Origin of the sequence: Lacrimispora sp. (genome assembly GCF_036758025.1) — a bacterium.
GTDB lineage: Bacteria > Bacillota > Clostridia > Lachnospirales > Lachnospiraceae > Lacrimispora.
Map to the genome: position 1 here is coordinate 57672 of NZ_DAIOXM010000009.1, position 57671 is coordinate 115342.

General features: G+C 44.5%; 55 protein-coding genes and 1 tRNA gene (2 of these 56 cut by a window edge). 6 read left to right on the forward strand and 50 right to left on the reverse strand.

Annotation, left to right across the window (positions count from 1 at the left end; genetic code table 11):
* Nucleotides 1-116, forward strand: partial view of an MBL fold metallo-hydrolase gene (locus tag V7M78_RS09665; protein ID WP_333648874.1) — the 3' portion only. 706 nt of this gene lie to the left of the window's left edge; 116 of the gene's 822 nt are visible here — the last part of the coding sequence; the start codon falls outside the window, past its left edge; the stop codon is at nucleotides 114-116.
* Nucleotides 117-160: 44 nt separating this feature from the next.
* Here the strand turns inward: V7M78_RS09665 and V7M78_RS09670 are convergent, their stop codons facing one another.
* The 22 genes from V7M78_RS09670 to V7M78_RS09775 form a co-directional block, all read right to left on the reverse strand.
* Nucleotides 161-1534: an HAD hydrolase family protein gene (locus V7M78_RS09670; RefSeq protein ID WP_333648876.1), complete on the reverse strand. Its 1374-nt coding sequence runs from the start codon at nucleotides 1532-1534 to the stop codon at nucleotides 161-163.
* On the reverse strand, nucleotides 1521-1688 hold the full coding sequence (locus V7M78_RS09675) for a hypothetical protein (RefSeq protein ID WP_333648878.1): 168 nt from the start codon (nucleotides 1686-1688) through the stop codon (nucleotides 1521-1523). Before V7M78_RS09675 ends, V7M78_RS09670 begins: the two co-directional genes overlap by 14 nt.
* Before the next feature lie 37 nt (nucleotides 1689-1725).
* A complete protein-coding gene (locus V7M78_RS09680) occupies nucleotides 1726-2625 on the reverse strand; it encodes a LysR family transcriptional regulator (RefSeq protein ID WP_333648880.1) in 900 nt (299 codons plus the stop codon).
* Nucleotides 2626-2736: 111 nt separating this feature from the next.
* Complete coding sequence (locus V7M78_RS09685; RefSeq protein WP_333648882.1) at nucleotides 2737-3990, reverse strand: SLC13 family permease; 1254 nt, start codon at nucleotides 3988-3990, stop codon at nucleotides 2737-2739.
* A gap of 13 nt (nucleotides 3991-4003) precedes the next feature.
* Nucleotides 4004-5050, reverse strand: coding sequence for a lactonase family protein (locus V7M78_RS09690; protein ID WP_333648884.1), 1047 nt, complete (start codon nucleotides 5048-5050; stop codon nucleotides 4004-4006).
* Between the two features lie 110 nt (nucleotides 5051-5160).
* A complete protein-coding gene (locus V7M78_RS09695; protein WP_333648886.1) occupies nucleotides 5161-6027 on the reverse strand; it encodes a LysR family transcriptional regulator in 867 nt (288 codons plus the stop codon).
* Between the two features lie 93 nt (nucleotides 6028-6120).
* Nucleotides 6121-8079 carry an aconitate hydratase gene (locus tag V7M78_RS09700; protein WP_333648888.1) on the reverse strand — a complete coding sequence of 653 codons (1959 nt, stop codon included), beginning with the start codon at nucleotides 8077-8079 and terminating at the stop codon, nucleotides 6121-6123.
* 145 nt (nucleotides 8080-8224) lie between these two features.
* Complete coding sequence (locus tag V7M78_RS09705) at nucleotides 8225-9553, reverse strand: 2-hydroxycarboxylate transporter family protein (RefSeq protein WP_333648890.1); 1329 nt, start codon at nucleotides 9551-9553, stop codon at nucleotides 8225-8227.
* Between the two features lie 234 nt (nucleotides 9554-9787).
* Entirely contained in the window at nucleotides 9788-10735 is a 948-nt protein-coding gene (locus V7M78_RS09710; RefSeq protein WP_333648892.1) for a LysR family transcriptional regulator, read from the reverse strand.
* Nucleotides 10736-10845: 110 nt separating this feature from the next.
* Nucleotides 10846-13086 carry a hydratase gene (locus V7M78_RS09715; RefSeq protein WP_333648894.1) on the reverse strand — a complete coding sequence of 747 codons (2241 nt, stop codon included), beginning with the start codon at nucleotides 13084-13086 and terminating at the stop codon, nucleotides 10846-10848.
* A 48-nt stretch (nucleotides 13087-13134) separates the two neighbouring features.
* A complete protein-coding gene (locus V7M78_RS09720) occupies nucleotides 13135-14271 on the reverse strand; it encodes a 2-methylaconitate cis-trans isomerase PrpF family protein (RefSeq protein ID WP_333648896.1) in 1137 nt (378 codons plus the stop codon).
* A 13-nt stretch (nucleotides 14272-14284) separates the two neighbouring features.
* The gene (locus tag V7M78_RS09725) at nucleotides 14285-15454 is read right to left on the reverse strand and encodes an isocitrate/isopropylmalate family dehydrogenase (protein WP_333648898.1); all 1170 of its coding nucleotides are present in this window, start codon (nucleotides 15452-15454) and stop codon (nucleotides 14285-14287) included.
* 124 nt (nucleotides 15455-15578) lie between these two features.
* Nucleotides 15579-16196 (reverse strand): RraA family protein, encoded by a 618-nt coding sequence (locus tag V7M78_RS09730; protein ID WP_333648900.1) that lies wholly within the window; start codon nucleotides 16194-16196, stop codon nucleotides 15579-15581.
* Between the two features lie 168 nt (nucleotides 16197-16364).
* Nucleotides 16365-18020, reverse strand: a complete 1656-nt coding sequence (locus tag V7M78_RS09735) for a glycoside hydrolase family 43 protein (protein WP_333648902.1) — start codon at nucleotides 18018-18020, stop codon at nucleotides 16365-16367.
* A 41-nt stretch (nucleotides 18021-18061) separates the two neighbouring features.
* Nucleotides 18062-18952 carry a family 43 glycosylhydrolase gene (locus V7M78_RS09740; protein WP_333648904.1) on the reverse strand — a complete coding sequence of 297 codons (891 nt, stop codon included), beginning with the start codon at nucleotides 18950-18952 and terminating at the stop codon, nucleotides 18062-18064.
* A gap of 90 nt (nucleotides 18953-19042) precedes the next feature.
* A complete protein-coding gene (locus V7M78_RS09745; RefSeq protein ID WP_333648906.1) occupies nucleotides 19043-21103 on the reverse strand; it encodes a TIM-barrel domain-containing protein in 2061 nt (686 codons plus the stop codon).
* Nucleotides 21104-21180: 77 nt separating this feature from the next.
* Nucleotides 21181-22350, reverse strand: coding sequence for a glycoside hydrolase family 88 protein (locus tag V7M78_RS09750; protein WP_333648908.1), 1170 nt, complete (start codon nucleotides 22348-22350; stop codon nucleotides 21181-21183).
* 199 nt (nucleotides 22351-22549) lie between these two features.
* Nucleotides 22550-24067 carry a response regulator transcription factor gene (locus V7M78_RS09755; protein ID WP_333648910.1) on the reverse strand — a complete coding sequence of 506 codons (1518 nt, stop codon included), beginning with the start codon at nucleotides 24065-24067 and terminating at the stop codon, nucleotides 22550-22552.
* Nucleotides 24064-25902, reverse strand: coding sequence for a sensor histidine kinase (locus V7M78_RS09760; RefSeq protein WP_333648912.1), 1839 nt, complete (start codon nucleotides 25900-25902; stop codon nucleotides 24064-24066). Before V7M78_RS09760 ends, V7M78_RS09755 begins: the two co-directional genes overlap by 4 nt.
* A 96-nt stretch (nucleotides 25903-25998) precedes the next feature.
* Nucleotides 25999-26838, reverse strand: coding sequence for a carbohydrate ABC transporter permease (locus tag V7M78_RS09765; protein ID WP_333648914.1), 840 nt, complete (start codon nucleotides 26836-26838; stop codon nucleotides 25999-26001).
* The gene (locus tag V7M78_RS09770) at nucleotides 26838-27725 is read right to left on the reverse strand and encodes a carbohydrate ABC transporter permease (RefSeq protein WP_333648916.1); all 888 of its coding nucleotides are present in this window, start codon (nucleotides 27723-27725) and stop codon (nucleotides 26838-26840) included. The genes V7M78_RS09765 and V7M78_RS09770 overlap by 1 nt, the downstream gene beginning before the upstream one ends.
* A gap of 17 nt (nucleotides 27726-27742) precedes the next feature.
* A complete protein-coding gene (locus tag V7M78_RS09775) occupies nucleotides 27743-29128 on the reverse strand; it encodes an ABC transporter substrate-binding protein (protein WP_333648918.1) in 1386 nt (461 codons plus the stop codon).
* Nucleotides 29129-29303: 175 nt separating this feature from the next.
* Here V7M78_RS09775 and V7M78_RS09780 point away from each other — a divergent pair, with 175 nt between their 5' ends.
* The gene (locus V7M78_RS09780; protein WP_333648920.1) at nucleotides 29304-30095 is read left to right on the forward strand and encodes an AraC family transcriptional regulator; all 792 of its coding nucleotides are present in this window, start codon (nucleotides 29304-29306) and stop codon (nucleotides 30093-30095) included.
* Nucleotides 30096-30199: 104 nt separating this feature from the next.
* Here the strand turns inward: V7M78_RS09780 and rpmF are convergent, their stop codons facing one another.
* From rpmF to V7M78_RS09795, 3 genes are all read right to left on the reverse strand, one after another.
* Nucleotides 30200-30379, reverse strand: a complete 180-nt coding sequence (gene rpmF, locus V7M78_RS09785) for a 50S ribosomal protein L32 (protein ID WP_333648922.1) — start codon at nucleotides 30377-30379, stop codon at nucleotides 30200-30202.
* A 2-nt stretch (nucleotides 30380-30381) separates the two neighbouring features.
* On the reverse strand, nucleotides 30382-30909 hold the full coding sequence (locus tag V7M78_RS09790) for a YceD family protein (RefSeq protein ID WP_333648924.1): 528 nt from the start codon (nucleotides 30907-30909) through the stop codon (nucleotides 30382-30384).
* 110 nt (nucleotides 30910-31019) lie between these two features.
* Entirely contained in the window at nucleotides 31020-32213 is a 1194-nt protein-coding gene (locus V7M78_RS09795; protein ID WP_333648926.1) for an acetate kinase, read from the reverse strand.
* A 207-nt stretch (nucleotides 32214-32420) separates the two neighbouring features.
* On the opposite strand from V7M78_RS09795, the gene V7M78_RS09800 reads away from it, so the two are divergent.
* Nucleotides 32421-33683 (forward strand): tRNA(Met) cytidine acetate ligase, encoded by a 1263-nt coding sequence (locus V7M78_RS09800; RefSeq protein WP_333648928.1) that lies wholly within the window; start codon nucleotides 32421-32423, stop codon nucleotides 33681-33683.
* Here V7M78_RS09800 and V7M78_RS09805 read toward each other — a convergent pair.
* The 10 genes from V7M78_RS09805 to V7M78_RS09850 form a co-directional block, all read right to left on the reverse strand.
* Entirely contained in the window at nucleotides 33678-34184 is a 507-nt protein-coding gene (locus V7M78_RS09805) for an NUDIX hydrolase (RefSeq protein WP_333648930.1), read from the reverse strand. The two genes, V7M78_RS09800 and V7M78_RS09805, sit on opposite strands and share 6 nt — an antisense overlap.
* Nucleotides 34185-34220: 36 nt before the next feature.
* On the reverse strand, nucleotides 34221-34565 hold the full coding sequence (locus V7M78_RS09810; protein ID WP_333648932.1) for a phenylpyruvate tautomerase MIF-related protein: 345 nt from the start codon (nucleotides 34563-34565) through the stop codon (nucleotides 34221-34223).
* Nucleotides 34566-34628: 63 nt separating this feature from the next.
* A complete protein-coding gene (locus tag V7M78_RS09815; protein ID WP_333648934.1) occupies nucleotides 34629-35795 on the reverse strand; it encodes a class I SAM-dependent methyltransferase in 1167 nt (388 codons plus the stop codon).
* 23 nt (nucleotides 35796-35818) lie between these two features.
* Nucleotides 35819-36460, reverse strand: a complete 642-nt coding sequence (locus V7M78_RS09820; protein ID WP_333648935.1) for a histidine phosphatase family protein — start codon at nucleotides 36458-36460, stop codon at nucleotides 35819-35821.
* Between the two features lie 23 nt (nucleotides 36461-36483).
* A complete protein-coding gene (locus V7M78_RS09825; RefSeq protein WP_333648937.1) occupies nucleotides 36484-37848 on the reverse strand; it encodes a PFL family protein in 1365 nt (454 codons plus the stop codon).
* A 36-nt stretch (nucleotides 37849-37884) separates the two neighbouring features.
* The gene (locus V7M78_RS09830; protein ID WP_333648939.1) at nucleotides 37885-38157 is read right to left on the reverse strand and encodes an ACT domain-containing protein; all 273 of its coding nucleotides are present in this window, start codon (nucleotides 38155-38157) and stop codon (nucleotides 37885-37887) included.
* Between the two features lie 15 nt (nucleotides 38158-38172).
* A complete protein-coding gene (locus tag V7M78_RS09835) occupies nucleotides 38173-38970 on the reverse strand; it encodes an MBL fold metallo-hydrolase (protein WP_333648941.1) in 798 nt (265 codons plus the stop codon).
* A gap of 37 nt (nucleotides 38971-39007) precedes the next feature.
* On the reverse strand, nucleotides 39008-39646 hold the full coding sequence (gene coaE, locus V7M78_RS09840) for a dephospho-CoA kinase (protein WP_333648943.1): 639 nt from the start codon (nucleotides 39644-39646) through the stop codon (nucleotides 39008-39010).
* Nucleotides 39615-42140 (reverse strand): DNA polymerase I, encoded by a 2526-nt coding sequence (gene polA / locus V7M78_RS09845; RefSeq protein WP_333648945.1) that lies wholly within the window; start codon nucleotides 42138-42140, stop codon nucleotides 39615-39617. Before polA ends, coaE begins: the two co-directional genes overlap by 32 nt.
* An 11-nt stretch (nucleotides 42141-42151) precedes the next feature.
* A complete protein-coding gene (locus V7M78_RS09850) occupies nucleotides 42152-42499 on the reverse strand; it encodes an anti-sigma factor family protein (protein ID WP_333648947.1) in 348 nt (115 codons plus the stop codon).
* Nucleotides 42500-42641: 142 nt separating this feature from the next.
* Here V7M78_RS09850 and V7M78_RS09855 point away from each other — a divergent pair.
* The 3 genes from V7M78_RS09855 to V7M78_RS09865 all read left to right on the forward strand — a co-directional run bounded on the left by V7M78_RS09855 (nucleotide 42642) and on the right by V7M78_RS09865 (nucleotide 44418).
* Nucleotides 42642-42723, forward strand: a tRNA-Leu gene (locus tag V7M78_RS09855).
* Between the two features lie 141 nt (nucleotides 42724-42864).
* The gene (locus tag V7M78_RS09860; protein WP_333648949.1) at nucleotides 42865-43836 is read left to right on the forward strand and encodes an alpha/beta hydrolase; all 972 of its coding nucleotides are present in this window, start codon (nucleotides 42865-42867) and stop codon (nucleotides 43834-43836) included.
* 240 nt (nucleotides 43837-44076) lie between these two features.
* Nucleotides 44077-44418 (forward strand): hypothetical protein, encoded by a 342-nt coding sequence (locus V7M78_RS09865; protein WP_333648951.1) that lies wholly within the window; start codon nucleotides 44077-44079, stop codon nucleotides 44416-44418.
* A gap of 66 nt (nucleotides 44419-44484) precedes the next feature.
* Here the strand turns inward: V7M78_RS09865 and efp are convergent, their stop codons facing one another.
* The 15 genes from efp to V7M78_RS09940 all read right to left on the reverse strand — a co-directional run.
* Entirely contained in the window at nucleotides 44485-45042 is a 558-nt protein-coding gene (efp, locus tag V7M78_RS09870) for an elongation factor P (RefSeq protein ID WP_333648953.1), read from the reverse strand.
* Nucleotides 45043-45162: 120 nt separating this feature from the next.
* Nucleotides 45163-45591 carry a type II 3-dehydroquinate dehydratase gene (gene aroQ, locus V7M78_RS09875; RefSeq protein ID WP_333648955.1) on the reverse strand — a complete coding sequence of 143 codons (429 nt, stop codon included), beginning with the start codon at nucleotides 45589-45591 and terminating at the stop codon, nucleotides 45163-45165.
* A gap of 40 nt (nucleotides 45592-45631) precedes the next feature.
* Nucleotides 45632-46138 (reverse strand): YqeG family HAD IIIA-type phosphatase, encoded by a 507-nt coding sequence (locus V7M78_RS09880; RefSeq protein WP_333648957.1) that lies wholly within the window; start codon nucleotides 46136-46138, stop codon nucleotides 45632-45634.
* Nucleotides 46139-46145: 7 nt separating this feature from the next.
* Nucleotides 46146-46598, reverse strand: a complete 453-nt coding sequence (gene nrdR / locus V7M78_RS09885; RefSeq protein WP_333648959.1) for a transcriptional regulator NrdR — start codon at nucleotides 46596-46598, stop codon at nucleotides 46146-46148.
* Nucleotides 46599-46702: 104 nt separating this feature from the next.
* Nucleotides 46703-46963, reverse strand: coding sequence for a PRC-barrel domain-containing protein (locus V7M78_RS09890; RefSeq protein WP_333648961.1), 261 nt, complete (start codon nucleotides 46961-46963; stop codon nucleotides 46703-46705).
* A 187-nt stretch (nucleotides 46964-47150) separates the two neighbouring features.
* Entirely contained in the window at nucleotides 47151-48050 is a 900-nt protein-coding gene (locus tag V7M78_RS09895; protein ID WP_333648963.1) for a MetQ/NlpA family ABC transporter substrate-binding protein, read from the reverse strand.
* Nucleotides 48051-48096: 46 nt separating this feature from the next.
* Nucleotides 48097-48762, reverse strand: coding sequence for a methionine ABC transporter permease (locus tag V7M78_RS09900; RefSeq protein ID WP_333648965.1), 666 nt, complete (start codon nucleotides 48760-48762; stop codon nucleotides 48097-48099).
* A complete protein-coding gene (locus V7M78_RS09905; RefSeq protein WP_333648967.1) occupies nucleotides 48752-49774 on the reverse strand; it encodes a methionine ABC transporter ATP-binding protein in 1023 nt (340 codons plus the stop codon). The genes V7M78_RS09900 and V7M78_RS09905 overlap by 11 nt, the downstream gene beginning before the upstream one ends.
* A gap of 222 nt (nucleotides 49775-49996) precedes the next feature.
* Complete coding sequence (gene pepV / locus V7M78_RS09910) at nucleotides 49997-51400, reverse strand: dipeptidase PepV (RefSeq protein WP_333648969.1); 1404 nt, start codon at nucleotides 51398-51400, stop codon at nucleotides 49997-49999.
* A 14-nt stretch (nucleotides 51401-51414) separates the two neighbouring features.
* The gene (locus tag V7M78_RS09915; RefSeq protein WP_333648971.1) at nucleotides 51415-51870 is read right to left on the reverse strand and encodes a GatB/YqeY domain-containing protein; all 456 of its coding nucleotides are present in this window, start codon (nucleotides 51868-51870) and stop codon (nucleotides 51415-51417) included.
* A 46-nt stretch (nucleotides 51871-51916) separates the two neighbouring features.
* A complete protein-coding gene (locus V7M78_RS09920) occupies nucleotides 51917-53506 on the reverse strand; it encodes a peptide chain release factor 3 (protein ID WP_333648973.1) in 1590 nt (529 codons plus the stop codon).
* Between the two features lie 595 nt (nucleotides 53507-54101).
* Nucleotides 54102-54737 (reverse strand): SGNH/GDSL hydrolase family protein, encoded by a 636-nt coding sequence (locus V7M78_RS09925; protein ID WP_333648975.1) that lies wholly within the window; start codon nucleotides 54735-54737, stop codon nucleotides 54102-54104.
* Nucleotides 54738-54777: 40 nt separating this feature from the next.
* Entirely contained in the window at nucleotides 54778-55626 is an 849-nt protein-coding gene (locus V7M78_RS09930; RefSeq protein ID WP_333648977.1) for a carbohydrate ABC transporter permease, read from the reverse strand.
* Nucleotides 55626-56522, reverse strand: coding sequence for a carbohydrate ABC transporter permease (locus tag V7M78_RS09935; protein WP_333648979.1), 897 nt, complete (start codon nucleotides 56520-56522; stop codon nucleotides 55626-55628). Before V7M78_RS09935 ends, V7M78_RS09930 begins: the two co-directional genes overlap by 1 nt.
* A gap of 74 nt (nucleotides 56523-56596) precedes the next feature.
* Nucleotides 56597-57671: the 3' portion of an ABC transporter substrate-binding protein gene (locus V7M78_RS09940; protein WP_333648981.1), read on the reverse strand. 320 nt of this gene lie beyond the right edge of the window; the window shows 1075 of its 1395 coding nt (coding positions 321-1395); its start codon lies beyond the right edge, outside the window; the stop codon is at nucleotides 56597-56599.

Below are 57671 nucleotides of genomic sequence, written 5' to 3' on the forward strand. Positions count from 1 at the left end.
ACCACACCGAAGATAAACAGCTTTCCCAGCGGAAGGCTCTGTACCAGGAGGAGGGAAGGCATTATTTCACAGGCCGTCTATTCATACCCGACGATCTGGAAATCATTGATCTGTAATAAAAGAGAGAGGACGCATAAATACATTGCGTCCTCTCCTGCCGTTATTTGAAAAATTTCACAGGCTCATATAGCTTCCGAATGGATTTCACCAGGCCATTGCTGTCAAAATTTTGTATCAGAACATCACATGTCTCAGGATTGGTGCCAAACACCACACTTTTTTCCAGATTCAGCATTTCTTTTAGATTTTCCAGCATATTTTTTCTGGTTGCTTCCTTATTATATATCTTTATATAGGAATATCCGACGTACTCCCTTGAATCATAGGTCAGTATTTTATACTCTTTTGTAAATCCTTCCCTCTCTAACCGGCTGTAAACCTCTGTGATTTTTTCCTTTAAATCAATTACCATGAAATAAATCACATTTTCATTTTCCGGCGGTCTTCGCTTTACATAGTTCCGGTAATAAGATTTGCTTAATTTGCTGTAAATATCCTGTTCTGCAGAGTTCCTTAATTCCTCATAATAAATCACCAGCACATCATCCATTACAACATTGGCAAAATAGCTGACTCCTGACTGCTCCAACACCTTCATAATCTCTTTAGACTGCTGGTTAGACAATACGCAGGTCAGAAGATAGGACTTTTTTCGGATATCAAATAAAGCCGCCCCATCCATAACGATAACAGGAAGCTTTAAGCGGATGGGACTTATGACCTCCATCAATGAAGCCGGTGTTCTTCCTGTGGATACCGTAATATTGGCTCCTCTCTCAATCAACCGGTTAAGCTCAACCATACTGTAAGAATTTAAATGCTCATCCGCTGTCAGCAGCACCTCATCCACTCCCGAAACAAACAGAATATCCTGGTTTCTTTTCCTTGGCAGGTGAAAAGAATTCACAACAATAGAAATACCAATTCCTATGAGGGTTTCCAGCACACGGTTCATGACAAAAATATAGGGATTGTCATCTGCTATATGGGCAACCGTAATGCTGAGAAAAACAACACATGCAAAATATGAAACATCCTTATAATTAAGAACGACTGTCGAATATAATACACAGCCTGTTGCCAGAGATATGATCAGGTATGTGAGTGCAGTCATCTCCATTCCATCCTTTAACAGATAGAGTTCGATCATAATGACAACCAGTCCCCAGAAGGCCCCGATAAACGTACCGATTGCCCTTTGCTTTGCCATTTTAGCCGTACTGTCCTTATAGGGCTGCATACATTGGAGCACTGCAATAGCCGAATAAAAGGGGCTTCCCTCCTGCCCTCTCAAATAATAAATAATAAAACAGATAAAAACAGCACACACAGAACGGATAATTCTCTGCCCTATCTTAGGAAATTTAAAACCATTTCTTTTTTCTGCTTCCATTTCGTTCACCTGACCTTTAAAATGAACAGGAACCGCCGTAATACCTTCGTCGGCGGTTCCTGCTTCCTTATGCTTGCTCAATGTAATCGTCTACCATTTCAAAGAGTTCTTTTGTCTTCTCATCCTTGTTCAGCTTGTTTTCTGCCTTTTCAGGCCCCATATTGCCGGTGGTGTTCATAACGTGGCTTCCAAAAATGTGAAACTCAGACACTTTACTCTGTTCCTGCTGCTGCATGAATATGTTCCTCCTTTCCCACATACTCTGTATCTCTTCATGACAAGGTGAAATCTACTTTCTTCTTGCCGTCAATGACGATATATTCATTAATATATTCAATAAAATTCCGGAGGCTGGCAGACATGCTGCTCTTTTCCCTGTAGGCAAACCAGGTATTTCTTAAAACCGGTTCCCCGTTTGAAAAATATACCGGAGTTTTTATCAGATCATAATCGCTGCGGTAATTTTCAGAAAGAAAGCACCAGACGTAGCCAAGGCCCCTGTCTGCCAACTGCCAGGCCACATCAATATAGCCTGCGCTCATTCCTTCCGTCAAATCCTCGTCAAAGGTTTCTCTCCACCAGCGTTCCAGCATTTCTCTTGACCGGTCATTGGTCTTAAAGTCAATGCGGGGCATGTGAAGCAGGTCCTGGATTTCAATAGGGCTCTTTGTCAGAATATAAGCTGGACTTACCTCAACCTTCCTCTGAATCACCGGCCCCTCATAATCCCCTCTGATAAATGCCACATCCACATCTCCGTCGCATACCTTTCGGAACAAAATATTGCTCCGTTCATCCTGAAGTTCAAATCTCACATCCGGGTTCTTTTTGGTGTATTCATATAGAATATCGGACAACACAAACTTATTATAAGTGTAAGAAGTTCCGATTACAATAATATCTTTATTGTCAGCCTTCATTTTCCGCAGTTCCATTCTGGTCTGGCTCATAAAAGAAATGTACTGCTGTGCCTTCCGTGCAAGCAGTTCCCCTTCTTTCGTAAATTCCACACCTTTGGTAGTACGGTCCACGACTTTTATCCGAAACTCCTCCTCAATGCTTTGAAGACGTTTTGTCAGAGAAGGCTGGGTAATATACAAACGATTGGCAACCTTTGTAATGTTTGGTGTCTTATACAGTTCGTATAAAATCTTCCAATCTGAGTCTTTCATTTTACTCTCCTGAGGGATGCTGAATTTTAATTTGCAACTCTCATACCATTATAGCAAATTCACATCATTTAAACAAGCATTCCCCAGGCAAATATCCCGGACTTTTCACACCTAGCAAAGGATACCGAACACACCTGCTGCAGTTACCAGAGCAAGTATAAATAATCCGGCAAAGGCCACCCCAAACAGTTCCACAAACATCTTATTCTGGGGATGTTTTTTCTCTGCTTCTTTTTCCTGAGACACAGCAGCCATAATCAGAGCCCCTGCTGTGGAAATAGGACTGTAACCAGTGATAGTGCCTCCAACCACAACCGCCGCACAAAGCTCCACCGGGTTGATTCCCAGACCGGCCGCCAGCCCTCCGGTGGTAGGAATCAGGGTAGGGAAAACCACACCAAGGCCTGAACTGAAAAATGACATAATTCCCGATGCAACTGCCAGAATAGGAGTAGCAGTTTTGGGAGTCATTAATTTCTCCAGACCTGCCACCAAGATATCAATGCCGCCGGAGGATGTAATGATATTCATAAGAATCCCCACACCCAGCACCATTAAAATAACATTCCACGGAACTGCCTGTACGCTTTTCTTTTCATCTCCTGCCCCAAGAATGACCAGAACGCTTCCGATGAGGAAACCGGCCAGGCCCACATTCCAGGAAAAGAACAAAACGCCCACAAGCAATATAATCAAGCCAGCCAATGATACAAGCTGAGACTTGTCAAAAGGTTTTAATTCCCTTTCTGTTTCTTTATGGTTTGGATCAACCCTCCACCCCTTGTAATAAACATAAATAGCCACAAGAAGGAGGAATTCCGTAACCAGCAGACACCATCCTATAGTCACTGTGTTCACTTCAATTCCCTGTGCTGCCATCAGTTCCTGCACCACCAAAGCCTCAGGAGTCAGAGGACTCATGCGCCCTGACTGCACTCCTACCTGGCCCACCAAGGACAGCATAACAGGGTTGATTCCCGCTGATATAGCAATGGGAACGGCAATAACCGGAATAATAGCCAATGAAGGTATGGCTCCCGGCCCCACGGCACAGATCACATATCCCATAATATACATGACAAAAGGAATCAGATAAGTTCTCTTCCCAACCAGCCCCACCATTCTGTTTGCCAGATTGGACAGAGTTCCGTTTCCGCTTAAAACTGCAAACATGTATGTAATTCCCGTCATCTGCAAAAACAGGGAAGAACTGAAACCGCTGATCAGCTCCTTTCCGCTGATTCCATAAATAAGACCCAGAACCATGGCAAAACCTATGGAAAGGATGCCCACATTGATATTGCGTAAAAAACCGAGAATAATTGCTGCAAACAATACGATTAATGATATTAATCCTAAATTCATCACGATCTCCTTTTTATTTGAAAATGATACATACCGGGCTTTCCGTCTGTATGATTCTGCCTGTATACTCCACTATGCCTCTGTCCCCATCCAGCTTCATTTCAACAATGGTGTCACTGTCTTCGTTAGCTGCATATAACAGGGAACCGTCTTCATTAAAGGTAATAAAACGGGGCGTTTTTCCCAATACCGGAACATAACCAAGGGTTGTCATATAGCCGGTATCCTGGTTAATTTTATATAAAACCAGAGACTCATGAATCCGGTTGGAACCGATTAAAATTCTTCCGGTTGGGTCAATAATAGATGCACTTGCCTGCCCTTCTCCTGTATAAGTATCCGGTAAGGTAGGAAGGATCTGGCGGGGCTCCAAAGTTCCATTCTCTTCATCAAAGCCGAAATAGGTCATGGTATTGTCCTTTTCATTAATCATATAAGCAAATTTGTTGGCGGGGTGAAAGGCAATATGCCTGGGTTCCGCATACTGGCGTGCTTTAAATTGACAAGTTTCTGACAAATGGCCGTTTTCACTGTCAAACTTAAAAATTCTCACCTGTCCGTAACCCTGAATCCGTCCCTGGGCCGGAGCTGCCAGATAGGTTTTCGTCTGATCCCAGATACATTGATGGACAAATGATATCCTGCCTTCTTCCCGTCCTTCATAAGAAACCTTATCCACAATCTCTCCAATGGAACCGTCACTGTTTCTTTTCAGGCTGTAAACAGCCCCGCCCTGCAAGGCCGCCACAAGAAGGTATTCATTGGTTTTATCCGGGGTAATGAAAACAGGGTTTCGTCCTCCTATGTCAACTGTATTGATATGCTCCAGAGTGCCGTCCTCCCTGATTTTATAGCTGCTCACCTTGCTGATGTCCCCATGAACGGAATATAAGTATTTTTTCTCGTTGTCAAAGGCCTGATAAGAGGGATTCTCCTCCTGGCACAGACACTGGATTTCCTTCCAGTCTCCGGTTTTCCCGCTGATTTCATAAACCTTCAGACCTTCCCCCCTGGCATTGCGCTCCCTGGTTGTGCGGCAGCCTACATATGCATATTTCATATTTTTTCCTCCTGTTTTCCAGCTTTTTTGTTAATTCCATCATAATAGAAACAGGCTGGAAAATGAAATTCATATACGACAAAAAGAGCCATTCCAAAAAGGAATGACTCTTAGTTAACCTGATAGAATTTTTCGGTAAAAGTGATGAAGTCAGAGATTGCAACGCTTTTAAAACAGCGGTCTGAAATCATCATTGACACATTTCTGGAAATAGGAATCCCATCCCGGTCCAGTATGGGGATCATCTGAACCTTATCCTGGCTGCAGCTCCAGTCAGCGCCAAAAAGAAAGGTGACTCCCAGCCCTTGTTCCACCATCTCTATTGCAATCTCTGCAAAGGGAAACCGGTGGGCTTCATGCGGCAGGCTGCCAAAATACTGCTTCCACCACTGATCCACCGTGCTCTTTACCATGGGATTAAAGTTGGATTCAATCAAAGGAAGCTGTTCAATGTCATCAAGCTTGATTCCATGAGGGGCAACCACATACAAATCCTCATGAAACAGCACAATATGTTCCCCTACAAAAGGGTAATCACCGCAGATAATCCCAATATCAACTGCTCCGTCAACCAACTGTTTCATAATCACATCACTGGAATTGGGAACTGTCTTAAACTGCAGATGATTGTATTCCTTTATATATGCCTTTAACAGCCTGGGGAAATGAAGCCTGGCGTAGGAATTGGGCACTCCGATGGTCAGCAGTTCTTTCTCCATTACGTCTCTGCTGAAATGCTCTTTGGTTTCGTTAATAATATCCAGAACAATTCTGGCACGTCCTACCAGATATTTTCCCTGCTCCGTAAAAATAACCCCTTTGCTGCTTCTTCTCACTATATCTGCTTCCCATTCCTTCTCCATGCTCCTGAGACGCTTTGTTAAGGAAGACTGAGACATATATAAGATTTCTGCTGCTTTCGTAATGCTCTTGGTTTCATATAAAACCGTTAATATTTTCCAATCAAGGTTATCCATACCTGTGTTTACCCCAATCTCTCAAACAAAAGACCGCCACAATCCTTTATTTCAGCTTGTGACGGTCCCAATGGCAGCATACCAGATTTTATCTTAGCTCTTCTGCATGGCAAGCTGCTTTTTCAAATAAGACAACTGCCCTCCGCTTAAAATAATCTCTGCTTCATTATCCGATAATTCCAATTTCACGTCAAAGGAAAAACCTTTTGTTTTATTTTCAATGGTCACCCGTCTGGCCGCAATCTGGTCTAAGAAGTTTTCAAATATCAATTCATCGCCCAGCTCAATCTTGTCATAATCCTCCGGATTCTGAAAGATCATGGGGATGATTCCGTGATTGATCAAATTCCCTTTATGAATTCTGGCAATGCTTTTTGCAATCACCGCCTTAACACCCAGGAACATAGGATTGATTGCCGCATGTTCTCTGGAAGAGCCCTGTCCGTAGTTTTCACCGCCGATAATAATACTTTTTCCCATTTCCTTTGCCCGTGCAGCAAAGTCCGGATCGTAGCGGTGGTAGCAGTACTGGGACATTAAAGGAATGTTGGACCGCATACTGCTGAATTCTGCACTGGCAGGAGTGATGTCATCGGTGGTAATATTATCTCCTCCCTTTAAGCTAACGGAAATACTCATGGAAGCCTCCGGTGCTTCCGGGATGGGGAGGTATTTAATATTAGGCCCTCTCACAATCTCCACTTTCTTTGCATCTTCTTCAGGAAGGGGTTTGATGATCATGGAATCTTCGATGGTATAATGCTCCGGTTCCTTGATATCTTTTAATTTTATAATATCTGTCCCCATAACATCTTCTGCCGATGCAAAGGTTCCCACTATGGCTGTTGCTGCCGCACTCTCCGGGCTTACCAGGTATATCTCTGCATTGGGATTTCCTGCACGCCCCTTAAAGTTCCGGTTGGAAGTACGCACTGCCACGCCTTCTGTTGCCGGGCTCTGTCCAATGGCACAGCATGGGCCGCAGGCCAGCTCCAGCATACGGACGCCTGCATTTAACAGCATATCAATGTAGCCATCCCGCATTAAATCACGGTATACCTGCTTAGAAGAAACAGCGCAGGTACAGCTTACATTTTCATGGACAAAATGTCCGTCAAACACCAATGCCGCCTTGGCAATATCGGAATAGCTGGCATTGGTACAGCTTCCTAAAAACACCTGCTGAACCGGCTTTTTCTCCACATCTTTGATAGCCATTACATTGTCCGGCTGATGAGGGCAGGCAATAAGGGGAACCAGTTCACTTAAATTGATTTCCATACAGTCGTCGTATTCGGCATCCTCATCAGGCAGCAGCTCTATGTAGTCCTCTTCCCGTTTCTGAGCAGCCATAAATTTACGAACCTGCTCATCTGCCGGGAAAATGGAGGTGGTGGCTCCCATTTCTGCTCCCATATTGGCAATGGTAGCTCTCTCCGGAACCTCCAGCTTTGCCGCTCCCGGCCCCACATATTCGTATACATTGCCAAGGCCGCCCTTGATGCTGACACGCCGCAGCATTTCCAGTATCACTTCCTTTGCATTACATCCCGGCTGCAACTCTCCGGTTAAATGTACCTTGACCACTTTTGGCATACTAAGGCGCATGGGAAGTCCTGTCATGGCCGTTGCCACATCCATGCCGCCTACACCGATGCAGAGCATTCCTACAGAACCGCTGTGGGGAGTATGGCTGTCCCCTCCCATACAGATCTGGCCCGGAACGGTAAATCGGGATACCTGAACCGTATGGCAGATTCCATTGCCGGGTCTTGATACATGGACTCCAAAACGCTTGGCCGCTGACTGGAGATAAATATGGTCATCCGGTGTTTTATGATCTAAGTATAATAAATTGTGATCCAGATGGCTTACGCTGCAGTCAATGCCGATCCGGTCAAGGCCCATGGCCTCAAATGCCAGATATGTCATAACTGCATTGATATCGTGGGTCAATGTCTGATCCACTTTAATAAAAACATCCTCTCCCGGAACCATGCTTCCGGAAACGTAATGTGATTCTATAATCTTTCTTGTCAATGATTTACCCATGCTTTTCCTCCTCATTCTCTAAACCTTTACTTCTTCAAATAATTATAATCAGAATCTCCAATTAGTATAATGAAAGAATATTATCATTCCATTCAAAAAAGGAATGCCATCATACTTCTCATAGCTCCGGCATTCCCTGTTTCAGCTACATCATCAAAGTAAAGGCAATACTGGATAGTGCCAAAATAAAGGCACCTCCAATTCTCGACAGAACTGATGCATAACCCATAAGCTCTAACCGGTTGGTTGCTGTCAGAATTACCACATCTCCTGAACCGCCCCGGTTGCAGCAGCAAAGCCCTGCTGTAATAGCAGCGTCAATGGGATAGAATCCAACCAACTGTCCGGCAATAGCGGTCCCGATTGCCACACCCAGAACAATCATAAGTGTAATAAATACATTCTTAAGGCTAATGGCTGAAACAAACATTCCAAAGTCAATCATGGTAATTCCCACGCCTGCAAAGCACATTACCTTTAAATTGCCTGTAATAAATTTCTGGAAAGCCTTGGTTCCCTGTGCCAGAGCCGGGGGAATCAGTCTGAAAACATTGGCAATGGTGGCAAAAATCACGAAATATGCGTAGGGGTGAATGATAACAGGTCCAATTTTAGGAAGCAGAAGCTTTCCAAAAATACATGAAACAGCCCATATCACACCTGTGATCAGCAGTCCCGCTGCAATATCAGATACCGTAACTTTAACCGGCTCTGTATTTTCCTCAACCTTTTTGATTTCTTTCGATGAATCCCTTAAAAGCTGGGTTCCGTCTCCTGTCAGATGGGGAAACTTCTTTCCGATATTCATTAACACAATGCCTACAATCAGCGCCCAGGTATCAGCCATATTAAGAAGAGCCAAAGCCAGGGAGTAAAACTGGTCCTTGGGAGTTCCTGTAATCTGTTCATATATCTGGCTCATAGGGACAGCTCCTGCACCGTTTCCTCCTCCTAAAGATGGAAGTACATAAAAAGCAATTACTTCATCCATAGGTGTTCCCGTAATAAGCGCACCCAGAATACCGCCCAGAGCGGCAACGATCACACCTACCAGAAACACCGGGCCGCATCGTGCCAGAGTCTTAATCAGCATTTCCCGGTTAACAGTCAGCAGCCCTCCTGCCATAAGAAGACAGATATACATGGTCTGAAAGCTGATGGTGTCATAAAAATTTACAGAAGATTCTATGTATGCCTCCGGCAGCCACTTCATAAAAACCAGAAAAGAAGGCAGCATAATTGCCATCATGGTTCCCCCGCCCACGTATTTGTTCCATATGGGAAGTCTTTTTCCTACTTCGTAACTGATTGCGCCGATAACAAAAAGAAGTGACATGGTGGAAAGAATATCATCGTCAAGCGCCCCTGTAAAAACAGATACCAATACGATTGCTGCAAATGCGGCAAATAAATAAAGGGGAATCCCCTGAACCTTATATTGCCAAAAAGATGTCTGTACCTTTTCGTTTCCCATTACTACCTCCTGAATACGATTATAGTCGTTGTCTTTTTAATAACTGATCAATTATTATTGACTATATCTTATCAAGAATGGCATTCAAAGTGAAATTGTTAAAAGGCATGCTGCAATTACTTTTTGTTATGACTGTTCATTATAAAATTACCTTACTATATTTTTTTTAGTTACTTTTACCACTATCCAGGGACAAATGTATCCTTTTACAGCGTCTTTTTTGTTATATTTTTATCATGTTTCTTTTTTAACCTTTTCATGCCGGGAAAATATTTTTTTCAGCACTTCGATAAAATACCGTTCTGCCCCATCCAGATAGGCATCCTTAAGATAAATCACATTGACATCCCAGGTATTGGTCTGGTTCCCCAGGCTGTAACAGTGAATCTTATCCCTGTCCCTTAAAACCGCAACAGCCCGTTCCGGCACAATAGCTGCTCCAATGCCTGAATCTGCCAATTGCACAGCATTGATATTACTGGAAGTCTCTATAACAACTTCAGGATTGATCTGGTGTTTCCGGAACATCCGCTCCACCTCACGGCGGATAGCGTGTCCTTTTTTCAGAAGAATAAAAGGAACATCTCCCAGGGCCGCAAAATCAACGGTGTCCTTCTTCCCCTTCATCATATGTTCTTCTCTCAAAATCCCTTCACCTGCAACAATCATCAGCTCTTCCTTGTAAATCACTTCCATTTCCAGTTCTATCTTTGAATCACTGTATGTGTCTTCCGATTCTTTAGGCAGAATAATGAAGTTGGTATCCCCTCTTTTTAACCCTGCAAGCAGCACACTGGAATTGGCTTCCACCGCCCGCACCTCTACACCTGGATAAAGCTTTTTAAACTCTTTTAAAGCTGCAGGAAGCATATAGCCTGCACGCTCCACGGGAATGCCCAGAGTGATTCTGCCTCTTTTCCCTTCTCCAATATCCGTAAGCTGTCTGCGCAGATTATCATTGAGAAGCAGAATCTTCCTGGCTGTTTCCACATAGGTTTCCCCTGCATAAGTGAGAGTAATGGGATAAGCAGTCCGGTCAAACAGCTTAACCCCCAGTTCCTGTTCCACCTTTGCTATGATCTGGCTTAAGGAAGGCTGGGATATATAAAGCTTTTTCGCCGCTTCCGTCACGCTTTTGCAGTCTGCTACTGTTGTGATATAAACAAGTTCTCTAAAGTCCACCGAATACCTCCGTCTTCATAACACAAAATACCCGGCGGCAGCCTGAACCCATATTTATGAGAATCAGACTGCACCTCCGAGTAACCCGGTTTTGCATTATTGTATCATATTTAAATCATAAATCGATAATAATTTATAAGACATCCGGAAATAAGAATTTCTTTCTCTTCCTCTGTCATAGCACCCATGGTGCAGGAATATATTTTTCCCGTTCCATCCATAACCCTGACCAAAATCTCCTGTTCTCCATTTCTCACTGCCTCTTTTACATTTTCAATAAGCAGAAATGTGCCATTTGGAATTTCCAGCTTCTCCTCTGTCAGCAGGGGCAGGATTCCCCAGTTGATTAAGTTTGAGCGGTAACGTTTTGTTGAATAGGCATTAGCCAAGTTGGCAAATCCACCTAAAACCTTCTGACAGCTTGCCGCCTGTTCTCGGGAAGATCCGTCTCCGATTTCCTGTGAAATCATCACGCTTCCGATTGTAATATCCTTCGCTTCCCATCCGGTTTCACGGCATAGATCTTCAATAATCCGCTGACAATCTGAATCCGCTGTAACACCTGTATCCGCAAATTCCCGGCTTAACTCTCTTACAGCTTTTGCCCTGCTTACATACCCCCGGTCACGGCTGATCATGGTATATTCCGATATTTTCTCAGGATTAGAGCGGTAGGATGAGGCATCTCCGGAAGGGATTAATTCATCAGTTGTAACAGACCCTGTATAAGAACCTGCTGTCTTTAAAAGCAAATGTTTCCCTAAAGAAGCCATTTCAGGCCAATCCGCTATATTGGGCCCCATTTTTAATACATGCTCCGGATTTCCCTTGTTAAAATTATGATATACCTGTTTTTCATAAATCTCAGGATCGTATTGATACTCCATATCTGCATATATTACGTCAAGGTCTGTGGCAGGCGTAAGATATCCACCGTTTCTTACAGTTGCCGCAATGGATCTGGCATCCATGAGAATGGAAGCTGCCATCTGACCCTGTCCCGGCTTGGAGCCTTCCCGGTTGGGGTAATTTCTGGTAGTATGCCGGATACTTAACTGGTTATCCGCCGGCACATCTGTCACACCAAAACAGGGACCGCAGATGCAGGGACGCACCGTGGCACCGGACAGTACCAGACGGTTTAAAATCCCCTGCTTCATCAGTGCCAGGTTCACCGGCTGACTGGCCGGATTAATTCCGATTCCAGCCTGGCTTCCATCTGCCGTATAGCCTTCCAGTATATCTGCCATGGCTGCAATGTTCTCAAACAGGCCTCCGGCACATCCGCTGACCAGAGCCTGATCGATACGGAGTCTGCCCTGGTCAAGGTGGTCCATGATTTTAAAGGGCTTTCCCTTCTCCCCTTTAATGCGGTTTCCTTCCTCTTCCACTGCCTTTAAATATGTTTCAGGATCTTTCCGGAACTCTCTGATGGATACCACATTGCTGGGATGAAAGGGCAGTGCCATCATAGGCTCCACCTGGGAAAGGTCAATTTCAATCATTCCATCATAATAAGCAGTTCCTGCCGGTTCCAGCTTTTCATAAGCCTCTTCTCTCCGGTGTTCCTTTAAATACGCTCTCACCTTTTCATCCGTACACCAGATGCTTGACAGTGCCGCACTTTCCGTGGTCATGACATCAATTCCCATGCGGAATTCCACACTGAGGTTTCCGATTCCCTCTCCCACAAATTCCAGAATCTTATTCTTATTAAATCCATTTTTAAATGTAGCCCCTATAAGTACCAGAGCCACATCCATAGGCCCCACTCCCTGTCCGGGTTTTCCTGTCAGTTTTACAGCAAGTACAGGGGGCATGGGGAGATCATACGTCTTTCCAAGAAGCTGCTTCACCACTTCTCCGCCCCCTTCCCCGATTCCCATGGTTCCCAGGGCACCGTACCGGGTATGGCTGTCCGAGCCCAGTATCATCCTGCCGCATCCGGCCATACACTCTCTCATATACTGATGAAGAACCCCTCTGTAAGGCGGAAGAAAAATGCCTCCGTATTTCTTTACATTATCCAGACCAAAGACATGATCGTCCTCATTGATGGTTCCCCCCACTGCACAAAGGGTATGATGGCAGTTGGAGAGCACATAGGGAACAGGGAATTTCTCCAGACCGCTGGCTTTTGCAGTCTGAAGAATGTTCACGTAATTATTATCAGGGGACACCAGGGCATCAAATCTGATCTTTAAATCCTCCATGGTTCCGCTGCTGTTATGAGCTTTTAAAATCCCATAGGACATGGTGTTTTGTTTTCCCTCATCACGGGAAACAGAGGGGAATTCCACCTGGTCTCCTGCAGGAGTCAGAAATACACCTGTATCAGTTAAATGAATCATATGGTTACCTCACATTTTCTCTGTACGGAAATAAATAACAGCCTTCCATCAGTTCCTGATATATACAGTCCCCTCCATAATCCGCCTTGCTGTACGCTGGACTGCTACACCGCTTACCTTGATCTCTCTCTGTTCCTCTGTAAGGCCCGGATACATGGTCATGATTCCGCTTGGATGACCGATTTTCAAACCTTTATTCCCGTCAGGCAGACCGGACAGTGTCTTTTCAATCAGGCTTCCTTTCAAACAGGCGGCCACCGAAACAGCACTGGCAGACGTAAGTGGACAGGCTTTATGACATTTGAATACTGAAATAACCCTTACACAGATATCCATTTCTTCTTCCCTGATCTCTTCTCCACCTATTCCGGTAAAGGAGGAAGGTCCTGTAAAAAATCCAACCTTAGGTACAGCCGGGCTATTGGCTGATGCCTCCTCAAGGTCTTTGGCAAATCCCATTTTGCAGCAGGCGGTTCCTCTGATTTTCTCAAGAAGATCACAAACCTCTGCATTGGCATTTATCTCTTCCGGCAGTTCCACTCCAGTCATGCCTATATCCTCTGCTCTCACAAGGACCATAGGATTGGATATGTCAAGAATGGTAGCTTCTATAGTTCCAAATCCAGGAATGTCCAAATGATCCAGAACATTTCCCGTGGGCAGCAGCTTCCCGGTCTTAGCCCCTGCAGGATTTAAGAAATTCACCTTCAGCTCCGCAGCCGTACCGTCCACCCCTGCAATGGAGCAGTCTCCTTCCTGGGCAAAGGTGCCATTTTTACAAGGAACTTCTATATTAATATATTTATCTGTATTCCTGTTCAGCATCCGTACAATGACAGAAGGTTCTCCTGCCTCAACCAGACCTTCTTCCACCGCAAAGGGCCCTACGGCAGCAGTCATATTTCCGCAATTGCTTTTATAATCCACCTGGCTTTTTCCCACAATGATCTGTCCAACCAAATACTCCACATCCACATCAGGCTCTTCGCTCTTCCATACGACCACAATCTTATTGTTGGAAGAAACCGTACCTCCCAGACCGTCAATCTGCTTGGGATCAGGATCTCCCATAACCTGCAGAAATATAGAATCCCACTGCCTTCTATCCTCCGGAAGATCCTCCTTTAAGAACATGCAGCCTTTACTGGTGCCGCCTCTCATAAATACAGTTTTAAACCTTCTCATAGACAGTTCCTCCTTATTTCAGCCTGTTAAGAGTTTCCAACAGATAATCGGTAAATTCTTCTGCACTGGCGCCGTCTCTGTCTGTGGTTATTACGTACTTTCTCTCTGTAATGGTGCACACATCAAGAGCCTCATCCAGCCGATTCTTCCTGTCTCCGTAACCGATATGGGCCATCATCATTCCGGCCGCACGGATTAAGCTGCATGGGTCCGCATAATCTCCTCTTCCCCTCTCCATCAGAAACGGAGCTGTTCCATGAATGGCTTCAAACATGGCGTACTTATTGCCCAGATTGGAAGATGATGCTGTTCCAAGGCCACCCTGATGCTCGGCAGCCACATCTGTCACAATATCTCCGTAAAGATTGGGCAGAACAATGACCTCAATGCCCTTGCTGAATTCCGGGTCCATCATCTTGGCACACATGGCATCCACCAGACGTTCCTGTATTTCGATTTCCGGGTATTCCTCTCCAACCTTGCGCACTGCCTTAATAAAGTTGCCGTCAGCCAGTTTTACAATATTTGCCTTTGTCACAATGGTCACATTCTTTTTTCCGTTTTTCCTTGCAAACTCAAAGGCAGAACGGGCAATCCGCTCACTTCCCTGCCTGGTCTGGACCTTAAAATCTACAGCCAGATCCTCATTGACCTGAATTCCCTTGTTGCCCCATATGTACTCCCCTTCAATGTTTTCCCTGAAAAATGTCCAGTCAATATTTTTATCAGGAATGCGGATGGGGCGCACTGCCGCATACAGCTCCAGTCCTCTGCGCAGAAGGCTGTTGGCGCTGATCAGATTAGGCCAGGGGTCAGAAGCTCTTGGCGTTACCATGGGACCCTTTAACAGCACGTTGCATTTTTTTACATCTTCAAAGACTTCATCGGGAAGGCTTTGGAGTCTGGCTGCCCTGTTTTCAATGGTCATCCCCTCAATGGTTCTCAGTTCCAGACGGCCTGAGGCGAACTCCGGTTCCATGAGATGTTGAAAAACACGCAGGGCCTGTTTCATAATAAGGGGGCCTATACCGTCTCCCGGAAGTATTCCCACCACGATCTTATTAAGCTTCTCAAAATCTGTTACCTCTGTATCAGCCTTCATCCGGTCAATCCTCTCATATTCTGACTGAATCAGTTCACCGAATTTTTCCTGGGCTGCTGTGATATTAGGATCTAAACTCATCTTCATCTCTCTCCTTGTTGTGATTATTTTACACATTTATATACTTAAAAAAATTATAACACTTCTAACATTATAGGAAAAATATATATTTTTATATAATTCTTATAGGAAAAAGCATATATATTCAATTCCACTTAATCCTTGTTATAACTTGTCCAGTCCGTTCCATTTCCTCAACCACCCGTTTCTGGGCAGAAACCTTTCGTTCTGTTCGTTCTAAAACCCATTCTATGTCCTCAGGTCTTAATACACATACGCCGTTTATATCACCAACCACAATATCACCGGGACAGATGGTAATGCCGCCGCAGATGACAGGAACATCGATCTCGCCCACGCCACTTTTTCCTGCTGTTTTGCAAGTAAGTCCTTTGGCATATACAGGCAGTCCGACTTCTTCACACCCTTCCAAATCCCGGAAGGCCCCATCAATCACCACACCGGCAGCCCCCATCATTTTGGCACAAAGACTTCTGTGGTCGCCCCAGTAGGAACTTTTTAGATTTCCTTTTCCGGCGATGACAATCACATCTTTTTCTTTGACCAAATGGATTGCATCTGCTATGATTCCCCCTTCTCCTGCCGGAACATCCACTGTTAATGCATATCCTAAAATCCTCTTTCTGCTTATCCATGGCTTAATATCCCAGTCCATGGATTCAAATTCTCCCAGCCCGTCACACAGTTCCGGTACTGTATACTGCCTGATTCTCTCTAACACTTCACTCCTGCTTTCATCCATTGGACCCCACCTCTCCTGACCTGCTATATTTTCTTATAACCATTATAGTATCCCTTATGCCATAAGTAAAATATATTGATACCTATAATACTTATACACTTTTTCCTATAGTTATAGATAAAAAGAAGCCTGCCATATTGAATAAACTACGGCAAGCTTCTTAAATTATTATATTTTCTCAAAGGAGGAGCACATAAGGTTTTCATAATCAAACCAGTCAAAATCAGCATAAAGACGGTTTCCTGTCAGATCCTGACAGCACATCCCTACCATTGCACCGGTAAACCAGCCTTGATTGCATGCCTCATCGGACATAAAACTACAATCCATAGATGTACCTATTTTTTGTTTATTTCTCTTTTCTGTCTTATAATAAAACTGTAATTTTTCTTCATGAACCTCCACTTCCAGTTGGACCTCACCATCTTCAATGGCTATAAATCCAACAGGATAGCTGTAATTTTTATTTTCTGCTTTTAAAACAGAGATACATCTGCCAATATCCTCATCATGAGTAATATGTAGATATAAGTAGTTTTCATGATCATACATACAGATCAGTCCCGCCATCTGCTTAAATACGGTTGGTTCAAAGGCCACTTTAGCTGCCGCCCGGAAATGAAATGATGTCCAGCGTCTGGCAATCAGACTTTGAGCAAACAAAGAAGCCAGGCCTTCCCGTCCAAAGAGTCTTAAATAACCCGGCCGGACATTCAGAGACAGAAATGATTCATCCAACGGAATGCGCAGTGACTGGAATTCCAAGTCAAGGATTTCTGAGTCAAAATCATCTCTTACGGGTTTGGATAAGAACAGATGCGGTTCATGGCTGCTGATCTCAGTTTCCAAATCCGGAAGATTAGTTCCATTGGCTAATTGAAGCCAGCCATCTGGGGTCCACTCCATCCGGGCAATTGCAGTCTCCCTGCCCAGAGGATATCTGCGGCATCCCGGAAAGCGTAAAGCATCATCTGGGTTGCGCTGTTTTAAGGGTCTTCCCATTAAATAAACGCAATACCAGCTCCCATCTTTTGCCTCTACCAGATCACAATGTCCGGCTTTCTGAATTGGATAATCCGGATGATGTCTGGTAGTTAAAATTGAAAAAGCCTCTGTATCACTTGTTCTATGAATGTTCTTTGGCCGGTACATTTCATAGGGCCCCCATATGGAAGAAGAACGCTGAATCGTTTCCCCATGTCCTTCTCCAGTTCCGGTATCTGCGGAAAGCAGATAATAATACCCATTCCGTTTTAATATGTGGGGGCCTTCCAGGAAAATGTCTTTCGCTGCATAGATTTCTCTGGGTTGACCAATCATACACTTTTTTTCACTGCTGTATTCTTGTAAAACCAGCCTTCCGGCATATTTTTTCGGTACCCGGTGATCCGTAACCATGCTGACCATGTACTTTCTGCCATCATCATCATGAAATAACGAAGGGTCAAAACCAAAGTTATTTAGAGCAATGGGTTCTGACCAAGGCCCTAAAATATTATCTGCCATTACCATAAAGTTATTAGTATCATACATATTGCAATAAAAAGACCGGACTACCGTATAAACAAGATAATAAATTCCATGATGATAAGTAAGACACGGTGCCCATATCCCCTGGGAAGGCCCAACACCTCGAAGATCAAGCTGCGAAATGCGGCTAAGCGGATAGGTCAGTAACTCCCAATGTACCAAATCCCTGGAATGATGAATGGATACCCCCGGCCACCATTCAAATGTTGATGTTGCAATATAGTAATCATCTTCCACCCTGATAATTGATGGATCCGGATGAAAACCTTTTAAAACCGGATTCTTTACTATCATTTATCTTATCTCCTTCTATCGGTAATAACTACAGATCAGTTTTATCCGCTGCTGACTATATTGAAATTCAAGTTTTCTCTCCACTCCAGATGCAATTCCGTATCCGATTTAAAATGCAATGGCAATAATACATACTCAGACAGGTAATACTTTTCTCCGCTTCCTTTCCACCGGTCTCCAAGATACCAATGTTCCAAGCTCCCTGTTTGGGAATTCTTCAATTGAAGAACCGATGTGGGCTGTGAGCCATAGGTTGTCTCATCGCCTAAAAAATACAAATCTGACCAAGGCCCTGCTATTGTCTTAGCATACGCATAAGCAGATTGATTGGGCGACCATCCGCTGCATCCGGAAGTCAGCATAAAATAATAATTTCCCCGTTTGAACAATACCGGTGCCTCCCGTTCCTGTCCCGGCCAAAGAATACACACCAACCGGTCAATAGCCAGATAATCCTCTGTCAGCTTGTAGATGTGCAGATCCAGATTATCTCTGGCCGCAGAAATAAAATAAGCGCTTCCATCCTCGTCCTGAAAAACATTACAGTCTCTTGACATATGGCCCATTGGACGAAAACTTCCCAGGTAGGTATACTCTCCGTCAATGGTATCGCAGACAGCAACTGCACACCGTGCCTCACAATAATTATCCGGCAATTCCCAATGCATCCACATCACATATTTGCCGGTATTTGGATTATAGAGCACCTTGGGTCTCTCAATATTGCATCCTATCCCAATATCTGCCTGCCGGCCCTTGATATCCAATGTGAGATCAGTGGCCCTATCATGTTTTTTTACCTGGCTGTTTGTGGTAAGCAAATGATTGCAAAATTTCCAATTCACCAAATCCATGGACTTATAGCATGATACCTTATGATTTTCTGTTCGGTTTTCACCAATCCAATAATACCAGTCCCCTTGCTTTACCATATGGCCCCCGTGAGCATGTAAAACATTACCCTGATTATCTAATGGTAAAAAAACACTGCTTTTCACATCTGTTTCCCCTTTCCAGCCTCATTATATTTCTAATTCATATCTAATGGGATGTGTCCCCCGGCGTTCCCAGGAAATCCCGCCGTCTCTATCCCTTGAAATCAAAACCTGGTTATATGCTCCCTTTTCTGCATCCAAAGATTCAAAATCGTCTTCATATAATGCAAAACACTGTTCCCCTTTGCCAAATGATTTTACCCTTATCCGGAATACAGTGTCCGGACTCACATATTCCACCGGTTCAGCAAGAGGAATCAATGCACCATTCTTTACGAAAACAGGAATTTCTTCCAGCTTTGCACTGATTTGATACTCCCTTCCGCCCTCAAAGATCTCTCCGGAAAAGAAGTTATGCCATGTCCCCTTTGGCAGCCATACGGTACGGCCGGTTCCATCTTCAAGGGTCAGCGGGCAGACCATCATACTGTCACCAAATAAGTACTGGTCATCAATGACTGCTGCTTTTGAATCCTCCGGATAATCAAGCACCACTGCCCGGACAGGCGGTGTACCATATAAATGGTATTCCATAAAGGCACTGTAAAGATAAGGAAGCAGACTCATTCTAAGCTGCAGCAGCCGCCTGATTTCCTGTGTATAATAGACTTCTTCCTTCATATATTCATTTCGTAAATTTTTCTCCACATCCACCTGTTTCCAGGGCGGATTTGGAATCCGCCAGCAATTTAATAAAGCCTGTGCTGAAAAAATCACCGTCTGGACCCGGCGGAGAAAATCCCCGCCATTTTCACAGCTTCTTACTTCCGGAGACCAGAGCATTCCGGAAAATCCTGAAGTAACAATTCCCCGGATAAAATCCCTGTGGTCGTATAAATCAGAATAAAGGACAAAGGGAAGCGGAGCCGCTAATGCACCGGAAGCACGCACCTGAGATAATGTTCTCAAATTTTTCTTCCGGTATATATTGCCCAATAAGTTCTGGTACAGCAGCCCGATTCCATTATGCATCTGCTCTCCGTCCATGCCGGATGGAAATGTGCTGACCTCCGGAAACGACCAATTGGACGGATTATAGTCAGAGTTATCGCATTCATCCAGCTTAAAGCCCATAATTCCCTTATCCACCAGATTCTTTTCATGGTAATCACTGAATATCTCAACTGCCTTTTCATCCGCAAAATCAGGAACCAGCCCGTTCCACACTTCATAATCCCCGCTGTAAGGAAGTAAATCCTGGTAAATCGGAGCCGCCGGATAAACAAAAGCATGTTCCCACAAGTTAATTTTATAATGCTGTGTCTTTAATGCCTCAATCATTTTTTCCGGCTCCGGGAATAAATAAGACCATTCATATGTACAGGAATAACTGTGAGAATGCCACCCCGGCTCCAGGCCAAACACATCTACCGGGATATGTTCCGTTCTGAATGCTTCCGCCGTCTGAATCACTTTGTCCTGGTCACTTCCGCCATAAGTCCGATACCACACACCCAGCCCCCACATTGGCACCAGAGGACCGCCGCCGGAAAACAGATTATACCGCTGCACCGCTTCTTTTAGTATTCCTGAAAAAATATACAAGGTGATTCCATTCACACCCGGTATATCAATAATAATTGTCCGTTTTTCGCCTGCCCGTTTCAGGGCATATAGAGCTGATTCTGAAAACTCTTGGTGAATCTGATTCACCTCTGTCTTTCCTGCGGACCTCCCTTTTACGGAATTTGTGCCCATAAAGAAATCAGTGTAACGGAAGGTATCAGCAAATAATCCATAACCTGCAGAAGAAACATAAAAAGGAGCCGGAGCATGGCTCTCTCCAGTATCTGCCGGCGGATCAGAATTCACCCTGATTCTTCGTTTCCTTCCGGCCATGTTCAGGCTTTTCAACTGCAATCCAAAACCGAAGATATCTTCAGTCGTTTCCATTGGCAGAGTGACCGCAATTCCTCTTTTTGTTTTTTTCCATTCTAAAGCCTGAAATGCTTCCGGAGCCACATCCCGCTGCGGCAGAGATTCAAGCCCAGCCTTGTTAATATCAAATTTTCGGTACTTTACAGGTGTCAATTCCTCCGGCTCACCCAGAACCAGTTTCCACACACCATTGGCGATTTTCTCCAGCATCTTAATTCCCTTCCTTTTTCATCTGAACATAGATTTCCTGCCTTTGGATCACTGTTATTTCCCTCCTGTTCGGCTATTTACCACAGATATACACTGGTCCCGTTTAACTTAAAGATTGCTTCTATAAAATAATAATCGCCATAAATAATTGAAAACTCATGGGATTTATCATGATAAGCGGCTGTACACTTTTGCAGAAAGCAATCGCTGTCCTTTGAAAAATCACAGTGGTTTTCATAAAGTGCTTTCAGCATCTTAACAGCCGGCCGGTGATAAATCTCCTTCTCAAATTCCCCTGCCGCATCCGCCACTGCCAGCAAGCCGCAGGCGGCAACAGCCGCTGCTGTATCATCGTACCAAAAAGGTTCTTCGGGTTGACGGAAATCAACCGGAATCAATCCATCTTCCGGAATATTAGCGATAAAATAATGGGCAATCCGCTTTGCTGTATCCAGATACCGGTCTTCTCCGGTATGAATATAACTCATCATAAACCCGTAAAGCCCCCATGCCTGGCCTCTTGTCCAGGAAGACCCTTGTCCATACCCCTGACCGCCGTAATCCCGTTCCATTTCACCGGTTTCCGGATTAAACTGAACAATATGGCGCACGGAACCATCCTTCCGCACAAAATATTCCATCAAAGTATCTGCATGCATCATCGCAATGTGTTTAAACCGCGGATCCTTGGTCTCTTCACTGGCCCAATATAATAATGGGATATTCAGCATGGAATCAATGATAGCCCAGCCCCGGTTATCTTGAGCCCCGCCCTCTCCCGGTTCTCCATTCCAGGCCCGGATAAATTTGCCAACCGGATTAAAACGTCCGGCCAGAAGATTGGCAGCATGCAATCCGAAACGTCTTCCTTCCGCATTCCCTGTAAGCTTATAATCAGCTACATAAGTTAATAAAAACATAAAACCAGCATCATGATGAAGTCCATAAAAATCAGTAAAGCATTGTTTCAGCTTCTCTTCACTGATCCGTGCTATATCCACATACCGCTCATTCCCGGTTTTATGGTACATCTGCCAAAGCATTCCTCCCCAGAAACCATTTGTCCACCAGTTGATTCCATCATCCAGGCTGAACTCCTGTGTTTTACTGCTCTTGTCATCGTGGACTCCATGGATGGTGGTATAGGGAATCTTATTCTTTGATTTTTCGCTGAGCCACTCCATCTTTTCCGCAATTCTCTTTTCCGCCTCATTTACCCAGGTAACAGTTCTTTCATCTACTGACATAATCACTTTAACTCCTCTACTTTTTTATTCACATTCCTTTGATTTTCATCATACCGGAAGCCCCTTGATTAAACAATAAACCATGCTGCTTTCAACTTACTTATTCTGCTTTTCCATCAAACTCCTGCCTGGAATTAAAAACAACGGTTGACCATCAATTAAATCCACCGTTGTTTAAAAGTACTGTATTAATGAAATATTACTGTTTTCTCCCTTCAGCAATGACTCTCTTTCGATAAGAATTAGGAGTATCCTGATATATTTTACAAAAAGCATCGGTAAACGTTCGCGGATCTTTATATCCTGTGGCTTCAGCAATTTCATATGTTTTCATGTCAGTTCCCAGAAGCAGGGAAATAGCATGCTGCATCCGGACTTTATTGACATATGTCTTGAAGTTTTCCCCCGTATGCTTTTTAAAAAAGGCACTGAAATAGTAAGGATTCATATGTATTTCTTCAGCTAAGATCTGCAGGTTTAAGTCCTCTTTATAATGCTTCTCAATATATTCTTTCACATGAATAATTGATTTCTTTTCCTGATTCGTCATGGTCTGCTGTATTTTGTTCAAATATCCGGCAAAAATGCTTTTAAAATGCCTGCTTAACTGATTAAAACTTTCACACTTCCGGCTTTCTTCCAGCAACGCTTTCATATCTGGTTTACAGCCTTCCAGATTCAATTCAAAAAAACGCTCTTCCAGCATTCGTACGGCGGTACAAAAATAAAAGCATGCATCTTCTTTTTTTCCTTCCGCCATAAAGCAGACCATCTGGATAAACCACTGATAGAGCTGCTCAAACCCTTCCGTCTCCTGGGCAACGATTCCGTGAATCAGTTTTTCCCGCGCGTCGCGCAATTTACTTTCTTCCATTGGATAGGAAAAAACTGATTCCCCAACCTTTAAAATCCTGGATTTTAAATAATCATTAAAGAAGAGATATTCCTCCATTTCAAGACAGCGCTCATATGCTGCAGGTATTTGCCTCACCTCATCAATCTGCTCTCCCATGATCATCACAATATCGTGCCGGACTGCTTCTTTTGCTGCGTTTATGATTTCTTCCAGTTGTCCCTTTGCTTCATTGGCAGAGATGCCTTTTAAGATGATTACAATCTTTCCTTTTCTGACAAAACAAATACCGGTTTTCTGGTTACTTAAGTAATCTTCAAAAAAACTGATCAGCGAAAACTGAGTCAGCCGTTTCATCTGCTTATCTTCCTTCTCACTGAATAAAATCTCCACCAGTACCGGTCGATAATGAGTCGTCTCCAGCTCAATAATTCTTCCAAAATCCATATGATCAGGCTGAGCCGGTATTTCATTTGCTTCCATGAAAATATTTTGCTTCTTTTTATTCATGCATTTAGTAACCGCATTCAACAACTCTTCTTTTAAGACCGGTTTTAAAAGATAGTCCTCCGCACCATAATGTAAGGCTGCTTTCGCATATTCAAAATCCTGAAAACCGCTGATAAAAATAATACTGGTATTCAGATTTAATGACTTGCATTCTTTTAGTATATCAATTCCGGTCATATCAGGCATTGAGATATCAAGTAAAGCCAGATCAGGATTCAGGCGAAGAATTCCCTCCCATGCACTTTTTCCATCCTCATAGCACCCTGCCACCTCAATCCCCATGCTTTCCCAGTCCACCAGTTTCCTGATTCCCCGGGTGATAATGGGTTCATCATCAGCCAATATCATTTTCATGGTCTTTCTCCTCCCTGTTCTGCTTTCATCAGGATCCTTACCATTGTTCCAATACCTTCCGTGCTGGTCACCTGGATTCCGAACTCTTCACCATACAAAAAACGGATTCGATCATGAACGTTTTTCAGTCCAATGCTCTGCCAGTGATAATCATTTTTGATTCCCGGATCACTGCCGGCTAAAAGTGTGTTCAAGCTGCCAAGGGTTTCCTCATCCATGCCTGAACCATTATCCATAATCGTAACTTCAATACAATCCCTGCTTGTTTCTGATCTTCTTGCTTCAATTAATATCCTCCCATTTCCTCCCTTGGGTTTAATACCGTGAATATAAGCGTTTTCAACTATGGGCTGTAAAATCAATTTAGGTACCATGACAGAGGCCATCCCTGAGATATCCGCAGCCAATTGAATCTCTCCATTGATCCGGCAATTTAGTAAATACACATACTTTTTAACCATTTCCACTTCTTTTTCCAATGGCACCAGATCTTTCATGGGACCGATTAAATAACGAATCTGCTCTGATAAGGCTTCGATCATGGCCGGAACTTTTTGTCCATCCTCCAAAGCCGTCATACGGATCACTTCCAGAGTATTGTATAGAAAATGAGGATAAATCTGGGATTTTAAGGCTGTCAGCTCAGCCTCCTTCTGTTTGATCTGTACCACATAGTAACGATTGATATAATTCTTTAGCTCCTGGCTCATTTGATTGAATCGCTGTGACAGTATTCCGATCTCATCTTCACTGTTTGCTGAAAGGCTGATATCAAACTGTCCATGTTCAATCTGTTCCATCTGTTTCATCATCTGGCGAATGGGTTTTGTCAGCTGTTTTGAGAAAAACAGGGAACTTGACAGCAGGGCTAAAAATGAGGCCCCAAGCAGGAAATACATCATGGTCTGCATCTTACGGATATCGCGAAAAGCCCTGAGAGTATCAACAGAAACAATCAACGAAAGGCCATGTTCATCAGGTCTTGTTCTAATCAGTAATTCTCTTTCCCCTTCTCCTGAGTTTTCCTCTGAAAAGTGAATTTCTTTTCCGATCATATCTTTCTGACTGCTGTAAAAACAAATATTTTGAGCATTCATAATATAAAAAACTTCATCACCGCTTAACCGTACCGAATCAAGGAGCTGGTTGACTTTATTGACATTGATATCCAGATACAGTGTTCCTACGTAAGGAGTATTTCCCACATTTCCTCTCAAATCAAAATAATTCCTGGCAACTGTAAAGGCAGGTTCCACAATTCCACTAAAATATTTGGTTTCATGGGGAGGAATTACCATCATCTTATTGATCGTACGGTCTAATCCTTCGTATCCTACCATCTGCGCAAACATTGCTGAATCCTTAAAATAAGTACTCAGGGTACTGGAATGAAAATCAAGCTCCTTGCCATTCTGGTCAACTCCCAGAAAATGAACTCCCACAATACCGTTGTCTACACTGTTCATATAGCGAAGGTATTCTTCCATATCCCGTTTACGCTCCTGTTCCATCACTTCAGCAGGATAATTACTGCCGTAAACAATCTGGCGGAAGTTATCGAAGGACATATAAGAATAAACATCATTTCCAATAATGGAATTTCTGTAATAATAAGGCATTTTAGAAATTGTATTGTAGGTATCAAGCATACTTTTCAAACTTCCGGAAAGATACAATGCCGCCTGCTCATACTGGGAGCTGAGGGCACTGCGGTAATCCCGAATCATCTTATTGGCAATAAAGGTGGATAATATTGTCATGGGAATCAGTCCAATGATAATGATGGTAATGGTGAATTTCTGATAAAGATTTAATTTTTTTAACCACCGTTTCATATGCTTCCTCCAATACCGTTTCTTTTATCTTAACAAAATCCCCATCTGTTCACAAGCGAAAACAGGCATTCTGTTTTTCAGAATACCTGTCAGCTGTTATCCCTTCGCTGCCCCTGCTGTGATTCCCTTCACAAAATATTTCTGAAACATACAGAAAATAATCACTGCCGGTACAATGGAAATAATCGTTCCTGCAAAAACAATGTCCCACCGGGCAGAATACTGTCCGACAAAACCGGCAATTTCTACTGTTATGGTTTTAGCTTTCCCACTGGGCAGAACCAGATATGGCATAAGATAATCATTCCATATGCCCAGGCCGTTTAAAATCACCATGGATCCCGTACACGGTCCCAGAAGGGGGAATGTCACCTTCCAAAATGTCTGAAACGGGGTACACCCATCAATCTGGGCAGCCTCCTCAATTTCCAACGGAATCCCTTTTAGAAAGCTTCCATAAAGCAGCGTACCAAATGCAATGGAACCAGAGATATAGCAAACAATAGGCCCCGCCATATTGCCAAACAAACCAAATATCTTCATCTGCTTAAACAATGGAAACATATACAAATGGAACGGAATCATCAAACCGGCCAGGAAATAAGAATATATAAATGAGGTCATCTTACTCCCTCTGCGTTCAATTCCATAAGCAGCCATGGGAACAATGCAGACGATTAAAACTTCTGATACGACTGTCAAAGTCACAGAATGAACAATGGCTGTTGCAAAGTCAGACTGGGAAAATAAATCCTTAAAATTTTGTATATAAAACGATGCTGGAAAAGAAATCGGACTTTTTAAAATATCTCCATTGCTTTTAAAAGCCGACATCAGGGCAAATATAACCGGATAGATAAAAATGAAAGCCAGAACAACTGCTGCTGCAAAAAGCAAAATATCCCCTGCCTTCAGTTTTTTTCTTGCTCGTTCCATTACATCTGCACCTCTCTTCCCCGCAGAAACTTTTGTTGCACGGTATTTAAAACGATAATGATAAATAAAAGCATCAAACCAACTGCCGTTCCAAAGCCCTGCCGTCCCTCATTAAATCCAACCTTATAAAGCAGATAGACCAGTGTTTCTGTTGTAAATCCCGGACCGCCATCAGTCATCACATTAATCTGGTCAAAAACTTTGAGACCGTTAATCAGTGACAATGTAAAATTAATTGTAAAGGCCCCGGAAATCATGGGAATGGTAATGGCCTTAAAACGCTGCCAGGGACTGGCTCCATCAATCTGTGCTGCTTCAATCAAATCCTGAGATACGCTCTGTAAGGATGCCAGATAAATAATCATATAATATCCCACGCCCTTCCAAATCAAAACAATACCGACCATAAACAGCACAATCCCCGTATTCCCCAACCAGTCCTGCCGCAAATCCTGCATTCCCAATCCTTTCAGCACCGCATTAAAAGTACCGAAGTTATAATTGTACATAATTTTCCAGATAAAGCCTGATACAATACCGCTGATCAGCACCGGCACATAAAATGCACTGCGGAAAAAGTTTTTCCCCCACCTTACGTGATCTACAGCCAACGCCAGCCCCAGGGCAAAGATATTTTCCAGCAAGGTGATAAAAACGGTCAGAATAATTGTATTCTTCAAGGCATTGCCAAAACGGGCACTGGTAAATATCTCTTTGAAGTTTGCCAGCCCGACAAACTTAATGTTCGGGCTGACACCATCCCATGAGGTAAGACTATAATACACACTGGATACAGTAGGTACAATAATAAATAAGGTAAACAGGATGAAAGCCGGAGCAATAAAGAAAAGAGTATACAGGTCAAATCCTTTTTTTGTTCTGCTCATCGTATCTCCTTTCTTTTTTATTCAATGCCCACTCCTGTAACCGGATTAAAGTTGGCAATTCCCACATTCCAGGTTTTGTTCAGCTCTTCGCAGGCTGCATCAATGGTTCTGGTTCCCTGAAGCACTTCTACTAAAGTCTTATAAGTAAAGTTTCTGAAGTCCGGAGGAAGTTCATTATCTCCAACCCTTCCATTCCACATTGGTGCAAGATCATCAGCCTTTAAAGTTGTATCAATCACTTCCTGGAATACCGGTGTTACATCCAGTTTCGGCTGATCAACAGTTGTTGGAATAAAGCTCAAAGTCTCACAATAAACCTTGTAATTATCCGGCTCAAAGAAAAACTTGATAAATTCCTCTGCAGCAGCTTTTTTGTTTGAATCCTTAGCTGCTTCAGCAGAAATAGCCAATCCGCTGATTCCGCCTCCGCCGACCAGACGCAATTTCCCGTCAGGACTGGGAATGGGGAACCAGCCTGCTTCAAAATCAGGATTTGCGGAAGAAATCTGGCTGAACATATGCGTTCCGGAATACATCATCACGGCCATATCATTTACCAGAAATGTAGTAATCTGTGCATCTGGTGTGGATACCCAGCCATCCTGGGCATACTGCATGATCTCCTGCAACTCTTCAAAAGCCGCCTTCATTGTTGGATCTGTAAAATCTTTTGTACCTTCATAGCAATGTTTAATAAAATCCGGATCCTGGCTCAGAACCTGATCATTATATGCTTTGTGGAATAAAAAGCCCATATGCCAGATGTCCTGTCCCCCGACAACCAAAGGAGCCATATCGCCTTTATCTTTAATCGTCTGGCATAACTGAATGAATTCCTCATAAGTTGCCGGTTCTTTTAAACCATTGTCATCAAAATATTTCTTATTATAGATAATGCCCTGGGTATTCTCACCTGCCAATGGAGCTGTATAAACAGTTCCGTCAAAATCTGTAGTAGTCTGGAACAAATCAATCAGGTCCTGGGACAAAGGCTCCAGTTTTCCGGCTCTGGCATATACGGCAGTATCTCTCATTTCCATCACATCCGGAAATTCACCCACACTATCCTTTGTTTTCAAAAATTCGCTGTAAGCGCCTCCATTTCCCGGCTCTATTGTAACCGTTATATCCGGATGGGCGGAATTAAAACGATTCACAATCTCATTCATAGAAGCTTTGGCACCCTCGTCACCATCAGCAAAAATATAAGTCAATTTGGTAGGCTCTGTCACAACGGAACCTTCTGCTGCAGATGTTTCATTCCCCCCTGCACTGGATTCAGTAGTTGTATTCCCTGCAGCCGGTGCAGATGTTGCCGCATTGTTTGAACCCTGACCGCAGCCAGCCAGCATCATAACTGCCAGTGATGCGCTGATTACAGCTGTTGATGTTCTTCTTTTCATGTTCATCCTCCTCTAAGTTTGTTTACATGTTTTTACTACACTTATACTATAACAAAAAAGGCCTCAAAAAAAATGATGGTTTTTAAGGTCAATGTACATATTTTTAAGCATATTTCATATTCTGTTGATTTTTTTCCTCAAACCGCTTAAAATTCATGACAAAGGAGGGAGTATCATGATAGAAGTAGGAATATGCGGTTATGGATCTGTCCACCAGACAGCATTTGGCATACGCCGCCCTAAAGGAAGTCCTGATTATGTACTTTTATTGATTAAAACAGAATCCTATTATGAGGCCAATGGGAAAATTTATGATTTACCTGCCAATACTGCTATTTTGTATAATAAAAATACGTACGTTCATTATGGCAGCAAAAAACCTTACTACTGCAATGACTGGATCCATTTCACCTTATCCGGTGAAGATCCGGATTTTTTATTGTCCCTTAATATTCCTTTCCACACTCCCATGATTCTGCCGAATCTGAATCAGTTGTCTGAATTTGTCCGCTTAATTGTCCTGAATAAGCATTCCGGCCAACCCTACAGCGCTCAGATTATTGATGCAGCAATGAAGGCCCTGCTTTATTCTGTTGCATCTCAAAAATGCATTGATTCAAATACTGCCATGTCGCATAAAAATTATGAAATACTAAATAAACTCCGCTTGGATATCAATAACTCACCAAATAAAGAATGGACCATAGAAACCATGGCTAAAATGGTTCATATGAGTCCATCTTATATGCAGCACACGTATAAGGAGCTGTTTGGCCTTACCTGTATTCAGGAGTGTATCAATGCCCGCATCAAATGTGCCCGTTCCTACTTACGCACCACGGATATGTCAATCCATATGGTGGCATTGCTTTGCGGTTATAATAATGAAACCCATTTTATGCGGCAATTTAAGAAGTCTGAACGTATGACCCCATCGGAATACCGGAAACGCTACCGCCTCTGGTAAAGAATCAAAAAGAAGCCTGTCACATCCCAAAGGATAAAACAGGCTTCTTAAATGAATACATTGTAATTTCACTTGCTCTTCAAGCGCTAAATGCAGGGTAAAAATTATTCAGCAGGAATAATTTCTTTCTTGTTATAAGAACCACAAGCCTTGCATACTCTGTGAGGCATCATAAGTTCGCCGCACTTGCTGCACTTTACTAAGTTTGGAGCACTCATCTTCCAGTTTGCTCTACGTTTATCTCTTCTACCTTTAGAAGATTTGTTCTTTGGACAGATAGACATGGTTACACCTCCTTAAACTTTTTAAAAATATCCTGGATGACTGCCATTCTAGGGTCTGCAGACCTAATATCGCAGTCACAAGTCTCATGATTGAGATTTGTTCCACATCTATTACAAATCCCCTTACAGTCTTCACTGCAGAGAACTTTCATAGGCAGGTTCAGTATGAGTTCATCACAAACCAACTGGTCTACATCCAGATTATAACCATTAACATATGGTTGTTCTTCGAGCTTCTCCATACGTTCCTCTTCCGTCTCATCTAAATCAATGGTACGGATGATCTCAAGATCCAGGTCAACAGGCACAGGTTTAAGACAGCGGTCACATGGAAACGTGAGAGAAAGCTTGGCCTTCCCTTCAACCTCCAGTTTCCTGCCTCCCAGGTTCATAATACGCAGCACGACTGGTTCTGCCGATACTACTTCATACTCACCGCCCGGTCCGTGATAAGCCTTCATCTCAATATGAGGAGTGTAGGTCTTCTCTTTTCCCTCCAGGGTAAACAACTCGGTTAAATTAATAAGCATATTAGTCTCCTAATACGCACCTATGCTATTATACATAGGGGCGCACTATTTGTCAACAAATATTTCCATATTTATTCACAGTTAAATACAGTATGTCACATTGTCTGCAATTATATTAAAGCTTTTGTCTGTCTTGCAATGGAAAGCTCTTCGTTGGTAGGAATCACGCATACTTTTACCTTGGATTCCGGTGTGGAAATCATAACGCGCTTTCCTCTTAACTTATTGGTTTCACCGTCAATATCAACGCCAAGGTAGCCTAAGTATTCGCAAACTGCTCCTCTGATCGGCTTATCATTTTCGCCTACGCCTGCTGTAAATACGATTGCATCTACGCCGTTCATAGCTGCTGTATAAGCACCGATGTACTTTGCCACACGGTAGATGAATGCTTCGATTGCAACATCTGCTAAGTGGTTTCCTTCTGCCTGAGCCTTCTGCACATCGCGGAAATCGCTGGAAATGCCGCCGGACATACCCAGAATACCGGACTTCTTATTGAGGATATCGATTACCTCATTAACGCTCTTGCCCTCTTTGTTGCAGATGAACTGAACAACAGCAGGATCAATGTCACCGCTTCTGGTGCCCATAATAAGTCCCTCTAAAGGAGTGAAGCCCATGCTGGTGTCCACGCACTTGCCTCCGATGGAAGCAGTAATGCTGGCGCCGTTTCCTAAATGGCATACAATAACTTTGCCGTTTTCAGGATCAAGCTCGCAGAACTTCAGAGCTTCCTGGGATACATAGCTGTGGCTTGTACCATGGAAGCCGTAACGGCGGATGCTGTACTTCTCATAGTATTCCTGAGGAATTGCATACATTGCAGCTTTTTCAGGCATCTTCATACCAAAAGCAGTATCAAATACGGCAACATTAGGCACACCTGGAATTGCGTCTTCGCAGGCTTCAATTCCCATTAAGTTTGCAGGATTGTGAAGAGGTCCTAAATCGAAGCAGTCACGAACTACGTTTTTCACGTCCTCAGTCACTACGATGGAATCGCTGTAAACGGTACCGGCATGAAGAACACGGTGTCCTACGGCTGTGATCTCGCTTACGTCCTTGATTACGCCGTATTCAGCGTCAACAAGCGCATCCATGACCATCTTAATGGCAACCTTGTGGTCAGGCATCTCCTTCTCCACTACCAGCTTGTCCTTACCTTCTGCCTCATGGGTCAGCTTGGAGCCGTTGATTCCGATTCTCTCACAGATACCTTTTGCCAGTACTCCCTCATTCTCCATATCAATGATCTGATACTTCAAAGAAGAGCTGCCGCAGTTGATGACTAAAATTTTCATAAAATATATCCTCCTTAAATTTTTATACCATTCTCCATACTATTTCCCTGCTGCCTCACCTGTGTCAATGCGCATAGTAAGGGCAAAATGATGTTCATCCTATTCTAGGGGTATTTCTTAAAATTTTCAAGTCTTGTTGTTGAAATAATTTGCATTTTTTGCAAAACAATAGCATAATAGAATTTAAAAAGACGAAAGGCGCCTTTTATGTCAAAAAATAAACAATCTTGTGCCGTTGGAATCATAGCAGAATACAATCCATTTCACAACGGACATGCCTATCATATCAAAAAAGCAAAGGAACTGACCAAGGCTGATTACTGCATTGTAGCCATGAGCGGCGACTTTGTCCAAAGGGGAGCCCCGGCCATTTATGACAAGCACACCAGGGCAGCCATGGCCTTATGCTGCGGAGCCGATCTGGTGCTGGAAATTCCCTCTCTCTTCGCTTCCAGCAGTGCGGAAGACTTTGCCGCCTGCGGAGTGGCCCTCCTAGACGGCCTGGGAGTAACCAATTCCCTTTGCTTCGGAAGCGAATGCGGTGATGTGGAAAAACTTTCCGGAATTGCTTCTATTTTAGCCACAGAACCTGCCTCTTATACAGAACACTTAAAAAAGGCCCTAAAAAGCGGCGCTACCTTCCCGGAAGCGAGAAACCACGGGCTCATTGCCAGCGGAGTGTTACAGGCGGAGGATGCCCATATTCTGGCCTCTCCCAACAACATCCTGGGAATTGAATACTGCAAGGCCCTGCACCGTCAGAAAAGCTCCATGACCCCTGTCACCATATCCCGGAAAGGCATGGGCTACCACGATACCGGCCTTACGGAAGGCATCTACGGCTCAGCTACCGGCATCCGGAAGGCCCTGAAAGAGAGTTCCGGGCTCTTAACAGCCGAAAACCCGATCCTGGCCCAGGTTCCTGAACCCGTAAAAGAGATGATGAAACAGGGCTTCCCCATGTTTCCCCAGGATTTAAGCGTGCTGTTAAATACGTCCTTATTGCGTCTGGCCCAGGAAGGAATCCCATATAAAAATTACGCCGATGTTTCCGAAGAACTGGCAGCCAGAATCCAGGGACAGCTTCCTGATTACCTCCCTTTTGAGGAAAAGATCAGCAGCTTAAAAACCAGGCAATACACCTATACCCGAATCAGCAGAGCCCTCCTTCACATCATACTGGGGGGCACCTCGGACAAGGTCCGGACAGGCCGGAAGGCCGGATATGCCCCTTATGCCAGGGTCCTGGGCTTTAAAAAGGCTTCCTCTGGACTTATGGGAGAAATAAAAATGAGAGGGAGAATCCCTCTCATTACAAAAACAGCCGACGCAGGAATGATCTTAAAAGGAGAAGCCTTGTCTATGCTTCAGCATGATTTTTACTGCTCCCATATCTATCAGACCCTTGTTCAGGACAAGTACCATATAAAACAGAACAATGAATTTACCCAGCCCCTCATCATCCTATGACGAGGGGTTTAAAAATTCCTGTATCCTTTTTTTGTATAAAGGGAAGCGGGATTTGGGAACCACAATTCCCTGTTCCCACATCGCAAGAAGCTGGTCAAAGGTGACGAACTTGGCATCCACCACTTCCTCTTCCTGAATCACCACATCTTCCATTCCCACCTTCTGCCTGGTGATATAAGTATCGATAAACCGCTCCTCCTGGCGGATGGAATGAATCAGAATCAGATCTTCCTTTTCCACCCTGATTCCAGTCTCTTCCTCAAGCTCTCTTACAGCTCCTTCCAGACTGGTCTCTCCTGCCTGAACAGAGCCTCCGGTGCACTCCCACATCAATCCATGGGCCTTGTCCGGATGCCTTTTGGTCAGAAGAATCTCCTGCTTATCATTAATCAGCCAGACATCGGAAATCAAGTGGTACTCCCCTTCCCCAAGGGGAACTCCTCTTACATGAGTCCGCTCCATGCTCTCCTTGTTTTCATCGTAAAGATCCCAAAGCTCCATAAGCCATACCTCCTGCCATAAATATTATTACTATGGTTAAAAGTTGGTTCCGTTCCAGCCCCAATGCTCGGCTTCCTCGTACTTTATATAAATCTTATCCTGGGCAATGCCAAGAACTTCCTTATATATTCTGCTGATCTCAGCGGTCAGAAGGTCATAGTCCCGTTTTGAGGCACGTCCGAATATTTTCACTTCAATAAACGCTATTTTCGTGTTATTCTTTCCTTTAAAATAAAGAGAACACTCATCCTCAAAGCCAAGCATCAGCCAGCTTTCTGTCTTTCCAGGAATCAGGCTGATGGCATCCCCAAGCTTAGTCTTCAATATTTCTTTTTCTTCCTCTGACAAGGCCACATTTACTTTTGAATTGATATAGGGCATGGCAATTTCCTCCTTAGAATTTCTTTCTATCATACCATAGAAGGCAGAAAAATACTATCCCTGTTATTCCTCTGGTAAAAGTCCTGCAAGGGTCTGCTCCGTATGAAGAAATTTCAAAATCTCCTCAATCTCCCTGCGGTTGTCCTTTTTCCCGCCCTGCTTTACCGCCCGGATCAGAAGGTTCTTAGGCGTATGTTCCATATCGATGAACTCCAGAATCTGAGTACGGTAGCCCTGATTTTCCAGAATTTCGGCTCTCAAAGCATCGGTATAAAGAGCTGCCATCCGCTCCTTAATAATCCCGTATTGTAAAACCGGGGCCAGAAGCTGGTTTTCTATCTGCTTATTCAGTTCATGCTGACAGCAGGGAACGGATAAGATGACGGAAGCATCCCATTTCATTGCTTTTGCCAAAGCATAATCCGTAGCAGTGTCACAGGCGTGAAGGGTCACAACCATATCCACCTGATCCACTCCTTCATAGGAAGCAATGTCACCGTGATAAAAATTCAGTTTGTCATACCCATATTCCCGGCTTAAATAATTGCACCGGTCAATGACCGTCTGCTTTAAATCCAGGCCGATAATACGGATGGTGTAGCCCTTCAGCTCATGAAGATAATAATACATGGCAAAGGTGAGATAAGACTTTCCGCATCCAAAATCAATAATCACATTTTCCCTGTTCTTATGAAGCTTGGGAAGGATGTCCTCGATAAATTCCAGAAAGCGGTTGATCTGGCGGAATTTATCATACCGTGACTTTACAATTTTCCCCTCCTGCGTCATAACTCCAAGATCCACCAGAAAAGGTACCGGTCTTCCTTCTTCTAATATATACTGCTTCTGCCTGTTGTGGTCACTGACCAGAGGGGCTGCTGAAATCTTAGGCTGCTGCCGCTTTACTTTCATGCTTAAGGCTCCTTTTTTGCTTATGAGTGCCCTCACCTGCCCTTTCCCTGACTCCAGCTCCATCTGACGCAGCTTCCCGTCAAGTAAATCCGCCATGTAAGCGGCACACTCTGAGGACTTGAAATTCTTGTGAAATGCCTGGTTTCCCACCAGTTCCTCAGCCTGGAAAACCAGCTCTCCCCGCAGCAAAAGCGGGCGCACCTTTACCTTGGATACGCCCTGCTTGTCGATGGGATTGCTGATTACAATACGAAGAAGGTTTTCATCCAGGAATTCCTCTCCTATCTGAATTAACTGTTCTCTTTCCTTTTGTTCCATTGAATCAGACAATTCCTTTCTTTTTAATTTTCCACATCAATCCAGCTGGCCCGCAAAAGCTCCGGATAAGGCTCCAGATGGGAGTAATCATTAAACCGTTCCACAAAGAAACGCCTCGGCTCCTTCTTCCATTGCACCTGGGTAATGCTGGAATTTTCAAGGGAATTTCCCAGTATGCGGTAATGTTTCGGCTCCATATGAAGAAATGCCGTGACCATGGCACGGATCAGTCCTCCATGAGTCACCACAGCTACGTTTTCATAGCCGCTTTCTGCAATCTCCTCAAACACAGGCATAGCCCGCCGGATCACATCTCCTGCGCACTCGCCTCCCGGATAAGGAAGATCCGTCTCCAGCTTTTCCTGCTCCTTTTTAAAATCAGCAAACTTAAGGGCAATCTCATCGTCTGACAGCCCTTCCATTTCCCCAAAGGAAATCTCTTTAAGCTCCGGCCTTATGATATGAGGTGCATTCCAGAAACGGTTTGCCTCCTTAGCAGTTTCCACCGCCCGGATGAGAGAACTGGAATAGACTGCATCAATGTTCCTGTCCTCCAGCCGCTTTCCAACCAGAACACTCTGGCGCCGTCCTTCCTCAGACAGGGATACATTTACGCAGCAAAGCTTGCTGCACTGCCGTCCGTGACGGATCAGATAAATATTCATCCTCTGTATTCTCCCTGTATCCCTTAATTCTTAAAGCTGTGAATAGGAGCCGGAATCCGTCCGCCTCTGGACACAAACTTTTCGCAGGAAAACTGGTTGACCGGCATAACAGGAGCATAGCCTAAAAGGCCTCCGAATTCTACCGTCTCTCCCACTGACTTTCCAATAACAGGGATGATGCGGACAGCGGTTGTCTTCTGGTTTATCATACCGATAGCAGATTCATCGGCAATAATTCCTGCAATGGTGGAAGCCGTGGTATCTCCCGGAACAGCGATCATATCAAGTCCTACGGAGCAGACACATGTCATTGCTTCCAGCTTTTCTAAATTGAGAGCCCCTGCAATGACGGCATCGATCATTCCCTGGTCCTCGCTGACCGGAATAAAAGCGCCGCTTAAGCCGCCTACATAGGAAGAGGCCATGACCCCGCCCTTTTTCACCTGATCATTTAACAAGGCAAGGGCAGCGGTGGTTCCCGGTGCTCCCACCCGTTCCAGGCCGATTTCTTCCAGAATTTCCGCCACACTGTCTCCTACGGCAGGAGTGGGGGCAAGGGATAAGTCAATGATTCCAAAGGGAACATTCAACCGTTTTGACGCTTCCTGTGCTACAAGCTGTCCCACACGGGTGATTTTAAACGCAGTTCTCTTTATGGTTTCACAGAGCACGCCAAAGTCTTTTCCGCGGGCTGCTTCAATGGCGGTCTTTACCACTCCGGGACCGCTGACACCTACGTTGATGATGGCATCTGCCTCTGTGACACCATGGAAAGCACCTGCCATAAAGGGATTGTCGTCAGGCGCATTGCAGAAAACCACCAGCTTTGCGCAGCCAAGGGAATCCCGTTCCCTGGTGGCCTCTGCTGTCTTTAAAACGATTTCTCCCATAAGGGCCACTGCATCCATGTTGATTCCTGTCTTGGTGGAACCTACGTTGACAGAGCTGCACACACGCTCTGTGCAGGAAAGGGCCTGGGGGATGGAACAGATTAAATTCTTATCCGCAGCGGTCATTCCCTTGCTCACCAAAGCTGAGTATCCGCCGATAAAGTTTACTCCAACTTCTTTTGCCGCCTTGTCAAGGGTGGCAGCAATGGTCACAAAGTCCTCAGGAGTTTTGCAGGCTGCGCCTCCCACCATGGCAATGGGGGTGACGGAAATTCTCTTATTTACAATGGGAATTCCAAAATCCCGTTCAATTTCCTTTCCGACTGCCACCAGATTTTTGGCAACTGTGGTGATTTTACGATAAATCTTTTCATTGACCGCATTTAAATCGCTGTCACAGCAGTCTAAAAGGCTGATGCCCATGGTAATGGTACGCACATCAAGCCTCTCCTGCTCAATCATTTTATTTGTCTCATTTACTTCAAATATGTTCAGCATATGGGAAACCCTTCCTTTTCTTAAGCCTGGCTGTTATTAGATGCGGTGCATGCTGGTGAAGATTTCCTCACGCTGGCATTTTACCTTAACACCAATTTCATCTCCCAGCCGCTCCAGCTCATCGGCGATCTCCCCGAAAGGCCTTGCTGCATCATTCATGTCTACAATCATCATCATATTAAAAAATCCCTGTACAATTGTCTGGGAAATGTCCAGGATATTCACCTGGCTGTCTGCCAGATGAGTACAGATCTTTGCAATGATTCCCACGGTGTCTTTTCCAACTACGGTTATAATCGTTCTGTTCATTGTATTTCTCCTCTTTTATACAGTGATAATTTCTGACATCTGATCCCTTTTTGCAACGGCTATGGAAAAATCTGATGCCTTAAAGGGATGGTCTCCCTCGGTGATTTCCAGCTTTACAGTTTCGTAAGCCAGCTCTTCATAGTTATTTTCCTTGCTTAAATGTCCAAGCAGGATTTTCTTTAAGTTCTCATGGAGAATACAGCACAACAGCCTGCCAGCATTCTCATTGGAAAGGTGCCCGTGATCTCCCAGGATACGGCGCTTTAAGTAATAGGGGTATGGGCCTGCCTGCAGCATGTTTACATCGTGGTTAGACTCTAAAAGCACTGCATCAAGACCTTGAAGGTGGTCAATGATATACTGGTCAAAATGCCCCATATCCGTGGCAACTGCAACGGACTTGTGGTCGTGCTGTATCCGGTAAGCCACTGGATTTGCCGCATCGTGGTCAATGGAAAACGGCTTTACTTCCAAGTCTCCTAAAAAGAATCCCACATCAGGACAGATGGAGCAGAACAATTCCTTTGGATATTCTCCAAGATATTTCTGCTTTGAGATTTCTTCTAAAGTCTCCCTTGTTCCGTATATGGGAACGCCGTATTTCCTTGCCAGTACCCCCAGCCCTTTTGTATGGTCCGAGTGTTCATGGGTGATCACAATTCCGGTCAGCTCGCTTCCCTTCACTCCGATTTCATTTAATCCCTGTTCGATCCGTTTGTTGCTGATCCCGGCATCCACCAGGATGTGGGTAGTATCAGAACCCACATAAATGCAGTTTCCGCTGCTTCCGCTTGCAATACTTACCAGTCTCATATTCTCCTCTTTTCTGTTTCCAGCCCGCTGGGTTTTCTCATCCCAACACATCTTCCCTTTTTCCAAGAAGCTTCTCCAATTGGCCCCTCACCCCTTCTATGGAGCCGTCATTTTCAATCACCCTGTCACAGAGGGATAAGAACACTTTCTCAGAAGCCTGGCTTGCCATCATGCTTTCTGAGCGTTCCTTCGTATACCCTCTGTTTTCTGCCAGACGACGGACCCGGTTTTCTTCCGATGCACGGACATACCAGATCTCATCGCAGCAGTCTTTGGCTTCTTTGTCCATAATTGCAAATTCTATCACAATAAGTTCCGCTTGGGAAGCATAAATTTTATCTTTCACTGTTTTCCATACCATGGGATGAATCATGGAGTCCACAGTTTTCCTGTCTTTTTCATCTGTAAAAATGCGGGCAGCCAAAAGCTGGCGGTCAATGCTTCCGTCCGGCTTTAAAAAGCTGTTTCCCAAAGCATCAACCACCGCTGTATAGCCCTTTTCTCCCGGTTCCATCAGCCTGCGGGCGACTTCATCGGTCTCAATGGTTTCCGCCCCGAACTCCCTGGAAAGAATCCCAAGAACCAGACTTTTTCCGGCTCCCACACCTCCGGTCAATCCAATCACTCTCACTATATCCAGCCCCTTACTTGGCGTCAAACCAGGAATCTCCCACATTGGCCTCTACCTCCAGGGATACTTCCAGCTCAGCCGCATTCTTCATTTCTTCCACCAGAAGCTTCTGAACCTGGGGTAACTCTTCTTTATAGGCTTCCACCAGAAGTTCATCGTGAACCTGAAGGACGATACGGGATTTAAGCCCCTGGTCCTTTAACGCCTGATCCACCCGGATCATGGCAATCTTTATGATATCAGCCGCAGTTCCCTGAATAGGAGAATTCATCGCCACCCGCTCTCCAAAGGAACGCTGCATAAAGTTTGTAGATTTCAGTTCCGGAACCGGACGGCGTCTGCCAAACATGCTGACTGCATAGCCCTGTTCCTTTGCCTTATTTACCAGCCCGTCTAAAAATGCTTTCACTCCCGGGTAAGTTTCAAAATACCTATCAATATACTCTCCTGCTTCTTTTCTGGTAATGCTCAAGCCTTCACTTAGGCCAAAGGAGCTGATTCCATAGACAATACCGAAGTTTACCGCCTTTGCATTCCTTCTCTGGAGAGAAGTCACCTGGTCGAGAGGCACGTGAAATACCTCTGAGGCTGTAATGGCATGAATATCCTCTGCCTTTTTATATGCATTAATAAGCCTCTGATCCCCTGACATATGGGCAAGTACCCTCAGCTCAATCTGGGAATAATCCGCATCCACGAATACACAACCCTCTTTTGGAACAAATACCTTCCGGATCTCCCTTCCCAGTTCCATCCGCACAGGAATGTTCTGAAGGTTAGGCTCTGTACTGCTGATCCTTCCGGTGGCTGCTATGGTCTGGTTAAAGGTACCGTGAATCCTCTCATCAGGACCGATATAGGCAGCCAGGCCGTCAGCATAGGTGGAATTCAGCTTTGTAAGCTGCCTGTAGTCCAGAATCAGCCTGACCACCGGATAATCAGGAGCCAGCTTCTCCAGCACATCGGCGGCAGTGGAATAACCGGTTTTTGTTTTCTTGCCTCCGGTAAGCTTCATATGATCAAAAAGCACCTCACCAAGCTGTTTGGGAGAGTTGATATTAAAGTTTTCTCCTGTTTCCTGGTGTATTTTTTCTTCCAGTTCCTTAATCCGTACCTTTAAACGGTCTCCGTATTCCTTTAACCGTTCCCGCTCCACCTGGATTCCCGCTTCTTCCATATGAAACAGGCTGTAAACCAGAGGCATGTCAATTTCATAAAATAAAGGCCCCATTCCTGCGCTTTCCAGCTCTTCTAAAAGCCGGTCTCCGCAGCGGAAGGCAACGTATGCCATATAGCAGGCACAGGTAACGGCATTTTCCCGATTTTCCTCAAATTCCTTTTTAAAGCTCTTCTTTCCAAGAAGGTCTGTTTTGGAAGGCAGGGACAAATCCAGATAATCCGCCGCCAGATCGTGATATTCATAAGAATCCCTGGAAGGATTCAGGAGATATCCTGCGATTCCAGCGTCAAACACAGGATTTTCCCGGGTGACATGTAAGCAGGGAAGTTGATTTTTCAATTGAAAAACGGTCACACGTTCTGCTTTTTGGCAGATTTCCCCAGCCTTTTCCGCCAGATATCCGGGCGTTAAAAAGCCCTGGGGAATCAGGCAGAAGCACTCTGTTTCACTTAAGCACAGGGACAGGGCCTGTACAGCCCTTTCCTCCACCACCAGTTGAAGCCCAAGGCGGCGGTCTGTACCGCATTTGGAAAACAGGGTTTCAGCCTCTGAAAGGTCTGTAATCACCTGGAAACGGGATTCTAAAGGAGCTTCCTCACTCATACCCTCTTCTTCAAAGGGATTTCCCTCCGTATCAGATACACTGGTAAAAAAGTGTTCTGTAAGAGCTGCTTCATAATTCAGGCTTACCTGAGCGTCGTCACGCAAATCAGTGTCTTTTTCCTTCTGTCTTATTTGCCCCTGCCGGTCAGAAAGGATTTCCCTGATTCTCTGGGATTCCACTTCCTCAAGATGGGCATAGAGATTGTCCAGACTTTGATACTGTTTTGTCAATCTCCCGGCAGTTTTGTCACCGATTCCCCACTCTCCGGAAAGAGCCAGAACGACCTTTAAATTTTCAGGCTCCACACCGTATTCCGCCATAATGGCCTCCGGAGACCAGGACATAAATTCCAGCCCTTCTTCCTGAGGTGCGGGAATCCTGATTATCACATGTTCCCCTGCGGCCTGAAGCAGCTTCCTGTCTCCTGACAGGATCACAACCTCTCCATCCTCCTGACAGCTCTTTAAAAGAGATGCTATGATATCAGAAGAACCATATCCTTCCTTTTCAAAAATGGGAATTCCCATATCAGCCAGAAACTCCTTTAGAAGTTCCTCCTGCTTTAAAAGTTCTCCCGGCACTGCTGTTTTTTCCTTTCGGGAATGAAAGGCTGCAGCCAAATGTTCCGCTCCTTCCCCTTCCATCACCTGTAAAACCAAACTTCGGACGCCTGCGGCGCCATTGGCAGGAAGATCGTAAAAGGCTCTTTCCAGTAAGCTGCTTCCGTCTATTAATATTACATTTTTTCTGCTCATACGTTCTCCTATCATAGTAAGCCCAACTGCAGCCATATCCGGCACTGCAGAAGGACAGTAATAATTAATGCCATTATGCTTAAAGTGGATACCGCATACTTGGCAATTTTTATCAGTCTTATGGCTTGAAGACGCTGGCTTGAATGCTCCAATGCAGCCTCCAATGCTCCTTTTATATTGTAATTTCCTGTTTCAGACTCCAACTGTCTGATGCCGGCCTCCACTGTGAAATAAATTTCCAGCTCCTCTCGGCAGTCCGGACAGGTTTCCAAGTGTTCCAGAAACTCCCTGAGTTCTTCATCTGTCAGCTCATCCCTGATGTATGGCATGACCAGGCGTTCCGCTTCCTTACATGTCATAGTCCAGACTCTCCCTTCATTCCTATCTTTTCCTATCATACAATATATTCTGCCTATTTTCAATTTAATAATCACAAAAAAACGCTTGCAAAATGGAAAATCCTATGATAGAATAATGAACGTTGTAAGAAATCCGAGTTAAGCCGATGTGGCGGAATGGCAGACGCACTTGACTCAAAATCAAGCGGATAACCTCCGTGCCGGTTCGAGTCCGGCCATCGGCATCAGAAAAGACATATCTTTCTTTAAAGGAAAGATATGTCTTTTTTATATTTCCCATTAAAGAATACAATACTGAACATATAGCCCTGTCTTTACATACTATGCTAACAGCATAAAATGCAGCAATTTAAGGAGGGTTCTACATGAGACGTTGTGTGCAACTGGAAAAGGCCGCCGAACAGGTCAGCAATGAAAGTTCCCTGCCTCCCCTGATTTTTCAATTACCCCCGGAACAGGGGCGTGAAAGGCTGAATCAGGCACAAGATACTCCCGTATTTAAATATCCGGCATTCATCTGCACCGTGCAGGTGGATACAGGAAAATATGGTAAGGTAGCCCTGAACTATATCCGGCCGAAAAATCTTGTGGGAATACCAAACGTTATTTATTTCATACACGGCGCAGGCTGGGTTTTCGGTAATCTACATACACATGACAAGCTGGTCCGGGAATTGGCGGCACGTACGAATTCAGTGGTTTTGTTTCCGGAGTACAGCCTTTCTCCCGAGGCGAAATACCCCACTGCCATCGAACAGTGTTACTTTATCCTTCAGAACATTCCCGCTATTGCGGAGTACATGAACTGGCAGCTTAATCTGAATACTCTGACCGTGTCCGGCGATAGTGTGGGCGGAAATATGGCGACCGTTATGACGATTCTCTCCAAATACAGGAACGGCCCCAAAATACATAAGCAGCTCCTTTACTACCCCGTTACAGATGCAGCTTTTAATACTGGTTCATACTGGGAATTTGCCTGTGATTACTATCTTTACCGGGCAGGAATGATGTGGTTCTGGGATCAATATACCTCGTCTGACAGGCAGCGCTGTGAAATTACAGCATCGCCGCTGTGTGCGACACCGGAACAACTCTGCGGCCTGCCTGACACAATGATCTTAACCGGCGAAGCTGATGTACTCAGAGATGAAGGAGAAGCCTATGCCAGAAAGCTCAGAGCCGCGGGAGTTGATGTTACAGCAATGCGCTTCCAGGCGATTATACACGATTTCGTGATGCTTAATGCACTTGATACCACTGCGGCCTGCCGTGCCGCAATGGATGTCTCGACGGAATGGATTAACCGAAAAAACTGCATACAGAATACAGAGTAAGGGTGATGCAAAAGTTAGCATTGCGGACCCCCAATATATCTATACCTGCTTAGAGTTACATTCCCGTTTCTTGTATGAATCACATGATACTATGTGTTTTTTTCAATAGAATCAGTAAAATTTCAGCTGTGATGAATTAATGATAGTTCTTGCGAATCCAGAAAAAATATGATATTGTATAGTCATATATAATCCATAAATGGATAAAGGTTTTGGAAAGCACTGAAACGGAGGGGCATTATGACAGATATGGAAATGCTTAAAAGTATTTATGAAAATATGATAGACATGAAAGATGATATTCACATTCTAAAAACCGATATGAAAGAGGCTAAAGAAGATATTCATACTCTCAAAATTGATATGAAAGATACAAAAAAGGATGTCCGGTCTCTGCAGCTTACACTGGAAAATGAAACCAACCGCAATATCCAAATTATTGCCGAAGGCCATGCCTTATTAAACCGCCGTCTGGATGAAGCTCTGAAAGTTGAAAGCGAAAAAGAGATGTTATTAATCCGGGTTAACAGAATGGAAAACGATCTTCGAAAATTAAAGGAACAGATCGAAGAAACAGCATAAAATATAGAGAGCAGCCCTGCGGTTCATCGAAACCATGAGGCTGCTTTCTTATTTCAATCTCTTTTATTAAACTCTGGACATATATTCGCCTGTACGGGTATCGATCTTGATCTTATCTCCCTGCTCAACAAATAAAGGAACGTACACAACTGCTCCTGTTTCAACAGTAGCAGGCTTGGTAGCGCCCTGAGCTGTGTCGCCCTTAAAGCCTGGCTCTGTGTCTGTAATTACCAGTTCTACAAACAAAGGAGGCTCTACGGAATATACTTTGCCGTTGTAAGAACAAACCTTAACTGTTTCATTTTCCTTTACAAACTTCAGTGCATCTCCGATTACCTCTGCTGCCAATGCTACCTGCTCATAGCTGCTGGTATCCATAAAGTTGTGAAGATCACCGTCAGCATACAGATACTGCATGTCCACTCTGTCGATTCTTGCCTGTGGGAACTTCTCTGTAGGGCGGAAAGTACGCTCCTGAATACCGCCGTTTACCACATCCCTAATTTTAGTTCTTACAAATGCAGCACCTTTTCCAGGTTTTACATGCTGAAACTCCATAATCTGATATACGGTACCGTCAATTTCCAGCGTGATACCGTTTCTAAAATCACCCGCTGATATCATAAATGATATTCCTCCTTGAATTCTCTTGTAAACCTTTTATATTCTATACTATAACAAACGCATTTTCAACTGTTTTTTGCAAATACAGACCTTTTATCTCTCTTTTTTCAGGTTCTGTGATCATTTTTCCGTCAGATAATCCATAGCCAAAGCATAGCCCTTCAGCCCCAGACCCACCACTTGTCCGGTGCATACAGGCGCTGTCACAGATACGTGACGGAACTCTTCCCGCTTGTGGACATTGGAAATATGAACTTCAATTTTCGGTATTTCAACAGAACCGAGAGCATCCCGCAGCGCATAGCTGTAATGGGTAAATGCACCGGGATTGATGATGATTCCCTGGGTTCCATTGTGATGGGCTTCCTGAATCTTATCAATGAGCCCGCCTTCATAATTGCTCTGATAAGCCTCCAGCTCATGACCTTCCTGTTCTGCCTTTTCTTTCAGCATCTGAACCAGGCTTTCATAATTTTCTGTTCCATAGATGCCTTTTTCACGAATCCCAAGAAAATTCAGATTGGGTCCGTTGAGCACAAGAATTTTCATATGTTATTTCTGCCTTTCTTCTGATTTGTATATCCTTTTCTTACCGCCGTTTTTTATCCCTATGGTAAAAATACAGCACAATTGCCTCCAGAAAACGCTTCAGCACGATCTGGATTTCCTCCTTAGGGTGTATGGGCCTTACTAGAATGCTGTGGATTCCAACCCGTTTGGCTCCGAAGACATCGGTAAAAAGCTGGTCGCCCACAAATACTGTATGACCAACATCAGTCCCCATCTGCTCCATGGCCTTTTCATAGCCTTTTCTCCCCGGCTTGTTTCCTTTATAAATATAATTGGAACCGCCTATTGCCTGGGCAAAGGAAGACACTCTGGGTTCCTTGTTATTGGAAAGAAGGCAGGTTTCCAGGCCAATATTCCGCAGCCGTGAAAACAGCTTCTTTGCCCTGTCATCGGCAGGTACACCATGAGGGACCAAAGTATTGTCAACATCAAAAATCACACCCCTGATTCCCTTGTCATACAGAGCTTCATAAGGTATGTCATAAGCGGAAACCGCTTCTTCATCCGGATAAAATATTTTAAACATAAATCTCCTACTTCTTTAATAGTTTTCCCAACTCTTCCATAAATGTATTCACGTCTTTAAATTCCCGGTATACGGAAGCAAAACGGACGTAAGCTACTTCATCCACTTCCTGCAGCTTTTTCATAACAAGCTCTCCGATGACAGTGCTCTCCACTTCCTTTTCCTCCCGGTTAAAAATCTGGGTTTCCACCTCATCCACCATGGTGTCAATCTGCCTGGAAGATACGGGGCGCTTATGGCAGGAATGCAAAATTCCTGATTCTATTTTGGAACGGTCATAGACCTCTCTGGAATTATCTTTCTTAATTACCATGAGAGGCATGGTTTCAAGCTTCTCATAGGTAGTAAAACGCTTTCCGCATTTTTCACACTGCCTGCGGCGCCTGATGGAGCTGTTATCTTCTGCAGGTCTGGAATCGATAACCTTTGTATCTGCTTCATTGCAAAATGGGCATTTCACCTCTTTGATCCTCCTGTCTTAGATCCTGTACATTAGCGTAATCACTTCACACTTCTTATGTATATCATAACTTACAATCCCTGATTTCGCAAGCCCTTCTCCCTCTATATCCCGCATCTTTCCGTGGCCCTATCCAGATCCACATTTACCAGAATAATATCAGGCCCAACCTGGCGTATGTCGCAGAAAGGAATTACATATTCTTTTTCCCTGACCAGAAAACCGCAAAAGCAGCCGGGACCGGGAACAATAATTGCCAGAAGGCAGCCCGTCTCCATGTCAAGGTCTACATCGCCCACATAGCCCAAACGCCTGCAGTCACAGATGTTGATCACTTCTTTTTGTTTCAGATCGCAAAGTCTCATAGCTTCCCCTCATTCTCCCGGCATAACTTTCTTACCTTATTCTATGCCCGGGAAAACTTCATGATACGGTTCTGCCATAGAAAAAGCCGTCATAGATGCAGTATCTGCTTCCATAACGGCTGTCCCCCCGGCTGCCCGAAAAACTGGGGCATACCGGAGTATTTGTAACCTATTCCGACAGTTCCTATTAGAAAGAAGGAACTACAGCACCGTCATAGGTGTCTTCCATAAACTTTTTCACTGTTTCGCTTGTGAGAGCTTTCACAAGAGCCGCAGTCTTTTCGGTGGACTCTTCTCCTGCGCGGACTGCAACGATGTTGCTGTATAAGGTTGCTGCAGTAGACTTAGAATCTTCTACGGACAGAGCCTCAGATACCTTTAATCCGGCTTCAATGGCATAGTTTCCATTGATAACTGCAATATCTACATCGCCTAAGGAACGGGGAAGCTGTGCAGCCTCTACTTCAACGATCTTGAAATTCTTGTCATTCTTTACAATGTCATTCTTTGTTGCTTCCAGACCAACGCCTTCCTTTAACTCGATCAGACCGTTGTCAGCCAGTAAAAGAAGAGCTCTTGCTTCATTGGAAACGTCGTTGGGAACTGCAATCTGAGCTCCGTCAGCCAGGTTCTCAAGGCTGTCGGACTTTCCTGCGTAAATGCCGAATGGCTCATAGTGAACAGCTGCTGCGCTCACAAGGTCAGTGCCTTTTTCTGCATTGAACTGATCTAAGTATGGCTTGTGCTGGAAGTAGTTGGCATCTAAGTCACCGGACTCAAGTGCCAGGTTAGGCTGTACGTAATCGGTATATTCCTTGATTACCAGATTGTAGCCCTCTTCCTTTAACACATCCTTTACAGCATTTAAAATCTCTGCGTGGGGCGCTGGAGTAGCTCCTACAATAATATCCTGAAGCTCGCCTGCAGCTTCTGCTGTTGTTGTCTCCTCTGCTGCTGATGCTTCTGCTGAAGTCTCAGCCTCTGTCTGTGCTGCTGTTGTGGGAGCAGCTGCATTTCCGCCTGAGCATGCTGTTAAAGCGCCTGCTGCAAGAAGAGCTGCTGTTAAAACATAAAGTGATTTTTTCATAATTTGTTTCCTCCTTAAATTTATATGTAAGGCCTGTCGGCCGTTACTATCTGATGCGCTTGTCACTTTTCCTGGACATTCTCATTCCTGTTTCCTGAATACCCTGGACAATGATAACAAGAATTACTACTGTCACAAGCATCATTTCTGTCTGGTAGCGGTGATAGCCATAACGAATGGCTATATCGCCAAGACCGCCTCCGCCTACAAATCCGGCCATTGCTGAATAAGCCAATATGGTTGTAACAGAAAGAGCCGCGCCGATTAACAAAGAAGGCTTTGCCTCCGGAAGGAGAACCTTCCATACAATCTGAAAGGCAGAGGCCCCCATGGATTTGGCAGCTTCCATGACTCCGCTGTCCACTTCTTTAAGGGAAGATTCCACCACTCTGGCCACATAAGGAGCTGCACCAATGACCAATGGCGGGATAATTGCTTTAGGTCCCAGGGTGGTTCCCACAATCAGTCTTGTCAAAGGCATTACCATAATCAACAATATGATAAAGGGCACAGAACGAAGCAGGTTTATAATCAATCCCAAACTCCGGCAAAGCCAGGGAATGGGATAAATTCCATCTTTATCCGTCACTACCAGAATAATGCCTAAAGGAAGCCCAAAAAGATAAGAGAAAAAAGAGGAGGTCAGAACCATAAATAAAGACTCTCCTATTCCTGCAATCAACATATTAATCGTTGCCGCATCAAAGGTCATGTGCCTTCACCTCCTCATGTGTAATTCCTGCTGATTTCAAATAATGAAGCACCCGGTTCTGGTCCACTTCATTTTCAGGAAGCTGAATGACCATTTGACCCATGGCTGTTCCATTGATATCCTTTGTTTCCGCATGCATAATATTCACCGGAACCTTGCAGGCTAAAATCATATTGGCAAGAACCGGTTCAAAGGAAGAACGTCCGTCAAAGGAGATTCTGACCCTTCTGGAGTCTCCGAACTTGGTAACCTGCTCTGCTGCCTCTCCCAATATGAGCTGGCGGCCGATTTTAGACTTTGGCTCGGAAAATATATCTGCTACCCGGCCTACCTCTGCGATCTGGCTCTGGTCAATAATGGCCACCTTGTCGCAAATGGCTTCTATTACAGACATTTCATGGGTAATGACCACTACGGTAACTCCCATGGAACGGTTGATTTCCTTTAAAAGTCCAAGGATGGATTTCGTTGTATTGGGATCCAAAGCACTGGTTGCCTCGTCACAAAGCAGAATTTTCGGATTGGTAGCCAGGGCTCTTGCTATGGCAACTCTCTGCTTCTGTCCTCCGGATAACTGGGAGGGGTATGCCTTGGCCCGGTCTTTTAAGCCCACCATTTCCAAAAGCTCTGAAGCCCTTTTCACTGCTTCCTTTTTCGGCACGTTTGCAATCTCCAAAGGAAAGCAGACATTCTGAAGGACATTTCTCTGGGACAGCAGGTTAAACTGCTGGAAGATCATGCCCATGGACTGTCTCGCCAGTCTCTGTTCCCTTGGGCTCATGGAAGCCAGGCTTTTGTTTTCAAAAACCACGTCTCCCGCAGTGGGAACCTCCAAATAGTTGATACAGCGGACGAGAGTGCTCTTTCCGGCTCCGCTTAAGCCGATAATTCCAAATATTTCTCCCTGCTCAATGGACAGGTTGATATTTTCCAGGGCTTTAATCGGGCCGCTTGTGGTATAAAACTCTTTCCCAAGCCCAACCAGCCGGATAATAGGTTCTGCTGACTGCATTTGTCCAATTTCCTTTCTTAAGGTAAAAAGGGCCGCAGGCCCTGTACAGACCTGCGGCCTGGTAATTCCAGCATTCTTCTGCTCCGGCCAGTCAAATCACAATCTATACAGTATTTCCATTTCCCTATAGGTTAACTAGGATTTACTTTCTGAGCCGTATTTTACCCTTTATTACCGCATTTGTCAATACTTATTTTCATATTGTTCCTGAAAATAATTTTATCAGGAGCAAAGGTCCACAATGACCTGTGCAAAAATCTTTGCGCTCACCACCAGCTCATCAACTACCGCATACTCGTCAGCTCCATGCATACGGTTATCGGTTTCCGGCATAGCGGCTCCGAAAGCGACTCCATTTTTCAGGTTGTGGACGTAGGTTCCGCCTCCCATGGAAACGCATTCTCCCTTGCGTCCGGTATAGCTTTCATAAGCCCGCAGCAAGGTCTTTATAAAGTCAGAATTTCCATCCACGTGATGAGGAGGCTTCATGGAGTCATTGTGAAGGGTGAAGCCCTTATCCGCCATGTTCTTTCTCACTACCTCCAACACATTTTCATTGTTGGAGCAGATGGGGCATCTGCTGTCAAAGGTTCCTTTCAGTCCGCAATCAGTTACCTGTAATAAACTGAATGCCAATGTAAGGGCTCCGGAAAGCTCGTCGCTCATAGCAATTCCCAGAGATCTTCCTTCGGTGTCTCCGTGAGGAATCAGCTCTATAAGATTGCGGAGCATGGTGACCTGTTCACACTCTGCCAAAGGAAGCTCTGTCAGGAAAGTTAAAAGTCCGGTAAGAGCGTTGTTTCCTTCGTGAGGTATGGAAGCATGGGCGCCAGAGCCGATTGCAGTGATGCTGGTATCTTCTCCCCTCAACTCCAGTTCAAAGCGGATTCCGGTCTTATCCAGACAGCTTTCTGCAGTCTTTTTTAAGATTGACGGTTCCACACCTCTGACAACTGCTCCTGCCACTCCGGGAACTACGTTAACTTTGATTCCCGCCTCCAAGCTGACCAGCTTGGGAAGTGCCTCAGAAGGTGTCCACTCTGCTGTAAAGTGGCCGTTTAATCCGCCTTTTTCCGTATTGACTACAGGAAATGCTCCGTCAGGAGAAAAGGTCATGGGAGCTTCCTTTTCAACGGCATAGTAATGGGCAATATCGGAACTTCCGCATTCCTCGTCTGTTCCCAGGATCAGACGTACGTTTTTAGTCAGGGGAATGTTCAGTTCCTTTACGGCCCGCATGGCATAGAGAGCCGCTACCGCAGGTCCCTTGTCATCTGCCGTTCCGCGGCCAAACAGCTTTCCGTCCTTCACCACCGGTTGAAAGGGCGCTGTTTCCTTCCAGCCCTCTCCCGCAGGCACTACATCTAAGTGAGCCAGAATATCAAGCTGGGAGGCTTTGTCATTCATATCTATGGTTCCCACATAATTGTCATAATTGTTAATGGAAAATCCGTAGGACTCTGCCATAGTTAAGGCTTCAATCAAAGCATCAAAGGCACCCCTTCCGTAAGGCATACCTTCCTCGTAAGACATTTTTTCACTGTTAATCCGGCACAAGGTACAAATGTCTTCGATCATTTCCTGCTTGTGAGCCTCTATATATTCCTCAATCATTTTTTTATACATGTTGTCTTCCTCTTTTATGATTTCATCATGGCTGCCAGAAGTTCATTGACCACTTTGCCGTCTGCTTTTCCTTTTACCTTTGGCATGAGAGTCTTCATGATCTTTCCTTTGTCTGCAGGACTTGGAGTTTCAATTCCAAGTTCTTCAAGAACAGAGAGAATCACTTTCTTAATCTGGTCCTCGCTCATGTCCTCAGGTGCAAATTCCTTGTATACGGAAATCCGGAATCCTGCTTCTTCCCGGATGTCATCCCGGTCAGCCGGAGCTGTCTCATAGGTTTCCTGGGACTGCTTCAGTTCCTTTTTCACTACTGCATCAGCTTCTTCCTCGGTGATAGGAGTATGGTCTTTTTTGTCAATTTCAAAATTTTTCAGTGCCGCAAGAAGCATGGAAAGGGCATCCTTTCTCTTCTTGTCCTTTGACTTCATGGCTTCCACCATGGCGGCTCTCACTTCATCTATTCTGCTCATTGTCTGCTGCCTCCTTAATATTTTCTATGAAAATCATTTTCCCTTCTTAATTCCGTCCGAATTCAGAAAGCTTCAGGTCAGGATTGCGGTCCAGAACCATGCCCACGCTCCAGCTGTTGACGAATAAAAGAAGCGGGTTATCTCTTAAGTCCTTGATGCGCTTCATGTCAGAGGTTCCCTGAAGCTTTGCCACATCAATTTCATGCTTATTTTCGATCCAGCGGATGTGTTCATATGGAAGCTTTTCAAGCTTTACCTCTACATTATATTCATTTTCCAGGCGGTAAGTCAGTACTTCAAACTGCAGTTCTCCTACTACACCTACAATGATTTCCTCCATGCCGGTGTTGAATTCCTGGAAAATCTGAATGGCACCTTCCTGGGCGATCTGATTGACTCCCTTGATGAACTGCTTTCTCTTCATGGTGTCCATCTGGCGCACCCTTGCAAAATGTTCCGGCGCAAAGGTGGGGATTCCTTCGTATTCAAACTTTTCGCTGGATTTACAGATAGTATCCCCGATGGAGAAGATTCCCGGATCAAACACTCCGATAATATCTCCTGCATAAGCCTCTTCCACGATCTTTCTGTCCTGGGCCATCAACTGCTGGGGCTGGGATAACCGCATCTTCCTGCCTCCCTGCACATGGTTTACTTCCATTCCTGCGTCAAACTTGCCTGAAACAATCCGCATAAATGCAATACGGTCTCTGTGAGCCTTGTTCATGTTGGCCTGTATTTTAAATACAAAAGCGGAAAAGTCCTCTTCAAAAGGATCTACCACTCCAGTGGTGGTCAGCCTTGGAAGAGGGGAAGTCGTCATCTGAAGAAAATGCTGCAAAAAGGTTTCCACACCGAAATTTGTCAGGGCTGAACCAAAGAATACAGGAGATAAATCTCCTCTGCCGACCCGGTCCATATCCAGCTCATCACTGGCTCCATCCAGGAGTTCAATATCTTCCATAAGCTGCTGGTGGAAATTTTCCCCGATCATCTCATCCACGTGGCTGTCTCCTAACTCAACCTCTGTGGCCTCCACTTCCTTATGTCCGCCTGATGCTGCGCGGAAGGTGGTAATGGACTTTTTAAAGCGGTCATAAACGCCTTTGAATTCTTTTCCGCAGCCAATAGGCCAGTTGACCGGACAGGTGCGGATGCCAAGAACTTCCTCGATCTCTCCCATGAGTTCAAAGGGATCTCTGGCTTCCCGGTCCATTTTATTAATAAAGGTAAATATAGGGATATGGCGCATAACGCAGACTTTAAACAGTTTGATGGTCTGGGCCTCCACACCCTTGGAACCGTCGATGACCATGACAGCGGAATCGGCTGCCATCAGAGTACGGTAGGTGTCCTCAGAGAAATCCTGGTGGCCGGGGGTGTCCAGAATATTGATGCAGAATCCGTCGTAATTAAACTGCAATACAGAGGAGGTGACGGAAATGCCCCTCTCCTTTTCAATTTCCATCCAGTCAGAAACCGCATGCTTGGCTCCCTTTCTTCCCTTTACGGTTCCCGCCAGGTTGATGGCTCCTCCGTAAAGAAGGAATTTCTCGGTCAAGGTGGTCTTTCCTGCATCAGGGTGGGAAATAATGGCAAATGTTCTTCTCTTCTTAATTTCTTCCGCTATGTTCACTAAAGTAGCTCCTCCAAATCTTACGTCTCAATCTTATCTATTGTAGTATGATTCTATTCATAAGTCAAGATTCACTGTTTTCTGGTTTAACAGTAAAATTCAGCAATATGCCTTCTCAAATACAGGATTTATATAATTAAAAACACTGGGGACCTTCGGCTATATATGTGATACAATCCAAATATACAATTTGACTTATATTTAACTGCCTTATGTATAAAATTACAAACAAAAGTGGAGATGATCCAGCAGACTGAGAAGAATTTTCTGATCTGAATTTGAACAGCTATTCTGGTGATTGGATTTTGGGGAATAATCTGGATATGGAATCAGATGGCGGAATATCACTGTCTTTGACAGTTTCCGGCAGCGATATAAAAGCAGTTATTTCAGCATAACCCCCTGATTATAATCGTCTGGCTGACGTCAATCTATCCGGATCGCTTCAGGATAATTATGGCGAGTTTTATTATGATGACGACGGAAGGGGACATGCTGAAAATGTATACTTGCGTTTTTCATTAACCCCTCAGACTAATACTATAATCCAGTGGGCATAGACAAATACTCCACCGAAAACCGGAGTAATACTCCTCTATTTAAATAAGGTATTAATTACAGCTGCAATTGCTTCTGCCAATGCTTTATGCCCGGCCCCATCCATATGAAGCTGATCGGAACCCGGTCCAGCCACACAAGATGCATCCAGGAACTCACATCCGCTCTTGATTGCGATTTCTTTGTAAAAAGGCGCAAGCTGCTGCGCTTTTCTGGCAGATTCCTCATCGACTGATTCGAAAATACTATGAGATATTTCTTCTCCCATATGAATAGGTGATACGATCAGAATCTTCGGCACTCCAGCATCAGGACCATAATCAAACCTTTTGACAGTTTCCACCAAACGGCTCATCCCCCGTGCTATCACACGCTCAGATGCACCGAAAAAACTCTTGCAATCATTTGTGCCAAGAGAGAGGATCACAAGATCCAAAGGTTTGTGACTCTGCAGTGCCACAGGCAAAAAAGTAAGACCGCATCTCCCAGGCTCCAGGGGGTCTTCCCACACTGTGGTACGGCCTCCCATCCCCTCTTCTATAATCTGAAAATCGCTGCCCAGAATCTGCTGCAGCCTGCTGGTCCAACGCACGCCATATGGGTGGCGTGCCGGAGAACCGTCGGGATTGCTTCCATAAGTATTTGAATCACCAAAACATAAAATTGATTTCATTGTATGCCTCCTCCAAAATAAAACAAGTCATATATCCGTCTTACCCTTTGACACTGCCTGCTGACACACCTTCCACAAAGTACTTTTGTGCACTGAAAAACAATATCGTTCCAGGCACAAGCGAAACTACGGACATTGCCAATACCTGATTCCAGTTGGCGGCACTGGTGGCGTCCAGGGACATACGCAATGCCAGAACGACGGGATATTTGCGCACACTGTTGATATAAATCAGTGAATTAAAGAAATCGTTCCATGTCCAGATAAACTGGAATATCGCAGCAGAGAACAGAGCCGGTTTACACAGCGGCATTAAAATGTGCCAGTATACCTGAAATGAGTTGCAGCCATCAATGGTTGCAGCTTCATCTAAAGCTCTGGGCAATCCCCGAAAAAACTGGACCATCATATAGATAAAAAACGGATAACAAGCAAAAAGTGCCGGCATAAGAAATGGAAAATATGTATTTAACCAGCCCAGCTTATTATAAAGCAGATATCTGGGAATTACAAGAACAGAGTTGGGCAGCATCAGTGTGGAAATCATGAGTACAAACAACTGCTGCTTAAGCCGGAAGCGGAACCGCGCAAACCCATAGGCCACAATGGAGCAGGAAAATACAGTGAACGCCATCGTGGGCAGTACTATCAGAAATGTATTCTTGTAATAAGTTGTATAAGTAATACGGCCTGTACCATTCCATCCCTTTGCAAATGAATCCCAAATCGGTTCCTTGGGCAGCAATGACATGGACCCAAATATTTCTGAATTTGTCTTAAAAGAAGAGAAAAGCATCCAAATCAGTGGATATAACATGAAAATTCCAAGTAAGATCATGACCACATGGGTAACAATTGTAAAAATACGTTTTTTACTGCTTCTGTTCATTAGAAATCACCTCCGTCTTCATAGTAGGTAACGGCTTCGGAGAATCGGAAAAACACGCCTGTAAAGCACAGTATGATAGCAAACAGTACCCATGAAAGCGCACTGGAGTATCCCATGTTAAAGTATTTGAATGCTTCATCATACAATTTGAGCGCATACAAATACGTGGCATTTAATGGTCCTCCGTTGGTGATAACAAATGCACCGGTAAAGTCTTGGAATGCATTTACCATCTGCATCAGCAGATTAAAAAACAGTACCGGAGTAATCATAGGAAGTGTTATGAAGAAAAATAAATATAATTTCCCCGCACCATCAATTAATGCCGCCTCATACAAATCCTCCGGCACCTGCTTGAGGGCAGCCAAAAACAACACCATGGATGAGCCAAACTGCCATACGCTGAGCAAGCTCAAAGTAAAAAGTGCAAAACCCGGTTCTGAAAGCCACGGCACAGATGAAAATCCCATTTGCTTCAGCATCTGGTTGACAAGGCCTCCATCCATGAATAAGAAACGCCACAATACGGAAATTGCCACACTGCCCCCGAAAATTGAAGGAATGTAGTAAACCGTTCGATAAAAATTAATTCCTTTGAGTTTCTGATTCAGAATCAGAGCAACAGCCAGCGCAGCAAACAACTTTAGCGGAAGGGATGTAAACACATACTTGAATGTATTAAACAAGGAGTCTGCAAACAGCCGGTCGTCTGTAAACATGCGTATATAATTTTCCAGCCCTACCCAGACAGGCTTTGTAGTAATATTGTAATCGGTAAAGGAATAATAAAACGAGGTCGCCAGCGGATATAGCTGAAAAAACAAAAAACCAAAAATCCAAGGAAGGATGTACAAATAACCAATGTATGCTTTCTTTTTAAAACCATGATGTTTCATATGGCACCAACTTTCATTTTGATAAACCGCCCCGGCTTTTACTGATTCAAAGCCGGGGCGTCTTTTTAAAACAATTAAGATTGCAGTGAATCCAGCTTTGCCTGAACATCTGTAAGGAATTTCTGTGCTGCTTCCTGAGGTGTCATTTTGCCGTACACCACATGCTCACAAATATCCTTTATGATATCAGCTACTTCGCTGTTGGTCTGAATCATAGGAGTCCTGGCTGCAGGAGCCGCGGTGGCCCATTTCAGCATCTGTGAAATTTCTGTGCTGACCTGACCGTCTTCCTCCAGCGCTTTCAGTGCAGTACTGTTATTGGGAACAGAACGTTTCGTTCCCAGCAATAGAGCTGCTTCCGGATCAGTCATAAGCCAGTTGGCAAAATGTGTGGCTGAATCTGCATTTTTAGAACGGGCACTCACTCCAAGGCCCATAGCTGAAGTCAGCTGGATATTTTGGTTATCACCATCCTTGGCAAACGGCGGCTGCCCAACGGCAAAGCTTCCTTCGGAAAGAGAGCCTTTATACTTATCCACTGTCGCCGTCCAGTCCACTGTAAAACCGATTTGGCCATTCAGCCACTTTGGATTCTGCTCCATCTGCCCCGTAAAGAGACTTGCCTCTCCCAAAGGCTGTGCTGTTCCGCTTGTAAATAACTGCTGCAGTATATCGAATGCCTGAGCAAGTTCCTCCTCGGTAGCCTGTACCTTGGCACCATCATCCGTTGCCCAATAATGACCTGTCTTTGAGTAGATGTAAGCACTGAGGACAAATGGGCTGATGCCGCCTGTAGTAGTGCCGGATTCAATGGCAAAAAGGTAATCATCAGGATTTTCGTCATGAACCTTTTTTCCGGCTTCAATCATATCTTCCCATGTCCAAACAGTATTTACATCAAGGCCATGCTTAACAAAAAAGTCCTTGTTGATCATGGAGCCAAAGCCGCTTGTATTCATGGGAAGGCCGATTACACGCCCATTTACCGTCATATAATCGCTTAAGGCCTGTTTCTGAAAACCGGAAATATCCACCAGATCACTGTCTGCCATATCCACAAACATGGTTTCCTGCCCTTCCCACTCGGGATTCCACACATAATCCAGCTGCATCAAATCCGGCTCTGTACCGCCTGCAAACTGGGTCATC

Bases quoted from the DNA above. Each gene is read 5' to 3' on its own strand.
- V7M78_RS09700 (WP_333648888.1), bottom strand. From the start codon at position 8,079: ATGGGTAAATCATTGACAAGAAAGATTATAGAATCACATTACGTTTCC.
- V7M78_RS09745 (WP_333648906.1), bottom strand. From the start codon at position 21,103: ATGCTGGAGAAAATCGCCAATGGTGTGTGGAAACTGGTTCTGGGTGAG.
- V7M78_RS09790 (WP_333648924.1), bottom strand. From the start codon at position 30,909: ATGCTTATTAATTTAACCGAGTTGTTTACCCTGGAGGGAAAAGAGAAG.
- V7M78_RS09830 (WP_333648939.1), bottom strand. From the start codon at position 38,157: ATGAACAGAACGATTATAACCGTAGTTGGAAAAGACACCGTGGGAATC.
- V7M78_RS09925 (WP_333648975.1), bottom strand. From the start codon at position 54,737: ATGAAATCAATTTTATGTTTTGGTGATTCAAATACTTATGGAAGCAAT.
- V7M78_RS09815 (WP_333648934.1), bottom strand. From the start codon at position 35,795: ATGGAACAAAAGGAAAGAGAACAGTTAATTCAGATAGGAGAGGAATTC.
- rpmF (WP_333648922.1), bottom strand. From the start codon at position 30,379: ATGTCTATCTGTCCAAAGAACAAATCTTCTAAAGGTAGAAGAGATAAA.
- V7M78_RS09880 (WP_333648957.1), bottom strand. From the start codon at position 46,138: ATGTTTAAAATATTTTATCCGGATGAAGAAGCGGTTTCCGCTTATGAC.
- V7M78_RS09835 (WP_333648941.1), bottom strand. From the start codon at position 38,970: ATGAGACTGGTAAGTATTGCAAGCGGAAGCAGCGGAAACTGCATTTAT.
- V7M78_RS09915 (WP_333648971.1), bottom strand. From the start codon at position 51,870: ATGAGCAGAATAGATGAAGTGAGAGCCGCCATGGTGGAAGCCATGAAG.
- pepV (WP_333648969.1), bottom strand. From the start codon at position 51,400: ATGTATAAAAAAATGATTGAGGAATATATAGAGGCTCACAAGCAGGAA.
- V7M78_RS09795 (WP_333648926.1), bottom strand. From the start codon at position 32,213: ATGAAAATTTTAGTCATCAACTGCGGCAGCTCTTCTTTGAAGTATCAG.
- V7M78_RS09685 (WP_333648882.1), bottom strand. From the start codon at position 3,990: ATGAATTTAGGATTAATATCATTAATCGTATTGTTTGCAGCAATTATT.
- V7M78_RS09750 (WP_333648908.1), bottom strand. From the start codon at position 22,350: ATGTCAGTAGATGAAAGAACTGTTACCTGGGTAAATGAGGCGGAAAAG.
- V7M78_RS09810 (WP_333648932.1), bottom strand. From the start codon at position 34,565: ATGCCCTATATCAATTCAAAAGTAAATGTGGCCTTGTCAGAGGAAGAA.
- V7M78_RS09900 (WP_333648965.1), bottom strand. From the start codon at position 48,762: ATGACCTTTGATGCGGCAACGATTAATATGTTGATTGCAGGAATAGGA.
- V7M78_RS09770 (WP_333648916.1), bottom strand. From the start codon at position 27,725: ATGAGCAGAACAAAAAAAGGATTTGACCTGTATACTCTTTTCTTTATT.
- V7M78_RS09775 (WP_333648918.1), bottom strand. From the start codon at position 29,128: ATGAAAAGAAGAACATCAACAGCTGTAATCAGCGCATCACTGGCAGTT.
- V7M78_RS09705 (WP_333648890.1), bottom strand. From the start codon at position 9,553: ATGGGAAACGAAAAGGTACAGACATCTTTTTGGCAATATAAGGTTCAG.
- V7M78_RS09740 (WP_333648904.1), bottom strand. From the start codon at position 18,952: ATGGTAAAGCAAGGGGACTGGTATTATTGGATTGGTGAAAACCGAACA.
- V7M78_RS09760 (WP_333648912.1), bottom strand. From the start codon at position 25,902: ATGAAACGGTGGTTAAAAAAATTAAATCTTTATCAGAAATTCACCATT.
- V7M78_RS09730 (WP_333648900.1), bottom strand. From the start codon at position 16,196: ATGGATGAAAGCAGGAGTGAAGTGTTAGAGAGAATCAGGCAGTATACA.
- V7M78_RS09800 (WP_333648928.1), top strand. From the start codon at position 32,421: ATGTCAAAAAATAAACAATCTTGTGCCGTTGGAATCATAGCAGAATAC.
- V7M78_RS09930 (WP_333648977.1), bottom strand. From the start codon at position 55,626: ATGAACAGAAGCAGTAAAAAACGTATTTTTACAATTGTTACCCATGTG.
- V7M78_RS09905 (WP_333648967.1), bottom strand. From the start codon at position 49,774: ATGCAGTCAGCAGAACCTATTATCCGGCTGGTTGGGCTTGGGAAAGAG.
- V7M78_RS09805 (WP_333648930.1), bottom strand. From the start codon at position 34,184: ATGGAGCTTTGGGATCTTTACGATGAAAACAAGGAGAGCATGGAGCGG.
- V7M78_RS09735 (WP_333648902.1), bottom strand. From the start codon at position 18,020: ATGATAGTAAAGAATCCGGTTTTAAAAGGTTTTCATCCGGATCCATCA.
- V7M78_RS09675 (WP_333648878.1), bottom strand. From the start codon at position 1,688: ATGCAGCAGCAGGAACAGAGTAAAGTGTCTGAGTTTCACATTTTTGGA.
- V7M78_RS09850 (WP_333648947.1), bottom strand. From the start codon at position 42,499: ATGACATGTAAGGAAGCGGAACGCCTGGTCATGCCATACATCAGGGAT.
- V7M78_RS09715 (WP_333648894.1), bottom strand. From the start codon at position 13,086: ATGATTCATTTAACTGATACAGGTGTATTTCTGACTCCTGCAGGAGAC.
- V7M78_RS09780 (WP_333648920.1), top strand. From the start codon at position 29,304: ATGATAGAAGTAGGAATATGCGGTTATGGATCTGTCCACCAGACAGCA.
- V7M78_RS09825 (WP_333648937.1), bottom strand. From the start codon at position 37,848: ATGCTGAACATATTTGAAGTAAATGAGACAAATAAAATGATTGAGCAG.
- V7M78_RS09820 (WP_333648935.1), bottom strand. From the start codon at position 36,460: ATGAATATTTATCTGATCCGTCACGGACGGCAGTGCAGCAAGCTTTGC.
- V7M78_RS09755 (WP_333648910.1), bottom strand. From the start codon at position 24,067: ATGAAAATGATATTGGCTGATGATGAACCCATTATCACCCGGGGAATC.
- V7M78_RS09690 (WP_333648884.1), bottom strand. From the start codon at position 5,050: ATGAAATATGCATATGTAGGCTGCCGCACAACCAGGGAGCGCAATGCC.
- V7M78_RS09765 (WP_333648914.1), bottom strand. From the start codon at position 26,838: ATGGAACGAGCAAGAAAAAAACTGAAGGCAGGGGATATTTTGCTTTTT.
- V7M78_RS09865 (WP_333648951.1), top strand. From the start codon at position 44,077: ATGACAGATATGGAAATGCTTAAAAGTATTTATGAAAATATGATAGAC.
- V7M78_RS09860 (WP_333648949.1), top strand. From the start codon at position 42,865: ATGAGACGTTGTGTGCAACTGGAAAAGGCCGCCGAACAGGTCAGCAAT.
- V7M78_RS09680 (WP_333648880.1), bottom strand. From the start codon at position 2,625: ATGAAAGACTCAGATTGGAAGATTTTATACGAACTGTATAAGACACCA.
- efp (WP_333648953.1), bottom strand. From the start codon at position 45,042: ATGATATCAGCGGGTGATTTTAGAAACGGTATCACGCTGGAAATTGAC.
- V7M78_RS09935 (WP_333648979.1), bottom strand. From the start codon at position 56,522: ATGAAACATCATGGTTTTAAAAAGAAAGCATACATTGGTTATTTGTAC.
- aroQ (WP_333648955.1), bottom strand. From the start codon at position 45,591: ATGAAAATTCTTGTGCTCAACGGACCCAATCTGAATTTTCTTGGGATT.
- V7M78_RS09895 (WP_333648963.1), bottom strand. From the start codon at position 48,050: ATGAAAAAATCACTTTATGTTTTAACAGCAGCTCTTCTTGCAGCAGGC.
- V7M78_RS09890 (WP_333648961.1), bottom strand. From the start codon at position 46,963: ATGAGACTTTGCGATCTGAAACAAAAAGAAGTGATCAACATCTGTGAC.
- polA (WP_333648945.1), bottom strand. From the start codon at position 42,140: ATGAGCAGAAAAAATGTAATATTAATAGACGGAAGCAGCTTACTGGAA.
- coaE (WP_333648943.1), bottom strand. From the start codon at position 39,646: ATGTGGGAGATTCCTGGTTTGACGCCAAGTAAGGGGCTGGATATAGTG.
- V7M78_RS09695 (WP_333648886.1), bottom strand. From the start codon at position 6,027: ATGGATAACCTTGATTGGAAAATATTAACGGTTTTATATGAAACCAAG.
- V7M78_RS09720 (WP_333648896.1), bottom strand. From the start codon at position 14,271: ATGAGAAGGTTTAAAACTGTATTTATGAGAGGCGGCACCAGTAAAGGC.
- V7M78_RS09725 (WP_333648898.1), bottom strand. From the start codon at position 15,454: ATGAGTTTAGATCCTAATATCACAGCAGCCCAGGAAAAATTCGGTGAA.